General features: G+C 69.1%; 60 protein-coding genes, 3 pseudogenes and 2 CRISPR repeat arrays (1 of these 65 cut by a window edge). Of the genes and pseudogenes, 25 read left to right on the top strand and 38 right to left on the bottom strand.

The annotated features are described in order from the left end of the window. Positions 1-161: the end of a hypothetical protein gene (locus AC07B0_RS39095; protein ID WP_478900453.1), read on the top strand. The gene continues 295 nt to the left of window position 1, outside the view; the window shows 161 of its 456 coding nt (coding positions 296-456); its start codon lies beyond the left edge, outside the window; it ends in the stop codon at positions 159-161. Positions 162-185: 24 nt separating this feature from the next. On the opposite strand, the pseudogene AC07B0_RS39090 reads toward AC07B0_RS39095, so the two are convergent. Beyond that, positions 186-647 (bottom strand): annotated as a pseudogene (locus AC07B0_RS39090) (ATP-binding protein); the annotation flags it as partial. Between AC07B0_RS39090 and AC07B0_RS39085 the strand changes: the two are divergent. After that, positions 628-1,074: pseudogene (locus AC07B0_RS39085) on the top strand (ATP-binding protein); the annotation flags it as partial. The pseudogenes AC07B0_RS39090 and AC07B0_RS39085 sit on opposite strands and share 20 nt — an antisense overlap. Before the next feature lie 18 nt (positions 1,075-1,092). Here AC07B0_RS39085 and AC07B0_RS39080 read toward each other — a convergent pair. Next, a complete protein-coding gene (locus AC07B0_RS39080) occupies positions 1,093-1,446 on the bottom strand; it encodes a hypothetical protein (RefSeq protein ID WP_362882742.1) in 354 nt (117 codons plus the stop codon). Between the two features lie 418 nt (positions 1,447-1,864). On the opposite strand from AC07B0_RS39080, the gene AC07B0_RS39075 reads away from it, so the two are divergent. Further along, a complete protein-coding gene (locus AC07B0_RS39075; protein ID WP_478900452.1) occupies positions 1,865-2,314 on the top strand; it encodes a DUF4265 domain-containing protein in 450 nt (149 codons plus the stop codon). A 150-nt stretch (positions 2,315-2,464) separates the two neighbouring features. Here AC07B0_RS39075 and AC07B0_RS39070 read toward each other — a convergent pair. Next, positions 2,465-2,653 (bottom strand): annotated as a pseudogene (locus AC07B0_RS39070) (transposase); the annotation flags it as partial. A gap of 36 nt (positions 2,654-2,689) precedes the next feature. On the opposite strand from AC07B0_RS39070, the gene AC07B0_RS39065 reads away from it, so the two are divergent. Next, positions 2,690-3,319, top strand: coding sequence for a class I SAM-dependent methyltransferase (locus tag AC07B0_RS39065; RefSeq protein ID WP_478900451.1), 630 nt, complete (start codon positions 2,690-2,692; stop codon positions 3,317-3,319). 48 nt (positions 3,320-3,367) lie between these two features. Here the strand turns inward: AC07B0_RS39065 and AC07B0_RS39060 are convergent, their stop codons facing one another. Beyond that, positions 3,368-3,772, bottom strand: coding sequence for a hypothetical protein (locus AC07B0_RS39060; RefSeq protein ID WP_478900450.1), 405 nt, complete (start codon positions 3,770-3,772; stop codon positions 3,368-3,370). A 454-nt stretch (positions 3,773-4,226) separates the two neighbouring features. On the opposite strand from AC07B0_RS39060, the gene AC07B0_RS39055 reads away from it, so the two are divergent. Together AC07B0_RS39055 and AC07B0_RS39050 are read left to right on the top strand one after the other, a co-directional pair. Then, complete coding sequence (locus AC07B0_RS39055) at positions 4,227-4,622, top strand: hypothetical protein (protein WP_478900449.1); 396 nt, start codon at positions 4,227-4,229, stop codon at positions 4,620-4,622. 1 nt (position 4,623) lies between these two features. Further along, positions 4,624-5,088 carry a hypothetical protein gene (locus AC07B0_RS39050; RefSeq protein ID WP_478900448.1) on the top strand — a complete coding sequence of 155 codons (465 nt, stop codon included), beginning with the start codon at positions 4,624-4,626 and terminating at the stop codon, positions 5,086-5,088. Positions 5,089-5,143: 55 nt separating this feature from the next. Here AC07B0_RS39050 and AC07B0_RS39045 read toward each other — a convergent pair whose 3' ends face one another. From AC07B0_RS39045 to AC07B0_RS39020, 6 genes are all read right to left on the bottom strand, one after another. After that, positions 5,144-5,767, bottom strand: coding sequence for a DUF6000 family protein (locus AC07B0_RS39045; RefSeq protein ID WP_356883718.1), 624 nt, complete (start codon positions 5,765-5,767; stop codon positions 5,144-5,146). Between the two features lie 73 nt (positions 5,768-5,840). After that, a complete protein-coding gene (locus AC07B0_RS39040; protein ID WP_478900447.1) occupies positions 5,841-6,068 on the bottom strand; it encodes a hypothetical protein in 228 nt (75 codons plus the stop codon). Between the two features lie 115 nt (positions 6,069-6,183). After that, positions 6,184-6,639, bottom strand: coding sequence for an RRQRL motif-containing zinc-binding protein (locus AC07B0_RS39035; RefSeq protein WP_478900446.1), 456 nt, complete (start codon positions 6,637-6,639; stop codon positions 6,184-6,186). A gap of 137 nt (positions 6,640-6,776) precedes the next feature. Then, complete coding sequence (locus AC07B0_RS39030; protein WP_478900445.1) at positions 6,777-7,337, bottom strand: hypothetical protein; 561 nt, start codon at positions 7,335-7,337, stop codon at positions 6,777-6,779. A gap of 156 nt (positions 7,338-7,493) precedes the next feature. Further along, positions 7,494-7,760: a hypothetical protein gene (locus AC07B0_RS39025; RefSeq protein WP_478900444.1), complete on the bottom strand. Its 267-nt coding sequence runs from the start codon at positions 7,758-7,760 to the stop codon at positions 7,494-7,496. Between the two features lie 33 nt (positions 7,761-7,793). After that, positions 7,794-8,597, bottom strand: a complete 804-nt coding sequence (locus AC07B0_RS39020) for a hypothetical protein (protein WP_478900443.1) — start codon at positions 8,595-8,597, stop codon at positions 7,794-7,796. 114 nt (positions 8,598-8,711) lie between these two features. Here AC07B0_RS39020 and AC07B0_RS39015 point away from each other — a divergent pair, with 114 nt between their 5' ends. After that, positions 8,712-8,906, top strand: coding sequence for a hypothetical protein (locus AC07B0_RS39015; RefSeq protein ID WP_478900442.1), 195 nt, complete (start codon positions 8,712-8,714; stop codon positions 8,904-8,906). Positions 8,907-8,991: 85 nt separating this feature from the next. Here AC07B0_RS39015 and AC07B0_RS39010 read toward each other — a convergent pair whose 3' ends face one another. From AC07B0_RS39010 to AC07B0_RS38920, 19 genes are all read right to left on the bottom strand, one after another. After that, the gene (locus AC07B0_RS39010) at positions 8,992-9,498 is read right to left on the bottom strand and encodes a hypothetical protein (RefSeq protein WP_478900440.1); all 507 of its coding nucleotides are present in this window, start codon (positions 9,496-9,498) and stop codon (positions 8,992-8,994) included. Between the two features lie 80 nt (positions 9,499-9,578). After that, positions 9,579-9,785, bottom strand: a complete 207-nt coding sequence (locus AC07B0_RS39005; protein ID WP_478900439.1) for a hypothetical protein — start codon at positions 9,783-9,785, stop codon at positions 9,579-9,581. Positions 9,786-9,816: 31 nt separating this feature from the next. Further along, a complete protein-coding gene (locus AC07B0_RS39000) occupies positions 9,817-10,008 on the bottom strand; it encodes a hypothetical protein (protein ID WP_392847077.1) in 192 nt (63 codons plus the stop codon). 83 nt (positions 10,009-10,091) lie between these two features. Then, entirely contained in the window at positions 10,092-11,543 is a 1,452-nt protein-coding gene (locus AC07B0_RS38995) for an ATP-binding protein (protein ID WP_478900437.1), read from the bottom strand. After that, positions 11,540-12,382, bottom strand: a complete 843-nt coding sequence (locus tag AC07B0_RS38990; RefSeq protein ID WP_478900436.1) for a hypothetical protein — start codon at positions 12,380-12,382, stop codon at positions 11,540-11,542. The genes AC07B0_RS38995 and AC07B0_RS38990 overlap by 4 nt, the downstream gene beginning before the upstream one ends. A 90-nt stretch (positions 12,383-12,472) precedes the next feature. Further along, positions 12,473-12,673 (bottom strand): hypothetical protein, encoded by a 201-nt coding sequence (locus tag AC07B0_RS38985; protein WP_478900435.1) that lies wholly within the window; start codon positions 12,671-12,673, stop codon positions 12,473-12,475. A gap of 27 nt (positions 12,674-12,700) precedes the next feature. After that, positions 12,701-13,135, bottom strand: coding sequence for a hypothetical protein (locus AC07B0_RS38980; RefSeq protein WP_478900433.1), 435 nt, complete (start codon positions 13,133-13,135; stop codon positions 12,701-12,703). 11 nt (positions 13,136-13,146) lie between these two features. Next, positions 13,147-14,814: a hypothetical protein gene (locus AC07B0_RS38975; protein ID WP_478900432.1), complete on the bottom strand. Its 1,668-nt coding sequence runs from the start codon at positions 14,812-14,814 to the stop codon at positions 13,147-13,149. A gap of 840 nt (positions 14,815-15,654) precedes the next feature. Further along, positions 15,655-15,855 (bottom strand): hypothetical protein, encoded by a 201-nt coding sequence (locus tag AC07B0_RS38970; RefSeq protein WP_478900430.1) that lies wholly within the window; start codon positions 15,853-15,855, stop codon positions 15,655-15,657. A gap of 3 nt (positions 15,856-15,858) precedes the next feature. Beyond that, the gene (locus AC07B0_RS38965; RefSeq protein WP_478900428.1) at positions 15,859-16,374 is read right to left on the bottom strand and encodes a hypothetical protein; all 516 of its coding nucleotides are present in this window, start codon (positions 16,372-16,374) and stop codon (positions 15,859-15,861) included. A gap of 276 nt (positions 16,375-16,650) precedes the next feature. Continuing rightward, a complete protein-coding gene (locus tag AC07B0_RS38960; protein ID WP_478900427.1) occupies positions 16,651-18,990 on the bottom strand; it encodes a DUF2637 domain-containing protein in 2,340 nt (779 codons plus the stop codon). A gap of 143 nt (positions 18,991-19,133) precedes the next feature. Next, a complete protein-coding gene (locus AC07B0_RS38955) occupies positions 19,134-19,505 on the bottom strand; it encodes a hypothetical protein (protein ID WP_478900426.1) in 372 nt (123 codons plus the stop codon). Between the two features lie 122 nt (positions 19,506-19,627). Continuing rightward, positions 19,628-19,879 (bottom strand): DUF5999 family protein, encoded by a 252-nt coding sequence (locus tag AC07B0_RS38950; RefSeq protein ID WP_478900424.1) that lies wholly within the window; start codon positions 19,877-19,879, stop codon positions 19,628-19,630. Positions 19,880-20,041: 162 nt separating this feature from the next. Beyond that, complete coding sequence (locus tag AC07B0_RS38945) at positions 20,042-20,197, bottom strand: hypothetical protein (protein WP_478900422.1); 156 nt, start codon at positions 20,195-20,197, stop codon at positions 20,042-20,044. 52 nt (positions 20,198-20,249) lie between these two features. Beyond that, complete coding sequence (locus AC07B0_RS38940) at positions 20,250-20,435, bottom strand: hypothetical protein (RefSeq protein WP_478900421.1); 186 nt, start codon at positions 20,433-20,435, stop codon at positions 20,250-20,252. Positions 20,436-20,573: 138 nt separating this feature from the next. Beyond that, positions 20,574-20,909, bottom strand: a complete 336-nt coding sequence (locus tag AC07B0_RS38935) for a hypothetical protein (protein ID WP_478900419.1) — start codon at positions 20,907-20,909, stop codon at positions 20,574-20,576. Beyond that, entirely contained in the window at positions 20,906-21,448 is a 543-nt protein-coding gene (locus tag AC07B0_RS38930) for a WhiB family transcriptional regulator (RefSeq protein WP_478900418.1), read from the bottom strand. The genes AC07B0_RS38935 and AC07B0_RS38930 overlap by 4 nt, the downstream gene beginning before the upstream one ends. 145 nt (positions 21,449-21,593) lie before the next feature. Then, on the bottom strand, positions 21,594-21,818 hold the full coding sequence (locus AC07B0_RS38925) for a hypothetical protein (protein ID WP_478900417.1): 225 nt from the start codon (positions 21,816-21,818) through the stop codon (positions 21,594-21,596). Between the two features lie 102 nt (positions 21,819-21,920). Beyond that, the gene (locus AC07B0_RS38920; protein ID WP_478900416.1) at positions 21,921-22,781 is read right to left on the bottom strand and encodes a hypothetical protein; all 861 of its coding nucleotides are present in this window, start codon (positions 22,779-22,781) and stop codon (positions 21,921-21,923) included. A gap of 372 nt (positions 22,782-23,153) precedes the next feature. Here AC07B0_RS38920 and AC07B0_RS38915 point away from each other — a divergent pair, with 372 nt between their 5' ends. From AC07B0_RS38915 to cas2, 12 genes are all read left to right on the top strand, one after another. Beyond that, positions 23,154-24,068: a sigma-70 family RNA polymerase sigma factor gene (locus tag AC07B0_RS38915; protein ID WP_478900414.1), complete on the top strand. Its 915-nt coding sequence runs from the start codon at positions 23,154-23,156 to the stop codon at positions 24,066-24,068. Between the two features lies 1 nt (position 24,069). Beyond that, complete coding sequence (locus tag AC07B0_RS38910) at positions 24,070-25,413, top strand: UTRA domain-containing protein (protein WP_478900413.1); 1,344 nt, start codon at positions 24,070-24,072, stop codon at positions 25,411-25,413. Further along, the gene (locus tag AC07B0_RS38905; protein WP_478900411.1) at positions 25,407-26,003 is read left to right on the top strand and encodes a P-loop nucleotide/nucleoside kinase family protein; all 597 of its coding nucleotides are present in this window, start codon (positions 25,407-25,409) and stop codon (positions 26,001-26,003) included. Before AC07B0_RS38910 ends, AC07B0_RS38905 begins: the two co-directional genes overlap by 7 nt. Before the next feature lie 1,429 nt (positions 26,004-27,432). Next, positions 27,433-29,841, top strand: coding sequence for a hypothetical protein (locus AC07B0_RS38900; RefSeq protein WP_478900410.1), 2,409 nt, complete (start codon positions 27,433-27,435; stop codon positions 29,839-29,841). Between the two features lie 4 nt (positions 29,842-29,845). After that, positions 29,846-31,198: a CRISPR direct-repeat array (repeat unit 30 nt; unit sequence GTTGTGACCCCTCGAAGGGTCTATGAGGAC). A 651-nt stretch (positions 31,199-31,849) separates the two neighbouring features. Further along, positions 31,850-32,341: a CRISPR-associated endoribonuclease Cas6 gene (locus tag AC07B0_RS38895; protein ID WP_478900408.1), complete on the top strand. Its 492-nt coding sequence runs from the start codon at positions 31,850-31,852 to the stop codon at positions 32,339-32,341. A 38-nt stretch (positions 32,342-32,379) separates the two neighbouring features. Beyond that, entirely contained in the window at positions 32,380-33,786 is a 1,407-nt protein-coding gene (locus AC07B0_RS38890; RefSeq protein ID WP_478900406.1) for a hypothetical protein, read from the top strand. Further along, complete coding sequence (cas7i, locus tag AC07B0_RS38885; protein ID WP_478900405.1) at positions 33,783-34,808, top strand: type I-B CRISPR-associated protein Cas7/Cst2/DevR; 1,026 nt, start codon at positions 33,783-33,785, stop codon at positions 34,806-34,808. Before AC07B0_RS38890 ends, cas7i begins: the two co-directional genes overlap by 4 nt. Then, the gene (cas5, locus tag AC07B0_RS38880) at positions 34,805-35,467 is read left to right on the top strand and encodes a CRISPR-associated protein Cas5 (protein ID WP_478900403.1); all 663 of its coding nucleotides are present in this window, start codon (positions 34,805-34,807) and stop codon (positions 35,465-35,467) included. The genes cas7i and cas5 overlap by 4 nt, the downstream gene beginning before the upstream one ends. 47 nt (positions 35,468-35,514) lie before the next feature. Beyond that, positions 35,515-37,947, top strand: a complete 2,433-nt coding sequence (gene cas3 / locus AC07B0_RS38875; protein WP_478900402.1) for a CRISPR-associated helicase Cas3' — start codon at positions 35,515-35,517, stop codon at positions 37,945-37,947. Next, on the top strand, positions 37,944-38,441 hold the full coding sequence (locus tag AC07B0_RS38870; protein WP_478900400.1) for a CRISPR-associated protein Cas4: 498 nt from the start codon (positions 37,944-37,946) through the stop codon (positions 38,439-38,441). Before cas3 ends, AC07B0_RS38870 begins: the two co-directional genes overlap by 4 nt. A gap of 1 nt (position 38,442) precedes the next feature. Then, positions 38,443-39,423 (top strand): type I-B CRISPR-associated endonuclease Cas1b, encoded by a 981-nt coding sequence (gene cas1b, locus AC07B0_RS38865; protein ID WP_478900398.1) that lies wholly within the window; start codon positions 38,443-38,445, stop codon positions 39,421-39,423. Between the two features lie 7 nt (positions 39,424-39,430). After that, positions 39,431-39,694: a CRISPR-associated endonuclease Cas2 gene (gene cas2, locus AC07B0_RS38860; protein ID WP_478900397.1), complete on the top strand. Its 264-nt coding sequence runs from the start codon at positions 39,431-39,433 to the stop codon at positions 39,692-39,694. Between the two features lie 141 nt (positions 39,695-39,835). Next, a CRISPR array of direct repeats spans positions 39,836-40,925; the repeat unit is 30 nt; unit sequence GTCCTCATCGACCCTCCGAGGGGTCACAAC. A gap of 150 nt (positions 40,926-41,075) precedes the next feature. Here the strand turns inward: cas2 and AC07B0_RS38855 are convergent. The 4 genes from AC07B0_RS38855 to AC07B0_RS38840 form a co-directional block, all read right to left on the bottom strand. Then, positions 41,076-41,789: an HNH endonuclease family protein gene (locus AC07B0_RS38855; protein ID WP_478900396.1), complete on the bottom strand. Its 714-nt coding sequence runs from the start codon at positions 41,787-41,789 to the stop codon at positions 41,076-41,078. Between the two features lie 171 nt (positions 41,790-41,960). Continuing rightward, complete coding sequence (locus AC07B0_RS38850; RefSeq protein WP_478900395.1) at positions 41,961-42,365, bottom strand: hypothetical protein; 405 nt, start codon at positions 42,363-42,365, stop codon at positions 41,961-41,963. Beyond that, a complete protein-coding gene (locus AC07B0_RS38845) occupies positions 42,362-43,456 on the bottom strand; it encodes a helix-turn-helix domain-containing protein (RefSeq protein WP_478900393.1) in 1,095 nt (364 codons plus the stop codon). The genes AC07B0_RS38850 and AC07B0_RS38845 overlap by 4 nt, the downstream gene beginning before the upstream one ends. Positions 43,457-43,620: 164 nt before the next feature. Further along, the gene (locus AC07B0_RS38840; RefSeq protein ID WP_478900392.1) at positions 43,621-43,893 is read right to left on the bottom strand and encodes a hypothetical protein; all 273 of its coding nucleotides are present in this window, start codon (positions 43,891-43,893) and stop codon (positions 43,621-43,623) included. 948 nt (positions 43,894-44,841) lie between these two features. Here AC07B0_RS38840 and AC07B0_RS38835 point away from each other — a divergent pair. Then, positions 44,842-46,422 (top strand): hypothetical protein, encoded by a 1,581-nt coding sequence (locus AC07B0_RS38835; protein ID WP_478900391.1) that lies wholly within the window; start codon positions 44,842-44,844, stop codon positions 46,420-46,422. A 165-nt stretch (positions 46,423-46,587) separates the two neighbouring features. Here AC07B0_RS38835 and AC07B0_RS38830 read toward each other — a convergent pair whose 3' ends face one another. Next, complete coding sequence (locus AC07B0_RS38830) at positions 46,588-46,953, bottom strand: hypothetical protein (RefSeq protein WP_478900389.1); 366 nt, start codon at positions 46,951-46,953, stop codon at positions 46,588-46,590. Between the two features lie 104 nt (positions 46,954-47,057). On the opposite strand from AC07B0_RS38830, the gene AC07B0_RS38825 reads away from it, so the two are divergent. Continuing rightward, positions 47,058-47,639: a Uma2 family endonuclease gene (locus AC07B0_RS38825; protein ID WP_478900388.1), complete on the top strand. Its 582-nt coding sequence runs from the start codon at positions 47,058-47,060 to the stop codon at positions 47,637-47,639. A gap of 71 nt (positions 47,640-47,710) precedes the next feature. Here the strand turns inward: AC07B0_RS38825 and AC07B0_RS38820 are convergent, their stop codons facing one another. Then, positions 47,711-48,709, bottom strand: coding sequence for a hypothetical protein (locus AC07B0_RS38820; RefSeq protein WP_478900387.1), 999 nt, complete (start codon positions 48,707-48,709; stop codon positions 47,711-47,713). Positions 48,710-49,175: 466 nt separating this feature from the next. Between AC07B0_RS38820 and AC07B0_RS38815 the strand changes: the two genes are divergently transcribed. Genes AC07B0_RS38815 through AC07B0_RS38805 form a run of 3 tightly spaced genes read left to right on the top strand, consistent with a single transcriptional unit; the run spans position 49,176 to position 52,309 of the window. Beyond that, positions 49,176-49,715, top strand: coding sequence for a hypothetical protein (locus AC07B0_RS38815; RefSeq protein WP_478900385.1), 540 nt, complete (start codon positions 49,176-49,178; stop codon positions 49,713-49,715). Next, a complete protein-coding gene (locus AC07B0_RS38810) occupies positions 49,712-50,650 on the top strand; it encodes a hypothetical protein (protein ID WP_478900384.1) in 939 nt (312 codons plus the stop codon). The genes AC07B0_RS38815 and AC07B0_RS38810 overlap by 4 nt, the downstream gene beginning before the upstream one ends. A gap of 18 nt (positions 50,651-50,668) precedes the next feature. Continuing rightward, complete coding sequence (locus AC07B0_RS38805) at positions 50,669-52,309, top strand: zinc finger domain-containing protein (RefSeq protein WP_478900382.1); 1,641 nt, start codon at positions 50,669-50,671, stop codon at positions 52,307-52,309. A gap of 204 nt (positions 52,310-52,513) precedes the next feature. On the opposite strand, the gene AC07B0_RS38800 is transcribed toward AC07B0_RS38805, so the two are convergent. Next, positions 52,514-52,753 (bottom strand): JmjC domain-containing protein, encoded by a 240-nt coding sequence (locus tag AC07B0_RS38800; RefSeq protein WP_478900380.1) that lies wholly within the window; start codon positions 52,751-52,753, stop codon positions 52,514-52,516. Between AC07B0_RS38800 and AC07B0_RS38795 the strand changes: the two genes are divergently transcribed. After that, positions 52,731-52,934: a hypothetical protein gene (locus AC07B0_RS38795; RefSeq protein WP_478900378.1), complete on the top strand. Its 204-nt coding sequence runs from the start codon at positions 52,731-52,733 to the stop codon at positions 52,932-52,934. The two genes, AC07B0_RS38800 and AC07B0_RS38795, sit on opposite strands and share 23 nt — an antisense overlap. Positions 52,935-53,023: 89 nt before the next feature. Here AC07B0_RS38795 and AC07B0_RS38790 read toward each other — a convergent pair whose 3' ends face one another. Both AC07B0_RS38790 and AC07B0_RS38785 read right to left on the bottom strand, forming a co-directional pair. Continuing rightward, the gene (locus tag AC07B0_RS38790) at positions 53,024-53,944 is read right to left on the bottom strand and encodes a hypothetical protein (protein WP_478900377.1); all 921 of its coding nucleotides are present in this window, start codon (positions 53,942-53,944) and stop codon (positions 53,024-53,026) included. A gap of 298 nt (positions 53,945-54,242) precedes the next feature. After that, complete coding sequence (locus tag AC07B0_RS38785) at positions 54,243-54,485, bottom strand: hypothetical protein (protein WP_478900376.1); 243 nt, start codon at positions 54,483-54,485, stop codon at positions 54,243-54,245. Positions 54,486-54,541 lie beyond the last annotated feature (56 nt).

Raw genomic sequence — 54,541 nt, 5'->3', positions numbered from 1 at the left:
CGCAGTTCACCCGGTTCGACGGGCTGATGCAGGTCGACCTGTGTGCTGAGCGTTTCGGCAGCCTTCGACCGGGGAGTGGGCAGGAGGTCTTCGAGGGCTCGGAGTTGGTCTTCGAGGCGGTCGAGGGCACGTGGAGTGTCCTGGAGCCATGGAGCGTGTGACACCGCGCCCGCGACCAAGCGCTACTAGGTGATCGTGGGCTTGGCAGGCTTGTCGGTCGGGTTCTTGGGGCGCTTGTTCGGGCGGTAGCTGGGGCCGTTCATGATCACCTGGTGGCTGGTGTTGATCAGCCGGTCCAGCAGCGACTCGGCGACGACCGGGTTCGGGAAGACGGGATACCAGTCGCTGGGTGCCCGGTTGCTGGTGATGATCAGGGATCTGCCCTGCCGTTCGCTGACCAGTTCGTAGAGGTCATCGGCCTGGGATGCTCCGAGCTGGCGCATGGCGAAGTCGTCGAGGATGAGCACGTCGGGCCGTACAAGTTCACGAATGCGCTTGTCCCAGGTGCGGTCCGCGTGGCCGCCGGCGAGGTCCGCGAGGATGCGGCTGGTTTTGGCGAAGCGGACGTGGGCGCCCTGGCGGACGGCGAGGTGGCCAAGGGCCTGGGCGACATGTGTTTTTCCGACCCCCACAGGAGTGGGCAAGACACACATCGCCGTCGGTCTCGCGGTCGCGGCATGCAGGGCCGGATACTCGATCTACTTCACCAGCCTCGACGACATGGTCCGCAACCTCAAGACCGCCGAGGCTGCCGGGCGCCTGACCAGCAAGCTCGGCAGCTACCTCTGACCTGCTGTCCGCGTCGTCGACGAAGTGGGCTACCAACCCCTCGAGCGCGCCGAGGCCAACCTGGTCTTCCAGGTGATCTCAAAGCGCTACGAAAAGGGCTCGATCATCCTGACCTCGAACAAGACCTTCAGTAAATGGGGACAGGTGTTCGGCGACGAAGTCCTCGCCACCGCCATCCTCGACCGACTCCTCCACCACTGCGACGTGATCTCCATCAACGGACCCAGGTACCGACTCAAGAACCGGATCGCAGCCATCGAACGCGACCGGGACGACGCAGCCTGACCAAGCTCCCGGGAGTCTTCACAGGTCAGTCCAGACATGCCCCTCGGAGTAGTCGTGCCAGCCCCGGAAGAACCAGTTGGCAAGATCCCCGATTCGCTCGATGCAGTCCTCGAAGTAGGCATCGGGCGCCGGCTTTGGAAAGTTCGGATGTGACGTCCACGACGGAACCCAGGTCGCGACCTCATAGAACCCCTCAGCGACCCATCGATCGAGTTTCTCGTCAGACTGGGACCGCTCGCATGCGGCCCGCATCGCCCGCTCCAGGCAGGTGAAGGCAGTCCGGTCCCAGTCCAGATCTCCACGCAGCCGCAGCAGGAAGCTCCCTTCCTCTGCGTCGAACTCCCGCCTCAGAACCTTGGTGATCTCATCCATGGCCGAGATCATGACAGGCCCACGAAAGACCCCCGACACTGCCTTCGGTCAGCCAATCCCAACCATCACGCCGACCGTCAAGCGGTGCACGTCTGTCTGTACTTGGCGGAGCACTCAGAGGAGTACGCCGACACCGCCTGACGCGTGGGCCGGGCGACGGGCCCCGGGCGGGCAGCGGCCTGGCCTGGAAGCGGATGGTTTGCGCGGGAACAACAGCCGATCGTTGACCGTTCAACGTGTGTGGGTGTGGGAAGGGGCGGTGTCCCCGGGCCCAACCAATAGTCTGCGGGGAAGATCGTTCGACCATCTAAGGGCAGCCGGACATGTGTTCGATGCGTGAAGGCGAGTGCGCGATCATCTGGACCGTGACTTCTATGACTCCGTCCGAGCCCCTCGCCGCTGAGAACAACCGGATCAGGTGTGGTTCCGGTTTGTGCCGCGTGAAGGCTGGCTGCCCCATGACACCGAGGGGCTGTGGGCAACGCGGCTGAGCGCCGATACCGCCCGGGTGGAGAACGTCCCCTTCCTGCAGAACGGGGTCGCCGAGGGCGAGATCGTGCGCTTTGTGACGGATGCAGACGGTCTCCACTGGTCGAAGGAACGGGTGGAGGCGTCGGGCAACTGCACCATCCGCGTCCTGCCCGTTCCGTCCGGTCCACTGGGACGAAGCGCTCACGCTGTGCACGAGCGGCTGTCGCCCTTCGGCCTGGGCGGTGAGGTTTTCAGCGAAGAGTTCCCGTTGGTCGCCCTCACCGTGCCAGCCGAGGCAGACCTTGGTGGGATCAAGGCGTTGCTCATCCGCGGCCAGGAGGATGGGTGGTGGCACTGCGAAGTCGGTTGTGTCACCGATGCATGGCGCAACGCGTAGTCCGGTCGGCGAGAACGGCCCCGCTGGGGGCGGGGCCGGTGGGCGCTTTCGGGGGCGTGTCGGCCCGCGTAGTCCGGTCAACGCCTCTGTGCCTGCCTCCTGTTCTCTCGCCTATTTCGAACTGTTGCTTCCGACTGCAATCGATCATGGTGCGGTCTGCCACGGCCCGTACCGCTGAGGCAGGTCGCGCCAAGGAGCCCCAGTCCGCAGCCGCCACAACACACCATTGACCACCTACTGTCGGCGATCACGCCATGGACGGCCCCGCGCGTCCGCCTGCGGCAACAAGGGCTCTATCCGCTCCCACGCCGCGTCCGTCACCTCACCTTGACCTGCCACAAGACCGATTATTGGACCGGCTATAGGGTCCTCCCTGTGGCGAATCATCAGGACGAGACCAGAGCGGCCTACGACGGAGTCGTTGAGCTGTACGCATCGCTGTTCGCAGACCGGCTGGAGACGCAGCCGTTCGCCCGGGCCATGATCGGCACTTTCGCCGAACTGGTGCGCGCGACGGGCAACCTGCGGGCAGCGGACGTTGGATGCGGGCCCGGACACCTGACGGCCATGCTTCACGAACTGGGCCTGGACGCTTTCGGACTCGACCTTTCCCACGGCATGGTCGACCACGCCCGGCGGGCCCATCCTGCGCTGCGCTTCCAGGAGGCGCGGATGGAGTCCTTGCCGATCGAGGACGGTGTGCTCGGCGGCGTACTGGCCCACTACTCAATGATTCACACCCCACCGGGGGAACTGCCTGAGCTGCTCGCCGAGCAGGTCCGTGTCCTGGCGCCGGGTGGCGTGCTCCTGGTCTCCTTCTTCGGGACCGACGGACCAGAGCCGGTCAAGTTCGACCACAAGGTGGCACCTGCCTACAGCTGGCCGGCGGACCACCTCGCCGAACTGCTGGCCGATGCCGGACTCGTTCCTTTCGCTCGGCTGCTCCACGACCCGGCCTCCGAACGGGGCTTTCTCGACGCCTACCTGCTGGCCCGCCGCCCATAGGTCCATCCGTCCGGCTGGCGGGCTGGCTCCATCCGCTCGTCGCGCGCGTCAGGTGGTGCTGGTGGGCAGGCTCCGGACGGGGCTGCGGCGGGTGGTGTTGTCGGTGCGCCGGTCCAGCTCTGTGCGGAGTTCGTGGATGACCTGGGCATAGACGGCGACGTGCTCGCGGAGCTGGTCGTTGTCCTCCCGCAATGCGTGGGCGGTGGCTTCGGCGTCGACGGCGCGTGCGTGGAGGTGCTGGAAGGCTGGCGGGATGCCGTTCGCCTCGGTCTTTCGGCGGGCGAATTCTTCTTTCAGGTCAACATGCTTGTGCGTCAGGACCCAGCGCTTGACGCCTGCCTCGGCGGCGAGTTGTAGCGTGGTGAGCGCCCCGGCGGACCGGGTCGGCCGGCCGTCGAGCAGCCGCTGGATCGCCGCCGTGATGGCGTCGTGTTCGGTATCGCGGTCAGTCATCGTGGGGTTCTCCGCTGTTGGCGTGGGCGGTGACGATGCGCTCCAGGCGGTCGAGCTCGTGCTGTTCGCGGACGTGTCGGAAGGCGGGAGCCAGCGGATCGTCGACGAGCGGCCGTAGCTGCTCGATCTGGACGTGAACCTGTTCGATGTCGCGATCGGTCCGCGCGATGTTGACGCAGTTCGGGCGGCAGTCGTCGAGGTCGGGGGTGCGGCGGGTGCTGTCCTCCTCGCTGCGGAGGCGGCAGGCTGCCCGCTTCGGGCGAGGACGCAGGTCATGCCCTTGCCGGGGAAGATCTGCAAGTCGGGGTTGGCGAGCATGGCGTTGGCATGGCGCTTGGTTCGCAGGACTCGGCCGGCGAAGCGGGTGGGGGCCTGGACGCGGTGTCGATAGGTCTCGGCTGCTGGGCCACTGACCAGCTCGCCTTCACGCAGCCTTTGGTGGGCGTCGGCGAGGGTGTCCAGCCGGGCCAGCCAGTCCTCGCCGGGCCCGGCGAAGGTAGTCACGGACCGACAGATCGAGCTGCTTCTGAAGAAGAGGGCGTCGGTCCTGCACCTGTCCTCGGCGAACTACTGCTGGTTTGAGGACCCGGCGAAGGCACTGTGTCTCAAGCTCGCCAGCACCAGGTCCGCCGTAGCTCCGCTGACCGGGCTGTGTGACAGCTCCCGCTGCCCGCAGGCCACCCACCACCTCGTTCACCGCTCCGTCTGGCAGACCTCGGCCGACAACGGCGCCGTCCTGCTGGCCAGCACTCGCATCCCGCCCGCGGAGAAGGACCGGCTGCGGGCCGAGCATGAGCGGTCGATGCACGTTCTCGAAGAGATCGACAAGGCAGCCGGGAAGGCCGGATGACATGGCACTGAGCCCTCAGCAGCGTGACCAGATCGAACGGCGCATCCGCGCAGCCATCGACCGGCTGCTGGCCGGGCAGATCCCAGTCGGCGGCGCCTGCGACGTCAAGACGCTCGCCCGCGAGGCGGGCATCTCCCGCGCATCCCTATACCGGACCTGGGGCCACCTCAAGGACGAGTTCGAGAAGCGAAGGGCAGCCGCCTGGGCTGCTGGCCAGCAGCCCGACCCGCGCGAGGCCCGCATCGCACCGCTGCGTGACCTCAACCAGAGGCTCACCGGCAAACTCGCCCGCACCCACACGCAACTCACCCAGCTCAAGGAGCGCCACCAGCTACTCCTGTCGGTCCTGGCCGCCAAGGACGACGAAGTCCAGAGGCTTCGTCGTCAGCTCAGCACGTCCGCTGGGGTCCCGGATCAAAGGCAGGGGGACGACGCCAAGGGCGTCGTCCCCCTGCCCCGCCACTGATGTCACACCAGCGTGATCAGCAGGCGGAGAACAGCAGCGCAGTCTGATGAAGAGCTCAGTGCCTGGTTTCCAATGCGGCAAAGAATTCAGTGCACTCGCTGGCGAAGGAACAGAGCTGGTCCACGACCTGCCGGTACTCCTGAGGATCCTGCACCACGTTCGACGTGGCAGCGGTCCACTGCTGCCACAGGCCACCGGCGGCAAGGTATCGGGATGCTCTCTCGGTCCCAAGTACGGCATCAAGGTGAAGCAGTGTGCTGAGAGCAAAGGTCCGGTCATAGACGAGGTCGGGTTGAGGCAAGTAGCGATCAAGGTATCTGCAGACCAGATCGGCGTCCGCGCTGGTGCGGAAGGTGGCAAGAGTGATGCAGTAGGCCCCGCCGTAGGGGCCTGCGCTGGCCAGCAGGAGTTCGCCGATGCGGCTGCGGAACTCGGTCCTGCCGGCTACAGCGACCAGCCAGGAGGCAGTCCTACGCTCTCGCCAACCACCTTCGAAGAGGATGCTGAGCTCAGCGGGAGTGATCTCCCTGGCAGCCTGGACCAGCTCCCTCACGAACAGGTCGCGCTCAGGCCCACTCAACCGCAGCAAGCTTCCACCCAGCCGCAGGTACCGCCGGCCGGGCGTGACGAATCGCCGGACCAGCTCCATGAGCTCGGGGTCGGTGTTGGCATAGCGCATGGCTGCATCTTTGCCCGGCGAAGACCCAGCTGCCAGCGGTTTACCCAGAACCGAGTAACGTCGATGGAGGTCATCAGCGGCCACCCACAAGAGCGAATCGTGAGGCCAGACCGTGACGCCGCATAATCGCGACACCAGTGGTCTGCAGCGGGAAAGCGCCGCCCCCGGTCGCGAGCTGCGGGACCGAGACACTCGACATGGTGGACACGATCTTTGCCGCGTTAACCCAGAAGTCGCCGATGGCACTTCCGGCGCGGGCCAGTTCGAGCAGGGCGGCGAAGACGGCGGGACGGTACGTCATGCTGGATCTCTCCTGATCTCGAAGGGTGAGGGAGCGGACGGTCGGCTTTGCCGGTGCTGCGGCCGTCCGGTTGTGCGGGCCCCGTCCCGGCCTGCGTGGTCGGGACGGGGCTGGCTCACGCGGCCAGCCGGTGCGTGACCGGGCCCGTCATGCAGCTGCTCGGGTCCGCGGGGGTGCCGTCGAAGCACTCCAGGCAGCAGCCGAGCTTCTTGGAGAGGCAGATGTAGAACCGGCGGCCGCACTGGCCGCAGGTCTGCCGGGCCGCCATCGCCCGGTCCGGGGCTCGCTCCTGGGCGAGCGTCGGGACGCGCTTGGGCTTGGCTAGGTCGACGCGGAGCAGGTAGCCGCAGGTGGGGTGGGTGCAGGACCACTGCGGCCGGGTGGCGCACAGGCGGCAGCGCAGGATCGCGGCCGCGCCCTCGTTGTCACCGGGGCTGAGGCCCATGTCCCGTAACTGGCGCCGGGTGACCAGGCCCTCAGGGACGGCCCCGCGGTCGTACTCGGGCATCAGTGCGTCGCTGCGCGGCACCCGGTTCATCTCGCGGCGGCGCTTCTTTTGCGGGCGGGGCATCACCTGCGCCAGGCGGTGGGCAGCCGGTCGGGGCGGTGCGGGTAGCGGGGGCCGGGACGCTGCGGGCGGGGCCGTCCGATCCGGGCGGGGGATGAGCACGGGCTGTTCCTCCAGTCGTCGGTGGGGCGGTGCTCGGATCAGGCGGCGATGGCGGCGATCTGCGCGGCCTGGGTGCCGGTGAGGGTGAAGTCGGGTGCGGCGAGGAGGGCTTCGGCGACGGCTGTGATGCGGTGCCACTCGCGGTCGACGCGCTGCTGGGCGGTGGCCATGACGTGGTCCCAGGCGAGGCCGCCGTCGGGGGCGGGGCTGGTCTCGGTGACCTGGACGCCCTCGGCGGTGAGGATGCTGAGCGCCATCTGCTTGTCGTGGTCGGCCGCGCAGAGGCGGGCTGTATCTGGGGTGAGGCGGCCGTCCTCGGCGAGCTGGTGGAGGTCGGCGGCCTGGCCAGCGGCTCCGCAGACCACGGCCACGTCCAGGTAGGTGCCGAAGGACCTCGCCCAAGTAGTGGCGCCGGTCCAACCGGTGACGCCGTCGCGGGTGATGGGGTGGATCCGGACACGCTCGCAGGTGAAGCCGACCAGCTGGCCGAGCACGACGTGGCCGGCCTCGTGGAAAGCGAGCCCTCGCTGAATCAGCGGGAGCGGGGTGAACTGATAGCGGGCATGCCGGTAGGGCATGTGCTCGTCGAGCTCGTACATCGCATCCTTCTCCTGCCGGTCAACGGTGGTCAGCGCCGCGCCCCGCCGACGTCGTGCTGGTGTCGGCGGGGCATGGCGGTGGTGGGTGCGGCCGGGCGGCCTGTCCGGTCCTCGCCGACCCGCAGGACGGGGGCGAGGGCCAGGCAGGGCGTCGGGTCAGCGGGCGGTGCGGGTGCGCAGCAGGCGGGTGGCCCACGACCGCAGCCGGTCGAGGCGGCTGGGGTGGGTGTGCCGCCAGGCGGTGGGGAACACCGCGTCCGCGGTCGCGAAGCTGCGGGTCGCGCCGCAGGTGCAGGTGCAGGTGCAGGTGCAGGCGTACGGCTCGGGGCGGGTGTCGTCGTGGGTGGCGGTGACCTCGGCCGGGGCGCCGTCGAGGCGCCCGTGGAAGGTGCCAGCCCAGAGTTCGTTCTCGTCCAGCTTCACGGCGTGCCTTTCGGGTTCGGTGGCGGTCGCGGGTCAGCGCTTCTGGAGGGGGTGCACGTTGTCCGGGGTGTCGTCGGCCCCCGGAGCGGCCGGGGCCGGGAGGTGGATGTGCGGCTCGATCTGGTGGCCGCCGTTGTGGATGTGAGTGAAGAACGCCGGGCGCAGGGTCAGCCCGCGCAGGGCGAAGGCGGAGGTGGCGGTCCAGGCGAGGACGGCGAGGCCGGTGGCGATGGTGCGGCCGTCGGCGGGTGCTGCGCTGTGGACCATGGCGATGCTGGCCGCGCCCCAGGCGGTCCAGGTGATGCGGGCGCCGCTGCTGCGTACGAACCCTCCGATCAGGCCGAAGAGGCCGACCAGCTGCCAGACGGTGTAGACGGTGGAGGCGCTGATCGTCAGCGCGGGGGAGTGCGCGGCGATGTACGTGCGGATCGGCTGGTCGATGACGGCGAAGACGCCGGTGGAGGTGTCGGTGCCGACCTGGACGCGGGGCGCGGCCGTCAGCAGGCTGTGCAGCATGGCGGCCAGGGCGTCGGTCGCGCTGTCCATCAGCAGGATGACGAAGGAGATTCCGGCGAGGCCCAGCAGTGCCTTCAGCCAGTTGGCCGTGCCGTGCCAGCCGAGGGCCGGGGCCTGGCGCAGGTCCTCCCAGCGGTCGTGCAGGACGCCGCCGTCGTCCCAGGCGTCGGCCCACCAGACGCGCAGGGCCTGCGTGCGCTTTGGCTTGTCCTCGAGTTCTTCGAGCAGCAGGGGCGCGGCCGCGGGGAGCCCGTGGCCGGCGGCCGGGGACTGCTGACGCGGGCCGGGGATGTTCGGGGTGCGGTCGTTGTGGTCGGCCATGGTCGGCTTCTCCTTCAAGAGCGGTGACGGCGTGTACGGATGGGCATGGCTCTGTTGCCGGGGCCTGGTGGTGGGCCAGGCTGGGCGCAGGCCAGGGAGCAGCGAGGGGGCGCGATGGCATTCGAGTTCGATTCGGTGATCGCCGACGGGGTGATCTATCCGGCGTCCACGGACGACGACGGCGTGCTGTGGATCGACGACGAGGACGACTACGAGGTCGTCGTCGACCACGCGATCGTCGATGGGGTGATCTACGAGGCGGAGGTCGATGAGTACGGCCGCTTGCTGATCTACCTGGACGACGACTGAGCGCGCGGGCTGCTCCGGGGGGCCTGTCCCGTACTCGACTCCCGGCCCGGCCGGGGCGGGGTTCGAGTACGACGCAGGGTGCCGGTCAGTGGTGGATGTCGTTGCGGGTGCGGGCGAAGAACATGCCGCGCGTGGTGCTGTTGCTGGTGATGTCGGTTCGCATGGTGACTGGGCCCTCGTAGACGTTGACGGTCTTGGTGACGGCGGAGCGGGCGCGGTTGATCGCGCCTCCGATCGCGGTGGCGGCCATGGCCAGGCCCGCGAACGGCAGGGTGACCATCAGGACTCCGGCGAGGCTGACGGAGGCCAGGCCCTGGAGCACGAGCCAGGCGCCGCAGCCGATGCCGGTGACCCCGGCGCCGACGCCGATGCTCGCGACCGCGATCCCGGCCGCCCAGGCCGGGACGATCCGCTGGTCGGGCTGCTGGACGGGCGGGGTGTCGCCGTAGGCGGGCACGGGGGAGTGGTCGCGGTACGACGTCGGGAAGGTGCCGGGCGGCTCGGTGCGGAAGCTCGCGTCCATGATGCGCTGGGCTTCGGCGGCGGCCTCGGAGTCGGACATCGGGCGGCCGGCGGTGGGGTGGAAGTCCATCGTGCTTCTCCGTTCGGGTACGGCCGCGCCCTCCCGGCCGGGGCTGCGGGGAGGGCGCGAGGGTGGGGGAGCGGGGCGGGCTACTGCCGGTAGGCGGCGGCCTCGAACGCGGCGAGCGTCGGGTACTGCAGCCGCAGGGTGGCCCGCGGGCCGGTCTCCGGCTCGGGCTGCTCCTGGACGCCGTTCTTGCGTCCGGCAAGCAGCAGCTGGTTCAGCAGGCGGCGGGCCTCGGGGTCGTTGGCGAGGACGGTGGCGGCTTCGCCAACGACGAACAGGGGGCGGTTCATGGCGGGGCTCCGATCGGTTCGTTGGGCGGGGTTATCCGAGGGTGCCGAGCCATCCGGCGATGCCGCCGATCGTGCTGTTGATGGCGGGCGCGATGCCGGTGGAGGCGAGGGAGAAGCCGAACAGGACGGCGGCGAGCGCGGGCCACAGCCGCAGGTAGCCGGTGCGGACCAGGACCACGACGAGGATTCCGGCGAAGACGACCAGGGAGACGGTCAGCGCCACAGCGGGTGAGCTCCTTCGGGAAGGCCGACGGCCGGGCGCGGGCGTAGTGCCCGGCCCGCCGGGCGGTGGGGCGAGGGTGCGGGTCAGTTCCTGATCGCGGTCAGGGTGTTGCGGACGCTGCCGAGCTTGACCTCGCGGCCGCCGTCGGCGTTGACGAGCTCCAGGATCTGGAGGGCGTCCAGCGGGTCGTCGTGCGCGTCCAGGACGGACTGGATGCGGTCGCGCAGCGTGCGGGCCTTCGGCTTGGCCGCGGCGGCCGGGACCGGCGAGGGGGCCGCCTTGGCCCCGCCGCCGCTGCTCTTCTTCTTGCCGCCCCCGCCGCCTTCGCCGTCCTCGTCCTCCTCGGGCTCGGGGAAGACGGCCCGGTACGCCTCCATGCCGTCCAGGCGCTGGCAGTAGGCGTCCCCGATCAGGCCCCAGGCGTCTTCCTCGATCTCCGGCGGGGCACCGGGGCGGCCGTAAAGGTCGAGGACCTCCGGGTCCAGGCCCTCGGTGGGTGTGGCCGACCCGATGTTCCAGAACCGCATCTTGCTGGTGGGGTAGCGGCCGTTGACGTTGTACGCGGTGCCCTGGGTGCCGGGCAGGTCGCTGTCGTCGTGCTCCTCGTCGAACTGGCTCACCAGGTCGACCTCGCCCGCGTACTTCGGGATCGGCGCGAGAACCTGCCCGGCAGGCAGCAGGCCGTCAGTCACCAGCTGCTTCATCATCGAGCTGGTCCAGCGCAGCAGGACCACTTCGCCTTCCTTCAACATCGCGCGGAGAGTGTCGCTGCCGCCCATCTCCTCAAGGTGGCCGGCCTGCGCGAACAGGCCGATGCCGACGCCGAGGCTGCGGCCGGTGCGGCCGATGTCCTTGATGTAGAAGGTGGCCTCGTCCCGGTACGGGGCGCCCTTCTCCAGCAACCTGTTGGCCTCGTCGATGATCTGGTAGATCATCGGGTCGGGCCGGTCGCGCAGGAACTTGGAGCGGCCCAGGCGGGCGTAGCGCTCCTGGCGGTCCATCATGGTCAGCCACGTCGTGCGCAGCTGCGCCATCGTGCCTTCCTGCGTGGTGACCCTCCAGGCCACGTTGCCGTCCAGGCCGGGCCCGGCCTGCCCGAACGCTTCCGGTGCGGACTGGCCGCCCTTGAGGTCGGCGTACAGGACGGCGATCCCGGAGCGCTTCATCGCGGCGAGTATGATCTGCCCGGCGGTGGACTTGCCCGCGCCGGTGGTGCCGAACAGCAGCAGGCGCTGCGCGGAACCGGACGCCGGGTCGTACAGGCGTAGCAGGGAGGGCCGGCCGTTGTGGTAGCGGCCGATCCAGATGCGGCCGCGGGCGTCCATGACCAGCATCTCGGGGCCCGCGAGGATGACGCGGGCGAGCGGGTCGTGCGGGTAGATGGTGACCAGGGCCTTGGTGCCCATGACGCTGGTCTCCACCGCGAGCCGGTTGACGTCCGCGATGTTCAGCGCCGCGGCGAGGCGCTGCGGGTGGTAGGTGATGATGTCGCCGGGCTCGGCCGCTTCCACAGTCAGCTCGTAGATCCTGCTCATGCGGGGAGCTCCTTGGTCTCCTCGTCGGGGATGTCGACGGTGCGGATCGCGGTGATGACCGTGGAGGGCATTCCCTTGGGGGCGATGAGCTTCTCCCACGCCGTGTAGAGGTCCATGGCCTCCTCGGGGGCCTGGCCGACGGTCAGCCGCCGCACCCCTGAGCCCTGGCGGGGCACGGGGGTAATGACGATCTCGTCCTCGGGCCAGTTGATGGCTGCGGACAGCTCCAGCAGGTCGATCTTCGGGACCGGCTTGCCGGGCAGCGTGGAGCGGATGACGGCGGTCATCGACTGCTCACCGGTGCGTTCGATCTGCTCCAGCACCGTGTTCGGGGCGGCGCCGCCCTCGATGGCGACGTGCTGCGCCCAGAACACGGCCTGCGGGTGCTGCGGCCCGGCCTGGACGTCGTCCTGGACCAGGAGCTCGCGGGTCTGCTCGATCGCCTCGGGGGTGAGGGACTTCTCGCGGCCGACCAGGATGCGGGCCACCCGGGCCGGGCGCACGTACAGGACGGCAGCACTCCATCCGGCGTCGGCGAGGAGCTCCCAGTACCAGTCGATACCGGGGATGATCCGCTGCGCGGTGAGCAGGACGGCCATAAAGACGGAGGGGGCCATGTAGAGGCCCATGGCGGTGTTGCCCGCGGCGTCGCGTCGCAGGGTGAGGGACCAGGCGGCGCCCCAGCCGGCGCAGCCGAGGGCGGCCAGGACAAAGGGGGCGTAGAGGTCGTGGGTGAAGGCGCCGGTGGCGAGCGCGCCGGTACCGGCCACGGTGGCGACGCGGCCGACGGCGTTGCGGGCCAGGGCGAAGCGGCCGCGCAGGGGTCCGAGGCGGATCATCGGTGAGCTCTCCTTGTCAGGGCATAGGGAAGGGCGGCGAACCCGTCGTGGGGTTCGCCGCCCTTCGTGCTCTGCGAGTGAGGTTGTTGGTCAGCTGTCGTTGCCGCGGAGGTAGTCGAGGTCGACGCGCTCGTCGATGCCCCGGCCGGTGCCGGAGGTGTGCTGGTCAGCGCAGTCGCCGGACCAGGACTGGTGCGGGTAGCAGGTGGTGCGGTCGGTGGCGGTCAGGCCGCCGCCGGCCTCCGCCTGGTCCTCGCGGCTGAGGGCGTTGAACAGCTTCCGGTCACGCATTGGCTTCTCCTCTTCAGGGTGGGCGGGTCAGCGGTTGCTGTAGAAGGTGCGGTCGGCCATCTCGATGCCGTCGGGCATGTTGCTGGCGGCGTCCGCGACGGCGCCGTAGTCAGCGATATGCCCGTCGGCGGTCTCGTGGAAGAGCGCGCTCATCTCCTCGCACTCCACGGCCATGGCTTCGGCTTCGTCCTTGCAAGACCGCATCACGGTCGCCGCTTCGCGGTGCTCGTTGACGGTGGACTGGTCGACAGCCTTGGACGCGGCGAGGTCGGCAAGCTTGTCGACCGACTTCGCGCAGTCCTCCACGTACTTGAAGGTGGAGCGGACCTGGTTGGACAAGCCCGCCATGGTGGCACTAGCTGCGGTCAGCTGCGCGACGACAATGCCGAAGCGCACGGCGCCGACGATGGCGGAGCCGGTCGCCCGGAGAGCGCCGCCGATGACGGGTACAAGGTCGGACACGATGGGTTCTCCTATTCGACGTGGTAGTCGCGCTCGGCGGGGGCGGCGTGGCCGTGGTCGCGGGTGACGTCGGCGAGCGGCTTGTGGCGGCGCTCGGCGTTCTCACCGGCGGTGCGGATGGACTCGGAGGCAGCGGGCAGCTTCTCCGCCAGGGCCTCGGCCTTCGCCTTCACGCTGACGGCCTTCTCCGCGAGGATCAGGACCCAGCCCTCCAGGACGCCGGGCACCTTGAGTTCAACGATCTTCGTGTGAAGGGCCTCCAGCCGCGTCATCATCGTCTCGCAGCCGTCCGCGGCGGCGCGGGCCTCATCGACGCCCGCCATGATCTCCTCGGCCATGTCGGCGTCGGATTCGATGACGTCGTAGATCGTCAGGTCACTGTCCGCGTACTGGGTGCTCGGTGCCTTCGTCGGGACGGGCACGGTCACTACAGATCCTCCCTTTCGTGCTGCGGGAATCGCTCCGGCCGGGACCCCGGCCCTGCGTCGCGCCTCGCGCTGGCGTGCCTCCCAAACCTGGCCGCCGGCCTGTTCGACGGTGATGGTCGTGCCCTCGGCGTAGCCCCAGCCCGAGGGCGGGCCGAACCCCCCGGCCGGTGCCGATGCCGGGTCCGGTCCAGCCGTCGTGGCCGAGCTGGTGGAGCTGGACGGATCCGGGTCCGACCGCCCGGAACGACGCGCTCCCGCCCGCTCCCACCAGCCGCGGAGCGAACGGCGCTGGTCGCCCTTCTTCTTGGAGGCCGGGCCGGTCGGCGTCGGCCTGGTCGTGCCCGTGCTGCCGGTGGGACCGGCGGCCGGGCCCGGTCCGGGCTTCCGCGGCTTCTTGGTGAGGCGGACCTTCTTGCGCAGATTCACCGGCGGCCTCGGCGTCGTACCCGCGGGCGCGCCCGGCCCCGGCGTCCGGGGCTTCTTGGTGAGCTTGACCTTCTTGCGGAGGTTCACCTTCGGGCCCTTGCCGGCCGCCGCGGTGGTGGCGGGCTTGGGCTTCTTCGTCAGGTCAACCTTCGGCGTCGCCGTGCCGCTCGGTGCGGCCGTGCTGGGCTTGGGCTTCTTCGTCAGGTCGACCTTCGGCGTACCTGGCGTCGCCGTCCCGGCCGGGGCCGGCGTCTTCTTCCCCTTCTTCTTGCCCTTGGGGAACGTGGTCAGGACCGGCGTGAGCTGCTTGCGGCGCTTGTTCAGCCGCCGCTCCGATTCCGCCGCGATGGCCGCCGGGAGAGTGACCCTCGCCGCGCCCTTGCGCTTCGGGGAGCCGCCGGCACCCGACTTCCGCCTGCCCTTCTTGCCCTTGCCCTTGCGGCTCGTGGACGGAGTGGACGAGGACGGCCGCTTGCGGCCCGGCTTCGGACCCGTTCCGGCCGGGCCGGGCTTGGTGCCGGATGAGCCGGGCTTCGTACCCGTTCCCTTCCCCGAGCCCGGCTTCGTGCCGCTGCCGGTGCCGGGCTTCGTGCCCGTGCCTGTTCCCTTGCCCGTGCCGGGCTTGGTCCCGGCCGGGCTCGATCCGGTCCCGCGGCCCGGCTTCGAGCCGGAGGACGGTGTGGTGCCGCCGCCCCCGCCGGACTTGCCGGAAGTGCCGGTGCCGCTCTTCGGCTTGGGGCCGTTGCGGATCCGGTCGGCGGCCCGGTCGCGGACGGCTCCGGAGAGGCTTCCCGAGTGGTTCCTGGTGCCGGTTGTCGGGCTCATTCCGCCCCCAACTCCAGGCATTCCAGGACCCTTTGCCCTGGAGGACTCCAGGGCGCCTCTGCGGCCTCCACCGCCGCCTCCACGCCCGCCGATGCCCAGCGAGGGCGTACGGCCACCAGAGGCCCCGCCAGGACCCTTGGTGGGCGCCTTGGATCCGGAGGCGCCCGGCGACTTGGAACCGCTGGGGGACCGGAACGTGCTGGGCGGGGAGTTCTTTCCGGAGTTGGTCCGGCCTCCTCCGCCGCCCGCCGTGCGGGTGCTGCGGCCGAATTCCGGGCCGGGCTGCAAGCGGCCTTTCTGGCGTGCCGTTTCCAGTCCGATGGCGGCTTTATCGGCTGCCGCCTGCCGCTTATCTGCAATGGCTCGATGATGTTCGTGGCGGGCTTTCAGATAAGCGGCGGCATTCCATGCACCGCGCATTGCGGCGACGGTAATACCGGCCATCATCACCACGGACATGGCGGCGATTCCCTGCCCTTGCGGGCTGTCCGGAATTCCGGGGTCGGCGTGTGCGGCCGTGGTGTCGGCGCCACCGCCGACGTCGGAATTCCCCGCGACCAGCAGGGAGGGCGGGGGCGCCAGGGTGGGCAGGGCGGTCAGGGCGGGGGTGACGGCCCCGGGGGCCGGCGGGGCGCTGCCCACCGGCCCCGGGATCGTCAGCCCGCCGGGGAAGTCGAAGACGGTCCCCCCGGCGTCGTCGTCGGCCATCGGCCGTCTCCTTCGGTCAGTCACTCCGGGTCACGGATCCGGGGGCCTCACGCGCGCTTATAGGCGCGCATGACGGAGCCCCCGGATTCACGGAGTGAGGCGGTGATGATGAGCGGTGATGAGCGCGGAGCGTTACGACGAGGCGGGCCGGCCCTGCTGCTCCGTGGTCCAGCCCCGGAGCAGCACGACCAGGTCGGCCCACGCCTTGTCGTCGGTGCCCGCCAGGAGTCGGGCCAGGTCCCACAGCGCGGTGGCCCGCGCCTTGTTCGTGGTGGTCTCCGCCAGGCGCTTGTTCCAGCGCTTCGTCTGACCCTTGGAAAGGTGGCCGGACACTTATCAGGCCCTCTTTTCCAGGAAGTCCAGGAAAGTGCTCTGACCGCCGTCCGTGCCGGTCTCCTGCACCACTCCCTTCCCATCGCCACCCGGCTCAGCCAGGGCGCTGGTGAGGCCGTTGAGGCACCCGGCGGCGTTGACCGCGCGGGCGGTCGCCAGGCCCTTCTTGTGGACCTTCTCCAGCTCCTTCTTCTCCGCCTTCTTCTCACGCCTGGCGGGCAGTTCGACATAGCGCCGCTGATATTCGGCGTCGAGCCTTCCGGCGTGGTTCACCGCGTCCCGCAGGTCCTTTTCGAGCTGCGCCAGCGGACGGGAAGCGAGAAAGGCCCGGACTCGGGCCTCGAAGGGCTTGTCCCCGTCGAACTGGATGTTCTCCAGGTCGGCCCGGTACTCGCCGAGCAGGGCCCTGACCTCGTCGGCCATCTGCCGCAGCCGCTCGCGCTGCTGGGCGGCGTAGACGGCGGTGCCGCCGGGCTTCATCAGATGGTCCGAGGTCCACCGGTTGCTGTTCTCGGGCATGGCAGAAGACCTCCAGGTCTCGGGGTGGGGAGAGGGGGAAGGGGTCGTGGGTCCGTGTCCCCGAGGCGTGCGTGCGGGGCCGGGTGGTGCTCGGTTCGGGCGGGCGGTCCGCGCCCCCGCTCCGGGAGGGTGCGGACCGCGGGCCTGCCGGCCGTGGCCGTCACCGGTCCGCGCTCACGCTCGGGGGAGCGTGAGCGCGGACCGGGGGCGACCATGAGCGGCAGGAAAGCTGAGCGCCGATGGGCGCTCAGGTCCAGCGCAGAGCGTGCTGGGCGCTCAGGCGTTGACGGGGACGCTCGCCCCGGCGCTCACGCTCGCGCTCGCCGGGGCGCTCGGGGTGCCCTCCTCGACCTGAGCGCGCAGGCGCTGGGCGGTCGGGCGGGAGACCGGCTCGTCGGACAGACCCGCAGCGGTGAGCGCGTCGCGGATCTCCGTCCACTCCGGACGGCGCCCGAGCTCGGTGTAGAGGAGACGGATGCGGTCGTGGCGGCGCTCGGTAAGCGCGTCCCGCTCGCTGTGGGTTCGGCCGCCCTCCGCTCGGTGAGCGTCCTCGTCCTCCACCGGACGCTCGCCCTCCTGAGCGCCCCGGGTGAGCGCCGGGCGCTCGCGCTCGCCCTCACCGCCGCCGGAGGTGAGCGCGCTCACCTTGGGGTGAGCGCCGCCCGATTCCGGGTGAGCGTCGGCGCTCACATCCGCGCGCTCGACGGTGTGAGCGTCCTCGGGGGTGAGCGCGTCTGCGAGCGCGGCGGGCGCGATGTCGAGCTTGAGCGCCATCCGCTTGTCCAGCGGCGCCTTCCACCGCCACAGCCAGCCGTACTCCTCCTTCAGCTGCGCCCGCAGATAGGTCCGCTCCTGGAGCCGGGTGAGCGCCTCCGCGTAGGAGGTGATCTCCCACAGGATCATCCGGCGGCGAAGCCGGGCGGTGGGGATCGGGGCGAGGATCCAGCGCGAGCGCCGCACCGTCTCCATCCGCTTCTTGCCCGTGACCGCGCCGATCTTCGTGGCGTACACGTGCGAGGCGATCTCGGAGAACACCACCCACAGCAGGGTGAGGGCGGCGTGCCCGATGCGGCCCGCCGCGGAATCCGAGGCGTTCCAGTTCAGGTACACGGTCACCGCCGTGAGCACCCGGGGCACCCAGCGGATCCAGCGGAGCTCCATCCCCATACGGATCAGAACCAGGTTGGCGCCGGTGAACGCGGGGATGGCAACGTCGACGCCGACCGGCAGCAGCCAGGGCCACTCCCAGCCCCACCCGGCGGCCTTGGTCTCCAGGGCGGTGTAGGAGGAGAGCAGGCCGAGGGTGGAGACGACCGCGGCCGCCAGGACGATCCCGGCGACCAAGAGCAACTCCTGCCCGGACAGCGGCGGGACCCCGCCGACGGGCCGGGCCTCGTCGCAGATCCTGCGCCGGGTGGCGCGGGACTCAGCCCGGATCTCCCGGCGGCGGGCCCGCTGCACGGTGCGCTGCGTGGCCGCCTCGAGGACCCGCTCGGCCTCGGCCAGGACCTGCGCGGCGGCGGCCTGGTCCGTCGTGGCCTTGGCCGTCGCCTCCCGGGCCGTCTTCGCGTCCGTCTCGGCCTGCTCCCGCAGCCTGCGGACGTCCTTGTCGGTGGCAGCCCGCAGATCCTCAGCGGACCTGCGGGCGTCGGCAAGTGCGCGCTCGGCGTCGGCGCGAAGGCCAGCGGCCATCTTCTCCGCCCCGGCCCGCACCTGCGCGGCCTGCTCGTCCGCGCTCGTACGCGTCCGCTCCGCATCGGTGCGGGCCCGCTCCAGGAGCTCCTCGGCGTCCTGGGCCGCCCGCGTGCGGGTGTCAGCGGCGGTGCACTCGGCCTCGGCCAGGAGCTCGGTGCGCTTGTCCGTCGCGTCGGCGAGGACTTGCGCTGCCTCCCGGCCGGCCTCCGTACGGGCCTGCTCGGCGTCGGCGGCCGCCGTGTTCACGGCTTCCTGCGCCCGGCGCTGCGCGTCGGCCAGGACCTCCTCGGCCTTCCCGGACGCGGTGGTGGTGAGGGCCTCGGCGGCGCCGCGGGCGGCGGCGAGCAGCTGCTCGGCCGCCGCCTCGGCGTCGGTTCGGACCTGCTGGGCGTCGCCGGCCGCGGTGGTCGCGGCGTCCTTGCGGAGCTGGTCGGCGGCCGTGACGGCGTCGGCCAGGAGCTCGTCGGCCTTGCCGGTCGCCTCGGTAGTGAGGGCCTCGGCCTTCTCGCGGGCAGCGACAAGCAGCTGGTCCGCCGTGGTCTCGGCGTCCTTGCGGGCCCGCTCTGCGGCAGTGGCAGCCTCGGCCAGGAGGCGGGACTGCTCAGCGGTCGCCTCCGCGGTGAGGGTGGCCGCCTCCGTTCGGGCGCCGTCCAGCAGTTCGGCGGCGCGGGCCTCGCCTTCGGCGAGGATCCGGGCGGCGTCGGCGGCGGCCTGGTCGCGGAGGTCGGCGGCGCGATCGGCGGCGTCGGCCAGGACCGGGTCAGCCTCCTCGTGTACCAGCACCAGCGGCATGGTGTCCTCCGTGGCGGCCTGGGCGGGGATCGAAGCCTCGGTGGCGGTGGTCTTGGCGGCGCGTCCGGCGCCGCGGGGCTTGGCAGGCGGGGCGGGCTTGCGCCTGCGCCGGGCGGTGGTGTTGGCCACGGGGGTGTCCTCTCTTACTCCGGCGCCTCGTGCAGGAGGCCACCGCGGGTCGGCGTCGGTCGGTAGGGTCAGGACCAGGCCCTCCGGGGCCCCGGCAGCGTCAATGCCGGGGACTCGGAGGGCCGTCTGCGTGCAGCAGGCCGTCAGGGGCGGGCGGGCAGCGCGCTGCTGTCCTTGCCGAGGTGCTGGCGCAGCCAGGCAACGGCGGCCGGGGTCATCGCCCCGGTGTCCGTCTCGCTGAGCGGCGCGGTGTCGATGTCGTGCATCGCGTCGGTGGCCGGGAGCAGCCGCATGTAGTCGGGGTCGATCCCGGCGCGGGCTCGGTTGGCGCTCAGCTCGACCAGGTCGTAGAGGACCTTGCCGGTGTCGGCGTGGATCCAGGACCGCTCCACCCGGCCGACGAAGGTGTTGCCGGGCTTGCCGAGCCAGAACTTCTCGACGTCGCGGAACACGACGAAGTCGCCCTTGGTGTAGGTGACCTTCGGCTGTACGGCCTGCGTCTGGGGCTGGGTCATGTGCTCTCCTCACTCGCGTACACCGGCTCCGAAGGCCGGTGGATCCGGACTGCCCGGCTCCCAGTCACCGCCCGTCCCGGCCGCCGGGGTTCGGCGGTCGGGACGGGCGGATCAGGCAGCCGTCAGACCGCGGCGCGGGGGCGGTGCGGGGCGATGATCTGACCGTCCGGGAGCAGCTCGCCGGTGTCCTCGAACACCAGGACGGAGTTGCAGAGGAGCGACCAGCCCTGTTCGGGGTGGGAGGCGATGGTGCGCGCGGCCTCACGGTCGGGGCTGTCGGCGGTCGGGCAGGTCGGGGTGTGCGTGCAGAGCGAGGCCGGCAGCCGGCTGTTCCCGGCGGCCGTAACGGTGCTGAGCTGGATGCTGGTACGCATGGGCTCTCCTGTGGGGGTGCGGGCCCGAGACTCTCCCGGGCTGGAGGCGTGCGAAAGGCCGGCCGCCCGTCGTGCGGGCGGCCGACCGGTGTTGGTGCTGTGGGGCGGGCGGAAAGTTGGTGGGCGCTCCCGTCCTGCGGGAGCGCTCGCCGTTGCTCTGTCTCAGTGGCCGGGGCCGGCGGTCCACTGGTCCGGGACGGTCCAGCCCGCGCGGAGCGGGATCGTGCCGCGCTCCCGCTCCGTCGAGGCCGGCTCGGTCTTGGCGGCGGGCTTCGGCGAGGCGATCCGGGGCAGCACGATGCGGGGACGGCTCTTCATGGCGAACTCCGATCAGGGAAGCGGCAAGGCGGTGGAGCGGGACACCGGGTGATCAGCTCCTGCCGCGCCGGGCGAAGGGCGGGTGGATGTCGGTGACGTGGTGGCCTGCGTCCCAGGCGGCCGCCGCAGTGAGCACGGCGGCCGCCAGGAGCGCCTGGGTGAGGGGGTGGGTCAGGCCGCGCGCGGCGATCGCCCGTACCGCGTGGTGCTGGGCGGTACGGGCGGCCGGTATGTGCACGCGGGTTCTACTCGTTCTCGGGCTGCGGCTGCGGCGGCGTCCCGCAGGTGCAGGTCTCGTGCCGGACCGACTGGTACGGCTTGCCGTCTGCGCCAACCGAGTTAACGGTGACCAGGGTCGGCGGGTGGCCACAGCCGCTCACCGGAGCGTGCCCCTCGCGCTCGTCGGCACGGCGGGAACGGCGGCGGCCGGGCAGTGGCAGGTCCAGTAGCCGCACAGGCTGCAGGCGTCATCCGCCGCTCGGACCGGCAGGTTGAAGGTGAGCAGCGGGGGCCGGATGTAGCCCATCTCGGCGAGGGTGCGCCGGGCGCGGCGCCCGTCGGGGATCCGGGCGTCGTCCCGCTCGGCCATCCTGAGCAAGAGGGTGCCGACCTGGTGGAGTGAGTCGGTCTCGTCCCGCTCGAAGCCGCGCTCGTCGTCCCTGCGCTCGATGTCATCGATCTTTCCGCCGCGGGGGGTCAGGGTGGTGGTCATGCCGCGACCTCCCAGCCGCTACGGGCGCGACGGGCGGTGCGCACCACAGCCAACTTGGCGGCGAGCTCGGCGATCCGCTCGTTCTGCTGCCGCAGGAGTGCGGCCTGGTGCGGCATGCCACCGCTCCGGGTCGGCATCCTGCGGGCCTCGCGGTTCAGCTTCACGGCGAGGTCCGTGAGCTTGTTCCACTCCTGGTCGCTGGCCTCGTCGTCGGTGATGGCGGCGGCCAGGCGCTGGGCCTGGAGTTCGCGGAGGGCGACCAGCTCGCAGCCGGAACGGCCACCGCGGACCAGGTCGTCGACGCGGTCGTTGCCGTCGCCGTCGCGCAGGGCCAGCTCCTCGCAGGCCGTGCGGACGGGGCAGCCGTGGCAGAAGCGGATCGCCTCGGCGCGCTGTGCCTGCCAGGTGGCCGGCGGCTCACCGTCGGCACGGAAGAAGAGGTCGGTGTCGGCCTGGGCGCACTTGGCGCCGGCGTCGATCGCGGCCTGGAGTACCGGGCGCCGCATCCGGCGGGCCTGAGTGGATGTCATCCTGTGCATGTGCGTCTTCCCTTTCCGGAGGGGGACTGCAAAGACGAACCCCCGGGGGCCAAAGCCCGGGGGTTCGTCGTGCTCTGACTGCTTTGCGAGCAGCCACCGCCACCCGCACCTCGCGGGTGGCGGCGACTGTGGGCGATCCTCGGATTCAGCGGCGTTCGATCTCCGCCTGTACCTGCCGAGCCTCGGCCACGGGCCACGACCGAATCAGCCGATCCAGGCCGGACTTGTCACCGCGGGCGGCCAGGGCCAGCACCTGGTCCGCCCGCTGGTGCACCACCGAGCCCTCACCACTGATCTGCTTGTACGCCTGCGCGGCCGCCTGGCGCGCCAGACCGTTGAAGACGTCCTCGACCTGCTTTTCCCAGCTCATCTGCGATCTCCTTCGGTTGTGGCTGTCGTACGAGCAGCCACGGCCCCGGCAGCCCCTACTGCGGGGCGGCCGGGGCCGTGGTCGTTCGTCTCGGGGTGCGGGTCAGGCCGCGAGTGCGGACCTGCGGCAGCGGACGGTGTACGCGGCGGCGTTCTCGCCCGGGGTCGGGGCGGGCAGCGCGGCCGTGACCGCAGCCACCAGGGCGGTGTGCTTGGGCTGGTCTGCCGAGGTCAGGGGGCGGCGCCAGATCGTAGCCAGGTGGGTGTAGGCGGCGCGGGTGATGTGCTCCTCCAAGGCGTCGCCCGCGCACCGGTGCTGGTCGGCGTCGGCCAGCGCGTGAAGGACGCCCGTGGCCAGGGCGCGAACTGAGCGCCGGTCCCCGGCGGTCTGGGGGATCGTGGCCAACGGGGCGCCGGCGGGTCCGTCGACGGCCCGGCCGCGGGTGGTGGGGATCGCGTCGGCGGGAACCGTGCGGGCGGCGTCGGCCTGGCGGGCGGCGGGCACCACACGCTCCCACTGGGCGCGCCGGTCGGCGGGGCGCTCCTGGGGCTGGCTGGCCTTGAGGGTCTGGACGGTGGCGCGGCGGTGGCGGGTGACGTCGACGGCGAGCCGCTCCTCGCGGGCCCAGTCGCTGTACTGAAGGCGCCAGGCGTAGTCGGTGATGTCCACGTCGACTAAGCGGTTGCTGGAGCTGCAGCGGATCGCGGCGGCGACGCCAGCCTTGCCGGTGTGGTGCGGGACCGTCTTGAGCAGGTAGGTGCCGCGGTGGGGGGTCACGGCCACCCAGGTGCCGCAGCCAGGGCACACGAGCGAGATGCGGCGGGTCTGCGTGGTTTTCACAGGCCGCATGTCGATGTGACCGGGCGACAGGGTGGAGAGGGCGATCGCGTCGAGGGGGCTGACGCGGGAGGTACGGGTGCGGCCCTTACGCTTAGCGGCCTTGGGCATGGCGAGCTCAGGCATGGCGACTCCTCGGCAGGAAGAGAGAGGGGGGGTGTTCGCGGGGCGGATGCTCTCTCCACCCACCAGGTCCACGGACCAACAGCCCGGATCCCGGCGGATAGACAGCGCATCAGCGCTGAGGTCGTACAGCAGTCCTGCCGGCCGGGGGGTTTGGTTGCGCTACCGCCTCCGACCACCTGCCCGCTCCAAAGAGGCGAGCTGCAGGACGATGATCTGGGCGCTTGACAAGCAGATATAGCGAACGCAACCGAGTGATTTAGCGCCCTAAACTTCTCGACCACCGAAACCATAGGTCTCGTCACGGCGCGCGTCAACCATCTTGAACCCGTGCGGTTTAATGGGGTAAACATGACCCTACGAAGGGAGGCACGTATGGAAGCGCACGATGTGGCTCTAGCCGGGCTGAGAGACCAGCTTGATACGGCTTTCGACGTCGCCTTGTCCCAGCTGAAGGAGCTCCCTGACCCTCTGGAGCGCGCGAAGCTCGCGCATGGTCTCGCCAGCCGGGTGCAGGACTACGGCAACGAGTTTCAGGCGGTCCGCAACGAGGCAATGAACGAGACACTGCGTGTGGGCCGGTTGAACAGCACACAGCTTGCGTCCGAACTCGGCATCAGCAAGGGACGCGTAAGCCAGCTCGCCAAGGGAGCTCCACCGGAGAGGCTCTTCCTGGGCTCAGGCAAGGTCATCGTGGCGCTGGCCGAGAAGCTGGAAGACAGCAACGACAAGGACGGTAAGAAGAAGGCCATCCAGGGCCCGGTGATCGCTACTGAGGACGTCCAGACCTACGAGCGTCTGCGGGAGCTGGCCGAAGAGGTCGGCTTGGAAGTCAGCTTCGAGCGGATCCCGCTCGGCGGCAATGTCCGGCTCAACCGCAACAACCTCGTGGTCATCTGCGGCCCTCGGCTGTCTCCCCTCATCGAACAGATCCTCGAAGGTGATCCCCACCTGCGGTTCGGCAAAGATGATGACGGCTGGTACCTCACTGACCGCAACACCGGCCAGGTCTACCGCTCACCGATGGACCGGGGCGAGAACAGCGACATCGCCTACTTCGGTCGGCTCCCGCGCCCCGACGGCAAGGGAACCTTCCTTTATGTTGCTGGCATCCACGCGCGCGGCTCCGGTGGCGTCGTCCACTGGCTCAACCAAGAACTGGCCACAGTGCACCGCGAACTCAAGGCGCGACGGTTCTCGACCCTCATCTCCAGCCGCTTTGACCCGGAGACCCTGGAGACCGTCGCGAGCGAGCAAATCACGCCGTTCTACCGCCCAGAAGGGGCCTGAAGTGCAGGTATCCATGGCTTCGACCCAAGGTGTGGGCGCCGCGAACGAGGACACTGTCCACGTCAGCCCTACCGGGGTCGTCGTGCTGGACGGCCTGTCCGCACCCAAGGACCTGCCCATGGGGTGCATCCATGGCACCCCATGGTTCGTGCGGCAGCTCGGCGTGTGCTTGATCAACCTGATCGGTGACGACGCGGTGTCGCTGCGCGACGCGCTGCGAAGCGCTATCTCCGAGGTCAATGACCTCCATCGTGACACCTGCGCATTGGACCAGGAGGCCGTCCCGGCATCGACCGTCGTGATGATCCGTGAGCGGGGGGAAGTCCTCGACTACCTCGTGCTCTCCGACAACGTGCTGGTGCTTGACCTCAGTAACGAGGGCATCCGGACCGTCACCGACAAGCGAGTCGAAGAGGTGGCGGGCGAGGAGATGGAGGCCGCGCTCCAAGGGCCCACGGGCACTCCCGAGCACGCCGCGCGTGTCTCCGCGCTCGTCACCGTCCAACGGCGCCTTCGGAACCGGCCCGGCGGTTACTGGGTCGCGGCAACCGACCCGGCTGCGGCCGACGAGGCGATTGCCGGGAGCGTCGACCTTTCCCAGGTCCGTCAGGCCGCTCTGCTCACGGACGGCGCGAGTCGACTCGTTGACAGCTTCGGCGCTCTAAGCTGGGAGCAACTCCTCGATCTGCTGCGCGTCGAGGGGCCGGCGGCCCTAATCGCGCGCACTCGGGAAGTCGAGCTTGCTGACCCGGCGGGCGAGCGCTGGCCGCGGTTCAAGCGATCCGATGACGCAACCGTGGCGTACGCGCGCATCGGTCGGCCCGTTTCTCTCTCCTCTGGAGGCCAGCGCCTGGAACGCGGGCGCCGTACTGGTTCTTCATGGGGTGCGGGAGAACGCTCCGACGGACACACCGCCGCCGTCGTCCCTGCCCCGCAGAACGTTGCTGTGGCACTGGGGGTGGAAGCTGGCGACGACGTCATCCGGCGAACCCGCGTCTACCGTGACCGGCACGGCGTTGTCGCACACTCGACCTCGTGGATCCAGCTCGAGTTCGCCCAGGCCGTGCCCGCACTCCTCCGCAACGAACGCCTGATCGGCGGCACGTCCCTTGACCTCATCGCCCAGGAAACGGGTCGGCAGGCTGTGAAGCGAACCGACGAGACCACGGCCCGCATCGCCACCGCAGAGGACGCCCAACTCCTGGAACTCCAGCCCAGTACGAACGAAGCGATCCTCGTCCTCTCCGCTAGGTTCGTCGACCGCGAAGGTCGGCCTCTGGAATACGGCGTGGATCTGGGCGCTCCCGGCCGTACACGCGTCGAAACGGCGGACCTGACGTGCTGACCTCAACTTGCACCTCGGCCATGGGCGGGGACGTGCCGCACAAATCACGTGTCGTTCTGATGGCGGGGATGCCGGGCGCCGGCAAGACGACATTGGCAAGAGCCCTCGTAGCCGCAGGGTTCACACGGCTGTGTCCTGATGAGGAGATGTTCCGTCGCTATGGCCGGTACGGCGTCGACTTCCCGAGGGGGCAATTCCGAGTTCGGGAAGCTCCCGTTCTTGAAGATGTCGCTGGTGAACTCCGAGGACTGGTGGAGGCCGGCGACGACGTCGTGGTCGACCACGGCTTCTGGACACCAGAAGAGCGGGCCGAATGGCAAGCTCTCGTCGTAGGGGCTAGTGGCGTCCCCACCCTGGTGTACCTGCCGGTGCCGCATGAAGTGCGATGGTCACGAATCCGGGAGCGGAACCAGCTCGCTGATGTCGACGCCAATTCCATCGAGTTCAGCGAGCAAGACCTGCTGCGCTTCGCCACGCGCTTCCATCCTCCGACTGAGGATGAGCCGCATGTTGTATATGACGAGCGACCCAAAGCCCTGCTTGCCCAGCTCCGCGACCGCCTGCCTTCCGCGGAGGAAGGCCGACAGTGACCAGCCTTCAAAACGATCGGGCTTATCTGATCAACTCTCTCGGATCGCGTCTCCCGTTCGACGGACACCGCAATTCGAGCACGCCGCGCTTCCTCCATACATCCATGTCGTCACAGGAGGTTAGGGTGATCACAGATGTGACCGATAGCAGCAAAGAGTCCCCCATGACCGGGCACGGCCTTGGAGGACTCCTGGACGGGATTCCCGTCCGCACGATGCACCTGATGGGAGGTTATCGCGGGATGCAGCGTACCCGCGCGCGGGAACTCCACCGTGCAACACGCCGTTTACAGCCGTGATCGCTTTCACCGTTCAGGCGTGCGGGCACGCCGACTCCGCCTCTGTTGTTGAGGGGGTCGGCGTGACGTAACCGTCATGGCCGCGCTGCTTCGGCGGACTAACCATCCGCTCGGCCGCGCCAGCCGCGTCCTGACCGGACTCACCGTCCAGGGCAAGGCTCAGTCCCGGTCACTACCCGGTCCTGAGCTTCGGCTCATCGAGCCAGATCTACCCAACCGCACCAAAGGCCACTAACCACGGCCACCACAGCCGCGCAGCACCCGCTGTGCGTGTCCTGCAGGACCCCCACCACAGGGGCTCGGCAGTCCCACCGAGACGAGAGGAGCAATCTCCCCCTGCCGTTCGGTGTCTGCCCCGCTTCGCGAAGAAGGGGGCTGCACCCTCATCCACTCGCCGGCCGTCCCGTGTGAACGGGGTGGTCCGACTCGCATATGGAAGTAGGTGTCTTCGCCATAGTGCCCGATCTGGTGTCCCTTGAAAAGTCGAGCGCCGTCCGTTTCGGTACGATCCAGCCGTTTCGCGCGTTTCACGTGACGGACCAAACGTCCGCGATCCGCCCCTTCGCGCCTTTTAGTCAGGAAGAGGGTCTTCCTGTACGAAGTCACAACCCGGCCGCGTCTGTCCGGTCGGTGTCCACCCGCGTCCGCGACAACTTCGTCGGTGGCGTCTTCGAAGGGGCCGTCCCGTGTGACGGGATGCGATCCGAGGTTTCTGTCCGCCGTGCGGGAGCGCTGGGAGCAATCGGGGTTCGACGGTCTCTGTCCACAGGGCGGCCGGTCCAGGCTGCCGAGGTGATCCCTTCTCGCGCCGCTGTGCCCCGCCCTCGCTTTGCCCCCAAGGGGGGTGTCCGGTTTGGCTGGTACACCACGGCCATGACCGCCTGCACCGCCCTGTCCGCCCCGGCGCCTCTCGACGTCCGCGCTTCCTCGGTGACGCTCGTCGGGGGTGCTCGATGAGCGCCGCGGCGGCGTCGGCCGTCGTGCTGTCGCGCTCCCGCAAGGTGTCCGCTGGCGGGTCATCACGCCGTCGGCTTCGGTCGGTCCCGGCGCAAGCCGGTCCGGTGCCGGAGCGGGTGGCGGGTCATCCGCTGTCGCTCGGTCCTGACGCTCGCGCCCGTCTTGGTGGCGCGGTGCGCTCGCTGCTGGACCTGGCCGGCCTGGACGGCGCGCCGGACGCGGTGCGCCTGGCGGTACTGGTACTGGCGTCGCGGACGCCGTCGGAGACCGGGAAGGTGGAGATCCGCACCTCCGAGTTGGGACGGTGGCTCGGACTGTCCGCGTCGCACACGGCCTCCAGCGTGGTGCCGGAGTTGCGCCGCTCGGGCGTGGTGTCGGTGGAGACCGCAGAGGGCGAGTACCTCCAGGACGCCGGCCTGAAGTGCCGGGTGCTGCCGCTGTGGGCAGCACAGGACGTGGCCGGGCACCCGCTGAACCTGGCGAAGAAGGAGTACGCCACCTTGTGGCGGCTGCTGCAGGCCGTGATGGGACCGGGCTGGACGCACCGGGACGGCTCGGTGACCCCGGCCGGGCTGATCGGTACACGTACCGGTCGTGCCGCGGCGACGGACCGCCTCGCGCTGCTGCTCCTGGTCCTGGAGGCGCAGGAGACCGGGCGGGTTCGGCAGGTCGGCGGGACGGTGGACACGAAGCGCGGCCGGGCTGCTGCGACGCTGGCTCGGCTGCTGGGCTGCACGGCGTCGGCGGGGGAGCGGGTGCTGGAGCGCCTGGAGGACCGTGAGCTGGTGCTCCGTGTCCGTCTGCGCACGGGCTCGGGCCTGGCGAACCGGTCGCGGCTGATGGTGCCGGCGGTCGCTGCCGCGCACGGCCGTACCGCCGCCGACGACGTCCAGGAGGGCCGCTCGAAGGCTCCGAAGCCCGAGTTTTCAGACCCCGACGTTGCGGCAAGGCCTGGTGAGCCGTCGAAGCTGGGGACGGAATCGCAGGTCAGCAGCGTGCCGATGACGGATGAGGCTGATGTGGCAGACCCCGACGTTGCGGCAACCCTTCACACTGACCACCCTCACCTGGGTACTTCCGGCGGTTCTCTGCAGCTCTCTGGTGGCTTTTCCGGCGAAGGCCGTGGGGCGGAATGCCGTCGGCCGGAGCGCGCGCACGTACGCGAGGACGAGCCCGCCGATGGCGAGACCGCCGCTGCCGCGACCGGGTCGCCGGTGGCCGGGGGCGGCCCGCTGCGCGGGGAAAAGCCGAGGGTGTCCCCGGTCGATGAGCGGGTTGGGCAGCGCGCTGCCGGGGCTGGGGTTGGTGGCCAGCCGAAGGTCGTGGGGTGGGAAAAGGCGCAGCAGCAGAGGCGGGTGGGCCTTCCGGCTGATCTTCGTCTGCGGGTGGCTCTGGGGCCGGTTTTATGGCTGTGGGAGCGTCTGTCCGGCTGGCAGCAGGACCAGGTGGAGGCAGCCACGAAGGCGGAGCTGGCGCAGATGGCGGGGCTGGGAGTGGCGCCGGAGGGTGCGCCGCGGCTGCTGGCCGACCGGCTCACCGACCGGCTGGAGGAGACTGGCGGCGAGGCTCTGGTCACGGGCCCGTACGGGTGGCTGATCCGCCGGGGTCTGGTGCAGCGGCCGGCCTGCTCGCACCGGCGCTGCGACGACGGGATCCGGCTGGACTCCGGCGAGGACTGCGAGAACTGCGCCAACGTGCTTCACCTGCGCCGCTCCCGCCGGGCCCGGATCGCCGCCGAGGTCGAGGCGCAGCTGCCCGGCTTAGACGAGCGTGAGCGCCGCAGGGTCCTCGAGGAGCGTCTGTGTGAGGCCGCCGCGTTGGAGGCGGAGGACCTGATGTGGCGCCGTCGGCGGGCTCGGGAGGAGCAGGACCGGCGAGCGGCTGCCCGTGCGGAGGCGGCGGCCCTGGTCGAGGCAGAGCGCCAGGCCGCGGCGGCCGCGCTGCGGGTCCTGCCGTGCGAGGACTGCGGCCAGGAGCAGGCGTCCGGGCTGTGCGAGGTGTGCGGCTACCGGCGCCGGACGGAGGCCCTGACGGTGGAGGCCGGGATGGTCGCGGCCGCCTGGTCCGCCGACCTGGACGATTCGCAGGCCGTCGCCGCCGTCGTCTTCCACGTCCGGGAAACGCTCCAGGTGGCGGCCCGGAAGGCGGTGGACGATTTCCTGGGTTCGGCGGAGCCGGGTGAGCTGAATGGGGACCCGCTGGGCACCGCGTCCGTGCTGGCGTTCGGCGCGCTCCAGGCCGTGCAGGACGCGACCTCGGAGTACCGGCGCCGCGCCCTGGAGATGCTGGGCCGGACCGAGGAGGCCGAGGCTGAGGCCCAGCGCGCGTTCCGGACCGAACAGGGCCGCCACTGGTTCAAGCACAACCCGACCGGCGCGGACGCCGTCGCGGCGGCGACGAAGGCCGCCGACACGGCGAGGGAGCGCACCGCGCAGTACCTGCTGGCGACGCGGCTGGAGCAGCTGCGCGTCCGCGCCGCCGCCCGGACCGAGACGGCCGCGCCCGCGCCGTGGGTGGACCGGCTGCCCGACCTCGCCGCGCGCCCGCTGGACGGCGGCGCCACCGGGGCGGTGATCGCATGACCACGTTGTGACCCCTCGAAGGGTCTATGAGGACACGTCGAACTCCACCGGGATTATCCGCGCGAACTCGTTGTGACCCCTCGAAGGGTCTATGAGGACATGACGGCCGGGCGCCCGGTTGTGCGGTTGACCTCGTGTTGTGACCCCTCGAAGGATCTATGAGGACGCGGCGCTTCTGGGTGGACTCGACCCGCCGCATGTGTTGTGACCCCTCGAAGGGTCTATGAGGACCTGCCCTACGACCAGCGCCCCACCCGCGTCGTCGCGTTGTGACCCCTCGAAGGGTCTATGAGTACTCAAGATCCCCCGACCGGCGAAGGTTCTCGTCGCGTTGTTGTGACCCCTCGAAGGGTCTATGAGGACCGTACGCCAGACACGCGGCCACCGCCGTGCCCCACGAGTTGTGACCCCTCGAAGGGTCTATGAGGACGCCTGATGGTCTGTGCAGTCGGGTCGGCAAGCGCATGTTGTGACCCCTCGAAGGGTCTATGAGGACTCGAGCCTGCGAGTCAAGGAAGTGCGCGCCCTCCTGTTGTGACCCCTCGAAGGGTCGATGAGGACTCGAGCCTGCGAGTCAAGGAAGTGCGCGCCCTCCTGTTGTGACCCCTCGAAGGGTCGATGAGGACCGCGCCGAAGGTGCTTTTGCTCGGCCGGGTGGTCATGTTGTGACCCCTCGAAGGGTCTATGAGGACCAGATGCAGCTGCTGCTGTGGGGCGGCGGACCGGCTGTTGTGACCCCTCGAAGGGTCTATGAGGACGACCTGGCCGCCCTCGCGAGGGCCTTCGAGATCACGTTGTGACCCCTCGAAGGGTCTATGAGGACCGGTGCGCGGAGGACATGCCGCTGGATGCCCCGTCACGTTGTGACCCCTCGAAGGGTCTATGAGGACGTTCGAGACCCTGCCCGAGGCGCTCGGGATGATCGCGTTGTGACCCCTCGAAGGGTCTATGAGGACGCGCCTCGCACCTGGCCAACCCGACCGAGAACTACTCGTTGTGACCCCTCGAAGGGTCTATGAGGACCCTCGCCCCCCGCCCCCTGCCAGCCCTCAGCGGATCCGTTGTGACCCCTCGAAGGGTCTATGAGGACGGGCGAGGACCGCCTCTCGGCCTGGTCCAGGGACGGGTTGTGACCCCTCGAAGGGTCTATGAGGACCCGCGGCCCCGACGCCCAACTGGTGGTCGCTCAGCAAGTTGTGACCCCTCGAAGGGTCTATGAGGACCCGTGTTCCGGCACATCGACCGGGACCTGGACGACGAGTTGTGACCCCTCGAAGGGTCTATGAGGACGCGTCGGCCGGCTGAGGTCACCGGGCGACCACGACCGGTTGTGACCCCTCGAAGGGTCTATGAGGACCCCAGGGTAAAGCTGCAGATTACAGCGTTGTTCGTCCAGATGAGGGCCTGCATTCTGCAGTGAACCTCCGGTCGTGTCACCGAGTCCGGCGTGGCGCTGAAAGGTATCAGCGGCCCCCGTGATCCAACGGTTCGCTCCCACGGTGGGGGAACAATACGCTTCTTTCGGGTCCAGGCGCTGGATCATGTCGGTTCCCGTCCTCCTTCGCGTTGAGCGCGCAATCATGACCGTAGCGGTGGCCGTTGGTTCCTCATTGTGGTGACTAGGGCCGGGGTAGTTCCGCTTGTCTGGGAGCGGTCGGGGGGTGAGTGCCACGCGGGGTTGTCAGTGGCGGTGTCTAGGCTTCGGCCGCGTGTAGGGAGCGGCGTCAGCGGCTCCTGCGTTGACGGATGTCTATGGGTGGGGAGCGTGTGGATGAGGTTGTGCTTGGCGGTGACGACGGCTGCCTCTGAGCTGCCGTGGGAGGTGGTTCTTGCTCCGGGGCGTGGGCTTGTGTATGACGTGTTGGCTCGTCTGGCCCCCGAGTTGGGGAGGCGATTACATGGTGAGGGTCATGGTGTTCATGGAATGGTGCCGTTCGGGCATGGGGCGCCGGTGTTCGCTGCGGCTCGGCGCAGGCCTGGCCGGTATGCGGCGGGCGGGAGCGGGACGGTGGAGTTCGGCAGTCCTCTGCCGGAGGTCGTGGAGGTTCTCGCTGTCGGCTTTGGCCGGCGGGAGCTGATCGACTGGGGCGGGGTCGCACTGCGTCTGACGGGAATTACCGCGTTGAGTCCGCCGGACTATTCCTCGGGGCGGGCTGTGTTGCGGACGGTGACGCCGGTGGTGATGAAGGGTTCGGGGCGTGGTGAGGACGGGGTGCGGGCTACCCGGCAGGACTGGTTGCTGCCGGTGGATCCTGAGTGGGCCGGCTATTTTCAGGGGAATTTGCGCCGCAAGGCGGAGAGCTTGGGGATCGATCCGGGTGTGAGTTTGGAGTCCGTGACCTGGATTGGTCCGAAGCGGGGGTTTCGGGTGGGTCAGGGGGTGAAGCCCGGTGCTGCGGTGGAGGTGGAGGTGTCCGGGGCTCCGGAGACTTTGCAGGCCTTGTGGAGCTGGGGACTGGGTCAGGCCAATTCGGCTGGTTTCGGCTGGATCGCGGCATGAGCGCCTTAGGGTCCAGCCTGGAGGCGCAGTCTCGGTTGGTGCTCACCGCGCATCCGCTGCAGCGGGTCGGGGCGTACGCGATCGCTGCGCTGGCCGGCGATGACCACCCGGAGAATCTTGCATCGGCAGGGTTCGCCGAGGCGGTCGAGCAGGTCACCCAGCATGCGGTCGCTGCTGCGCTGGTCCGGGACAGCAAGGGGGCGAGTGGGTTTTGGTTGAAGGTCAGCTATTCCTTCTTTCCGAACTCGCCGATGAACCATCCGGGCAACGGCAAGAAGTCCGATGACGCGGTGCGGGATGCAATCCGTGGGTGGCGGCGTTTGCCTGTTCCCGAGTCCTGGCCGGAGGCCGGGTGTGTCTTGTGTGGCCGGCAGGCGGTCGGGTTTTTCGGGAAGGTCGATGTTGCGCTGGCGGAGAGTGAGGCCTACCGCAACAACGTGCCTCGCGGCCATGAGGGGATGGCTTTGTGTCATCCGTGCCGTGCCAGCTTCCATGCCCTGCCTTACGGCTGTCAGCTCACCGGAGGATCGTCGATCGCCGTGCACAGCTGGGACGAGCGGTTCCTGAGGCGTGCGGTAACCCGTCAGGTGGAGCGCAACTTGCCTTTGGCGGAGACGGGTGATCCTGCGCGGCGGCAGACGGAGGTGCGTGAGGTTGTCGCCCTGACCGCGTTGCGGCGCTACAGCGAGCGGGTCACCGGTGGGGCGGAGCTGCTGGTGTTCAACAACAACAACCGGGGTCAGTCGCTGGAGCGGCACGGCTTGGAGCAGTCGTTGGCCGAGTGGTTGCGGAGCACGTCGCGGGATCCCGGGTTGCGGCGCGGGTTCACCGCTTTGTTGCAGGCACATGCGACCAAGGTGGATCCGGGTGTGGTGGCCTTGGCCCGCAATGCGTTCCGGGAGCCGGAACGGATTCTTGGTAGCGGGGCGCGTCATGTGGGTCGGCTGGTGGCCGGTGGGGCCCCTGATCGTGAGCGGGTGGCCGACCTGGTTGCCGTGCTCTATTCCTTCGTCACCGAGGTAATGCTGATGAATGAGAAGGATCTGTCCGAGATCCGGGCGACTGCCGTCCGGATCGGGCAGTTGCTCGGTCAGGAGAGCTCTGGGGGCAAGCTCCGGCAGTTCCGCTCCTTGCTCAAGGATTCGCCGAAGTTGCGGCGCTGGCTCACCGATCAGGGGGTTCGGCGGGCCATCAGGCCTCCCGAGGGTGGTGGGGGGCCGCTGGTGACCGAGCGGGCCTTCGCTTTGCTTTTCGATCCTGGTTCGGACAATCCGGCCTGGTTCCATCGGGACCTGCTCCTGGTCGGAGTCCTGGAGGAACTGTCGCGGCTCGGCTGGCAGGCGGACGACGCGGCGAGTGTCACCGATGACGAGAGCGACGGTGGGGATCTTGATGCCGTCGACAGCACGTTCATCACTGATGACGAAGGGGAGGAAGTACGTTGAGTTTCCTGGTGGGGAAGATCGTGTTGGATGTGGTGGCGGGTGCCCCGAACAACGGGGAGGGCGAGGACAACACCGGACGTGTGAAGAAGTTGCGGGTGGGGCGGGAGGAGTTCCCGTACGTGTCCGCGCAGGCTTTCCGTCGGTGGCTGCGTGACTCGTTACCTTTGCAGGAGTCCCGTTCGGCGGTCACTCGCTCCGGAAGCGGTGCCAAGCAGCAGGCGCACACCGCGGGTCGCCCCGACCTGCACCTGGACGACGATCTGTTCGGGTACATGGTCGCGGTGAAGAAGGAGAGCTACCAGCGCGACACCGTGCTGGCCACCGGGACCCTGGTCTCGGTGGTGCCGCAGCGGCCCACGCTGGACTTCGGCACGATGAGCCGTGACTTCCCGGCCGGTGAGCACCCCGTTCTTCATTCCCACGAGCTGTACAGCGCCACTCTGGCCGGTGACCTGTTGCTTGACTTGCCCCGTGTCGGGGTTTTCGAGACCGACGGCAACGGGCTGCGGGTGGCTGTCAGCCCCGCGGCCGCCGACGAGGCCCGCAAGAATGGAGCCGAGGCCGTGACCTTGCGCGGGACCGCGGCGATCCGGCTGCCGCTGGCCGAGCGTCACCGAAGGGTCGCGACGCTGCTGCGTACGCTGGCGGCGGTGCGTGGTGGGGCCAAGCAGGCGCTGCACTACGGGGACCGGACGCCTTCGCTGATTGTGCTGGCTCCGCTCAAGGGTGGCGTCAATCCCTTCACCCGTGTCCTGGCCGCCCGTGATGGCAAGCCGGTGTTCCAGGCGGAGGTTTTGCGTGAGGAGCTGGATGGTTGGGCCGATGAGCTGGATGGTCCTGTGCTGCTTGGTTGGGCGCCGGGCTTTCTCGGTGATCAGCGTGAGCGGGTTCGTCGTGAGCTGAAGGATTTGATCGACGAGGGCCGTGTGGTTCTGGATCATCCCCGTGTGCTGCTGAACGGGTTGGCTGATCGTATCGAGCAGGGTGCCCACGACGCGTGGTTCGAGGACCCCGCGGCGTGAGTGGCACGGTGATCACTGCGTTGCGGCTCACGGTCACGGCGCCTGTGGTGTCGTTTCGTAATCCGCTGTATGCCGGGGTGCAGGTCACGTTGCCCTGTCCGCCGCCGGCCACCGTCGGTGGTCTGCTGGCCGCTGCGGCCGGGGGGTGGTCGCGGGTCGATCCGGGGCTGCGTTTCGCCATGGCCTTCCATGCCGGTGGGAAGGCGGTCGACTTCGAGACGTACCACCCCCTGGACGGGGCGGGGAAGGAGACCTTCCCGGCGCCGCGCAATCGGGAGTTCCTCACCGACGCCGAGCTCACCGTGTGGCTGCTGGAGGATCCTGAGGGATGGCGGGGTCGGCTGCGGAGGCCGGTGTGGCCGCTGCGGTTGGGTCGCAGCCAGGACTTGGTCGGCATCCGTACCGAGGTGGTGTCGCTCCGTCGTGAGCCCGGTGTTCAGCGTGGTGCAGTTGTGCCGGATGAGGCGGGGCGAGCGGGCACGCTGTTGAGGCTTCCCACGGCGATCCGCGTCGGCCGGGACCGCACCCGGTGGGATACCTACCGTTTCGACGGCTCTGGTCGCGCCGACCACCCGGTCGGCGGCAGTTGGTCGACCGACACCGGGCAGGCCGTGATCCTCCTGCCACCGACCCATCCCGACACCGTCCCGGATTCCTGACAACCCAGGCACCTGGCCGCACTCCAGATTTGGATCCCCTCGCGACCATGACGGACATCCTGTCCTCGCTGCGGGCCAAAAGCGCCCAACGTACCCGTCCCGCCGAACTCCTCACAGCCCACCTGGCCGACACACGCGCTGCCGCTGCCCGGCTGCGGCAGCGCGTCGGCCGACTGCGTGTCGTCGAGGAGTTCTTCGACGACACCTTCTGGATCGTTGTGGAGCTTGCCGGTCTCACCCATGACGCCGGGAAGATTCCCGAAGGATTCCAGCGGATGCTGTCGGGACACGTTCGGGCGTGGGGAGAGCGTCACGAGGTGGCCTCGCTGGGCTTCCTGCCCCGGCTCATCGATGACCCCGAAGTGTTGTCGTGGGTGGCGACCGCCGTCGCCACCCACCATCGTCCGCTCACCGGCCAACACGGACGCGACCTCGAGACCCTCTACGGCGGTGTCACCGCCACCGGACTGGGACGCCGCTTCGGCCCATTCGACCCACTCGCCGCCCCCGCCCTGGAGGCGTGGCTTCGCGAGACCGCCACCCTGGCCGGTCTCCCGGCCACCGCCCGCCCAGTCGACGACACGCTCGATGCCGTCGGGCTGGTCAGCGGTGCCCACCGGATGCTGGAGGAGGTCCTGGACCGCTGGGCGGATCGTGTCGGTCGGGAGGAGGGCCTGGCCGCCGTTCTCCTGCAGGGTGCCGTCACCCTCTCCGACCACCTGTCCTCCGCCCATCAAAACCTGTCCACGGTCCAGCCGCTGGACGTTGCGTTCCGTCCCCGGCTGGAGAAGGACTTCGTCGACCGCGGCAGAACTTTGCGCGCTCACCAAGTGCAGGCCGCGGAGGTCACCGGGCACCTGTTGCTGCGCGGGCCGACCGGCAGTGGCAAGACCGAGGCTGCCCTGTTGTGGGCCGCCTCCCAGGTCGAAGGAATGAAGGCGGCAGGGTGTGGCGTCCCGCGGGTGTTCTTCACGCTCCCGTACCTGGCGTCCATCAACTCCATGGCCACACGGCTGGGCGATACCCTCGGCGACCGCCAGGCTGTGGGCGTCGCCCACTCCCGCGCTGCCTCATACCACCTCGCCCAGGCCATCGCCCCACAGGACGGCGACGAGGAAGATGAACACGGCGAGCCGTGCCGCGTCGACGCCGCCGCCAAAGCACTGTCCCGGGCCGCGGCCACCAAGCTGTTCCACGAGAGCGTCCGAGTCGCCACCCCCTACCAGCTCCTGCGAGCAGCCCTGGCGGGACCGGCCCACTCCGGGATCCTTATCGACGCCGCGAACTCCGTCTTCATCCTCGACGAACTCCACGCCTACGACGCCCGCCGCCTCGGCTACATCCTCGCCAGCGCCCGCCTGTGGGAACGCCTCGGCGGACGGATCGCCGTTTTGTCTGCAACCCTGCCCGCAGCCCTGGCCGGCCTGTTCGAGGACACCTTCGCCGCGCCCACCACGCGGGTGGACACCCCGGACCTGGGCCTGCCGGCCCGACACCTCCTGCATGCGCGCGACCATCACCTCACCGATCCCGCCACCCTCGCGGAGATCCGGCTGCGGCTGGCGGGAGGGGAGTCCGTCCTGGTCATCGCCAACAACGTCGCCCACGCCACCGCCCTTTACGAAGACCTCGCCCCCGACGTCCGCAAACACCACGGCCAGGACGCCGCGCTCCTGCTGCACTCACGGTTCCGCAGGATGGACCGCTCCCTCATAGAGAAGAAGATCGCTGATCGATTCGGTACCGTCGCACCCGAAGCGCAAAGCAGCCGTCAGGTGGGCCTGCTCGTCGCCACACAGGTCGTCGAGGTCAGCCTCGACGTCGACTTCGACGTCCTGTTCACCGGTGCGGCACCCCTCGAGGCCTTGCTGCAGCGTTTCGGGCGAATCAACCGCATCGGCGCCCGCCCGCCCGCCGACGTCATCGTCCACCATCCCGTCTGGACGACCCGCCGCGGACAGCCCGGGAAGTACGCCGACGGCATCTACCCGCGCGAGCCAGTTCAATCCGCGTGGAACATCCTCACCCGCCATCAAGGCCGTGCCGTCGACGAGCTGGACGCCACCGCCTGGCTCGACGAGGTCTACGCCACCGACTGGGGCATGCAGTGGCGCCAAGAGGTCCTGGAACGCCGGGAAAGCTTCGACCGCGCCTTCCTCCAGTTCCGCTACCCCTTCGAAGACCGCAGCGCCCTGGCCGAAACCTTCGACGAACTCTTCGACGCAACCGAAGCGATCCTCGCCCAAGACCAAGACGCCTATGCCGCCGCCCTGGTCGCAACCGGCGACCGCCGCTCCGGGGCCGGCCGGCTCCTCGCGGACGAATACCTCATCCCCATGCCCCACTGGGCCGGCGCCCTCAGCCGCTACGAGAAGCGGCTCAAAATCCGCATCATCGACGGCGACTACCACCCTGACCACGGCCTCACCGCCGTTCGCGGACTGCCCCAATACACCTACCGGGCCGGGGAGGTCCTGTGATCGACGAGCAGGACATCGGAGGCGTCCACGTCAAGTACCTCTACCACTGCCGCCGCCAGCTATGGCTATACCTGCGCGGAATCCGGCCCGAACACCTGAGCGGCACCGTCCAGCTCGGTGAAGCCGTCCACGACACTTCCTACACCCGCAATACCCCCGTCGACCTCGGCGCGGCCCGACTCGACTTCATCGACGGCGCGCACTGGGTCCATGAGGTCAAGTCCTCTTCCCGCCCAAGCCCCGCCGACCAGGCCCAAGGCCGCCACTACTGCCACAGGCTGTCCCGCGTGGGCATCGACACCCAAGGCGCTGTCCTGCACTATCCCAAAACCCGGCGTATCCAGCGCTTCCCCTACACCCCCGAAGCCGCGACCCAAGCCGAAGCAGACATCGCCGACGTCTTGGCCGTCGCCGCTGCGGAGCACTCCCCGGACCGGCTCGTCCGCTCCGCCTGCCGAGGCTGCAGCTTCACCGACTACTGCTGGACGGAGTGAGATGCCCGCCGCTGCTCGTACATACTGGCTGACCAGCCCTTGCCGGATCCGCAGAAAAGACCAGTCGCTCATCGTCGAGCGCGAAACCGATGGCAACGTCCACATACCCGTTACCGACGTCCGCGACGTCATCGCCTGCGCCGAAGTTGACATCAACACCGCAGTCATCTCGCTGCTCAACCAGCACCGCATCAACATCCACATCCTCAGCTACTACGGGGACTACGCCGGCTCCCTGCTCACCTCGGAGACCAGCACCTCCGGAGAGACAGTCCTGGCCCAGGCAGAAAAGGCCCAGGATCCCAAGGCCAGCCTTGAGATCTCTCGCAGCATCGTCGACTCCACCGCATTCAACGTACGCCGCGTCGTCGACCGCAAACTCCTTTCCCGCCCCTACACAGTCCTCCAGAACTCCATCAGCGCAGCCGAGAGCCAGGCCCAGCTCATGGGCGCAGAGGGAACCTTCCGCCGCTCCGCCTGGGAAGTAATCGACACTAAACTCCCCGACTGGCTGCAACTGGGCGGCCGCAGCCGACGCCCACCCAAGAATGCAGGAAACGCGTTCATCGGCTACGTCAACGGCATCACGTACGCAAGAGTCCTCACCGCCGTACGCCTCACCCCCCTGCACAGCGGAATCGCGTTTCTTCACAGCAGCATGGAACGCCAGCGTCACTCCCTGGTCCTCGACCTGGCCGAAATGTTCAAACCACTCTTCGCCGAGCGGCTCCTACTACGCATGGCAGGCCGCAACCAGCTGAAGGAGCACCACTTCGACCGCGAGAGCAACCAAGCGATGCTCAGCGAAGCTGGTCGCAAACTCGTCGTCCAGACCGTGCGCGACGAGTTCGCCGTCACCGTCGCGCACCGCAGCCTCGGCCGAAACGTCGCCTACGACGAGCTGCTCTACCTGGACGCACTGGCCCTGACCCGTCACTGCCTGGAAGGAACCCCCTACAAGCCCTTCCGAATTTGGTGGTGACCGCCACATGTACGTAGTCGTCGTCTACGACACACTCGCCGAACGCAACTCCAAGATCCTGCGAACCTGCCGCCAATACCTCCACCACGTCCAGCGCAGCGTCTTCGAAGGCCACCTCAGCGACGCCCAGCTCCGCCGTTTCAGGAATGCAGTCGAAACAGTCCTCGACCTGAACTACGACAATGTTCTCGTCTATACCTTCCCACACGGTACCGTGCCACAACGCCTCGAATGGGGAGTAGCCGAACCCGCACCAAGCGACATCCTGTGACGGAGAAACCATGCGGGATGCTCGAGGCAATAGCGCAAACTTCAGCGCCACACCAGGCTCAGCAACAGACCGGAGGTCTGCTGCAGAAACGGCCCCTTGGACCTCCGGAACAAGCCGGGTGGGCTGCAGTTTTACCCTGGGGTCCTCATCGACCCTCCGAGGGGTCACAACGAGCCCCTGGGCTCCGATGGCTGACGCTTGCGTCGGGTCCTCATCGACCCTCCGAGGGGTCACAACGTGAACATCACGCGGCCTTGCCGCTGGCGACCAGCGGTCCTCATCGACCCTCCGAGGGGTCACAACGCAGAAGTCGGTTCGGCGCGGTGGTCGCTGACGCGGGGTCCTCATCGACCCTCCGAGGGGTCACAACTAGCCGTACGGGGCGCGGCCCCACCCTTCCCAGTCGAGTCCTCATCGACCCTCCGAGGGGTCACAACGTGACGTGTCGAGGGCTACCCGCGGTGGGCGGGCGCGTCCTCATCGACCCTCCGAGGGGTCACAACGAGATGAGCTTGGCTTCGAGCTGTGAGCGGACCCGGGTCCTCATCGACCCTCCGAGGGGTCACAACCCGAAGAACGTCTGGGCGACGATCCCGGCGGCGACGGCGTCCTCATCGACCCTCCGAGGGGTCACAACTGGCCGGGTCCAGCTCCGCCGGTGCGGTGCGCTGCTCCGGTCCTCATCGACCCTCCAAGGGGTCACAACTCTACGCCGGAAGCCTCGTCCCCGTGATCGAGGACGTCCTCATCGACCCTCCGAGGGGTCACAACACACCGACGAGGCGGTCATCACCATCAGCGGAGTCGTCCTCATCGACCCTCCGAGGGGTCACAACTAGAGGCGCAGCCTCTCACCGGGGTTGAGGATGGGGTCCTCATCGACCCTCCGAGGGGTCACAACTTGACGAGCCAGGCGGTGAAGTGGGTGACGGTCATGGGTCCTCATCGACCCTCCGAGGGGTCACAACGCCGCGGCGTCCAGCTCCCAGGCGTAGGCGCGCGCGTCCTCGTCGACCCTCCGAGGGGTCACAACATGGTGGCGGTTGACATCAAGTTCTCCTTGACGGGGAGTCCTCATCGACCATCCGAGGGGTCACAACACGGCGGGGGAACGCGCCTGAGCCCAACACGATCCGTCCTCATCGACCCTCCGAGGGGTCACAACGTCCAGCGGGATCCGATACGGAGGGCCTGCGCCGCCGTCCCCATCGACCCTCCGAGGGGTCACAACCCGTCGTCGATGCGGAAGGCGTCGCCGGCGGCGCGGCGTGTCCTCATCGACCCTTTGGGTCTCCTTTCACGTGGCGGTTGCGCTGGCTCGCCCGACTGCGATCCTCGGCGAAGTGGGGGCCAGCGGTCGGGCATGGGTCCAGGAAGCCAGTCAGAGCGCTGTCTCGTATACGACGGTGGTGTTCGGGCAGTCTTCGGCGATGCCGAGCAGAGCCTGGCGTTCGGCGTCGTCGGCCGCGAGGGTCCACCGGAGTTTGGTGGCGGTCCACTGCGCCGCGTACTCGCAGTGGTAGCCGCCCGCCGGGGGAAGCCATTGTGCCGGGTCCTTGTCGGCCTTGGATCGGTTCGACTTGGCGGTGACCGCGATCAGGGTGGCCGGCGAGGCCTGGTCGTTCGCGTATGCCTCACGCCGAGCCGCGTCCCACGCGAAGCCGCCCGAGTCGTGAACTTCTGCCAAAGGTACGAAATGGTCCACATCGAGGCCGGCCGCGTCCGTCACTGTCACGTCGTCGTACGGCGACACCCACACGCCGCCGGACAGTTTGCACCCGGCCGCCACGGCCGGAGCCTGGCGCGCCTCGGACAGGATCACCTCACGGCGGGTGTCGCAGCCGTCAGTGGCGTTGAGCCCCTTGTTCCAGTGCTTGTACAGGTCCCGCTCGTAGCCTTCGCGCTGCTCGTCCGCGGCCGGGATCTGGTCGATCGCATCGAACAACGCCATCGGCGCGAGCGCGGCGGGAGCCCCGGCGGCCGGGTGGGCTGGGGAGAGCGAAGCCGCGGCGACCGGGGAGGCGCTGGTGGCGAGAAGGGGTAGGGAGGCGAGGGCGAGCGCGGGCAGAGCACGGTGCACGAGGTTCTTGATCACGCCGGAGTTCTAGCAGGGCCAGCCGTCTCGCCGAAGGGTTTCGTGGGTGCGGCTCACTCGGGTGGGCGCGGCTTTCACCGCAGAAACGATCACGAATGCTCGGGCCGTTGGCTGGCTCTGCGGGGGCCAACGAGCTGTGTCAGAAGGTGGCGGTGGCCGGGGAGGTGGATGTCACGTGCCCGGCGGATATCGGTCCGGGTGGTGGGCTGCGGAGCGTTCCAGGGAGCGGACCTTGCCGGGTGACAGGCCGGTGAGGGCGGCACTGTCCTGAGTGCTGTAGCCCAGGGCTGCCAGGGTGCGGATGTCGTCGCGGTCGGCGGCGCATGCCGCGGGCGGACTGGCCGGCGCGGCGTGGCGTTGGACCTGGGCTCGCAAGTGTTGCCAGGCCTGTTGGGTGGGGGCGGGGTCGGTGATGATGTCCGGCCAGGCGGCCAGGATGGAGGCGAACGTTTCACGGACGGCGCGTTCCGCGTCGTGGGGGTCGAGGTGGGCGCGGGCGTAGGCGGTGTAGTGAGCGTGCTGGAGGATTTGGAAGGCTTCGAAGGCCAGGTGATGCGTGCTGGGGCGTGGGTTCATGGCGCGGGCTCCGGTTCGGCTCCGGCGGCGGGGGTTTGTTCGACCGGTGTCGGCCGTGGCTGGGTGGCCTGCCAGAGGGGTCGGAGTTCGGCGGGGCGGCCGCGCAGGGCGAGGATGATCCGGGCGGTGGTCTCCCAGTCGGGGACGTGGCCGCCGTTGAGGATGCGGGCGACCTCGCCGACGCTCAAACGTCGGCCGAGGCTGGAGCCGCAGATCTGCCGGATGGTCCACAGGTCCGGGCTGTCGGCGGCCAGGTGAAGGCTTTTGAGGGAGAGCCGGAGCTGACGGGCTGCGGTGCACGGATCGGAGGGCGGTGGGGCGGGGGCGTGGCTGGGGGGTCGTTGGGCTGCTTCCCACAGGACGCGCAGAACGGTCGGGTCCGTGTCGACGGCCGCGGCGAACTGCAGGACGACCGACCAGGACGGTCTGCGGCTCCCGCCCACCAGGCGGGACAGGTGGGAGGCGGAGATCCCCATGTCCATGGCTGTCTCCTTGATGGTGCGCATCGTCTTTCGCTGGAGGAAGGACAGGGCGGAGGCGAGTTGCTGGCGTGGGTTCTGGGGTGGTTGCAGGGGGTGGTCGTTGGCGGCGTCGCCGTCGGGCGGGGTGGCGGGGGCACGGAGGCTGGGAAGGGTTGAAGCGGGGCGGGCGGCACGGGCGGTACGGACGCGGGCCAGGCGCCGGGCGACCCGGTCCGGTGTCCACTGTTTGCGGAGATGGTCGGCGCTCAGACCGGAGCCGTCAGCCATGTCCTTCCAGGAGTCGCCGCGGGCGCGGCCTCGAGCGACGGCGGCGGCTTTTGTGTCCTCGACGAGGCTCTCGATGGTGAGGAGTCGGCGGAGGATGTCCGGGGTGCGCGGTTCGGCTAGCTGCTGGGAGATCAGGCGTGTGACCTCGAGCTGGAGGTCGTGGGTGGCGGCCTCGAGGTCTTGGTCCTGTTCGGAGTGGTCGGGCGGCCCTGAGTTCCGGGAGGCGTAGCGGCACTTCTCCGAGCAGTGGGTTCGAGGCCGGCCGGGGCCGACGGGAACGGAGTACGCGTTGCCGCACTGGGCGCATTTGCGGAACTGCCTGCGCTGGGCGGGGCTGGGCATCGAGTGCCCCTTTCGGGGGAAAGCGTCAGGGAATTAGGTGGGCCGCTGCGGTCCGTGCGGCCGCTGGAGAGGTAAAACCCCTGCGCAGCAGCGTGATCGGGCATGGTGAGCCGGCATAGGCCACCGGCCCGGGTGAGTGGGCCGGTGGCATGGGGTGGCGAATTTCAGAACTGGCGAACCCGCTTGTAGGCGAGCTGGCTGCCCGCCGTGATCACCGAAATAGCCATGGCCAAAGCCGCGAGGACCGCAGGGTCGTTGACCCCTGTGATGAGGACGATCGGCAGTACAGGCAGCACGATGTACAGTCCGCCGCCCGCCGTGACCGCCAAGTCATCGGCCGTGCAAGTTTCCCCTGATGCAAAAGGGGTCATGATACCGTCGGCACCTGATTCCGGCGCCCGTAAAGGACGTTGGCGGCGATTACGGTTGTACGGCACGTAGTGCTCCCTCAGGGCATAGGTGTAGCGCGATCGGAGTCGCACAGTTGAACAAGGCCCTGGCTGTGGTTTGGACGCCCCCGCCAGGGCCTTGTCGTTTCCGGCATATACCGGTGAGCGGGACGATAACCCCCGAGCGCTGCGCAGCGCCACGCGCACAAAGGGTTATGGCCGCATGCGCCCAGTCGGGCACACAAACCCCTGTTCACCCCATCCACCGCATCGAATCAAGCGCACAAGCACTCTGCGATCACACTCGAACAACAACGATCCGATCATGCATCAGAACGACAATCGGTGTGGCATGTGTAATGGATCGTGGCGTGATCCGGAATCACCATGTCACCCGCCGTGGCACCCGATTCGGCCTCGAAAGCACCCACGAGTGACCGACGCTACGGCCAGCCACCCCACCGCCAGGGCGCGTGAACCGGAGCACACGCTCCCCGCCAACCTTCGAGCACGACGTCCTCGACCCGGACGAGCACAGGCGGGCCGCGCTCAGCAGGACCTAGGAACTCGCGGCGCGGCTGCGAGAGGCAGCAGGTCGCCAGCGGACTGCCCCTCCCCGGCCCCGGCGCCGACCGGACCACCAATACCCACCGCAGGATCCTCATCGAAGCCGGAGCCCGCACTCATACGCTCGCCGACACCACGTACGAGCTCTACGACGTGCTCGGCCTCCAACGGGCACGCGTCCACGACATCAGCCTGCATACTCAGGACCTCCACCCCGAGACCTGGGCCAACGAGCAGCTCACCCTCGATCCGGACGACGGCCGAGCCCGAGCCCTCCATGCGGTCGTCGACCACGCCCATTACGGGCCAGGTGCGCTCCGACTGTCACTTCTTCCCGAGTCATTTGCTTGCCGTGCACGCACCCTGTCGGAGTGTCAGTACCGCCCTTTACCGTGACAGCAGGGTTCGCCGTCAGGGGGAGGGCACGCCGTGGCCAACATCGTCTGGCATACCAAGCTCAGGATGCTTCTTGATCTCAAGCAGGAAAACCTTGGGCAGGACACGATCGGTGACCTGTGGGGCCATCTGTACCGGACGGACCGGATCCTGGCCCAGCGCAACGTACCTGTCTCCGAGAGGGAGCTGCAGTGCGGGGGCATCTGCAGGGAAGCCGGCGTAGTCGCCTGGATGTACTTGCGGCAGCAGGCCAACGGCCGTCGCGAAGCCGTTCACGAGCGTAAGGAAGACGAGGAGCGCCACAAGGCGCCGATGAGCGATGAGCACAAGGCGTATCAGGAACGGATCCTGCGCGCGGCCGCAGAGGGTGGCTTTCATGGCGACTGCGAGGTCCGCACGCCGGTGGGTCGCAGTTGGATCCAGACCGACACCCTGATCGAGGGGGAGGGCGGAAGGCGCATCGGGTGGGAAGTCCAGCTGTCCTCGGCCGGCGCGGATGGGCCTGCCAGTGTGAAAGCCCGAGCAGCGAAGGCGGCGAAGCAGGGCATCATCCCGGCCTGGCACACCGACCGGGCTGATTACGCGCGCCGTAGCGACACGCAGTGGACCCGGAGCAACGACCTGCCCGCCCACGTCATCGCCAAGATCGGCGACCTTCGTGTTATCTCCGGCTACCGAGCCATGGAATTCTGGGTCTGCGACCTGCGGGCCGTCTATCCGTGCCCGGACGGGGTCCGCCGATGCGGCAAGCCGCACGCCACTCCCAAGCCGCGGGACGTCCTGTTCGACGATCTCGTGCGCCAGACGGCGGCCGGAGCGATCGTCCCTGTTGAGTACCGCAGGGGCACCAAGATCGACAAGTTCTGGGTGACGGACGAGGACCGCGACCGGCTTACCGAACTCCAGGAAGGCGTCCTTACGATACCTCCGCCCCAGAAAGACGATGCCCCCTCGAAGTCGAGCCCGAACCGGCCCACGTGCCGGCCCACAGCGACCCTGGCCGACCCGGTCCCTGGCGGAGCGCCCGTAGCGATCGCGCCGATCCCGCCCCAGCCGTTCCCCCAGACGACGCCTCCCGTGAAGCCCGCCGGACGAGAGACCCAGCCCCTCCTCGGCCACCGCGAGGTGAAGGTCACGCCCGTGATGTCCTCGGACGCTGCCGGAGTCGGCACCGGCGAGCCGGAGCCCGAACAGGTGACGGCTCAGAACGTCGACTTCCCCACAGAAATCGAACAGGTTTACGATATCGGAGTGACTGACGCCGAGCCCTCGTTCCCTGACGATCTCCTCCAGCTCCAGGACCGCCTCCACCGCGCCCATGCGGAACACCGCGCCTACCTGGCCGACCTGCCTTGGAGTGTGGAGCCCATGGCCGGCTGGAAGCGGGGCGAGCGGTTCTCCCACCGCGGTGACGTGCCTGACAGCCCCGGCTGGAGCGACGAGCAGAAGGAAACGGTCGAACGAATGCGGGCGGAGCTCCGGGAGCTGTCAACCGCAGTTGTCGATCACCCCCACTGGGCGACTGTTCCGCGCGAAAACCTGGTGAACGCCCGCATGCAGCTCAAGAAGCAGACCCGCCCGGCGGAACCCGAGGACATGACCGAGGCGGCGTAGCCCGTCGTACCGGACTGCAGGGGGCACCCGGATTTTCCCGGGCCGCGGCGACTGGTCGGCTGGCGTTCAAGGGGCGGGCTCCCAATGCCGTCCTCTGAGGCGATGCGGAAGGATCCGGCGCTCCGCGCCGCCGTCTTTGCGCCGGCCTCCGGAGCGCTGCCCGACTCACGGCCTGTTCTGCAGCAGCTCGGGCACGCGGCTGGTCTGGCCCAGCCAGGTAGCGACGTCCTTGTCGATGTACTCGACCAGGCGCAGAACCTCCGCGTGAGCCTCGGGAAGGGTGAGGCGGCGGGTTCGGCCGCGGCGATCGGTCTGGCCAGGGAGAGGGACGCCCGCGATCAGCGGTTCGTGGTGGGCGGCGCGGTTGCGCAGGGAACGTACATGGCTCGCGGTGGTGAAGACGGTGGCCCGCTTGCCGCCGCTGTGCGGAAACGCCTTGTGAAGTGCCTTGCGCCAGAGTGTGGAGTCGTAGTCGACGTTCTTCCGGTAAGGGCCGTCGCCACGGGTGCCGCCCTTGTCGAGCAGGTTCACCCAGCAGCCGAAGGTCGGCCTCGGATCTACGACCCACAGCACTGTGCACGAGAGCCCTTCCCCTGGTCCACACTGGTGGTAGGCGATGAGGAGGTGAAGGGGACATGAGCATTGCCAGCCTTGCCCAGCACCACGGGCCCTGGACCGTCGACGCGGTCCTGGCTCTGGCCGAAGACCGTTCGCACCGCTACGAACTTGTTGGTGAGTCGCTCGTGATGTCCCCCGCTCCCGGCCTGCGTCACCAGCGGGCCAGCTACCGACTCCACGTCGCGCTCGACGCGGCGGCCCAGGCCGCCGGCGCCGCGGTGGAGGTGCTGGAGGCGATCAACGTGATCCTGCCGTCCGGGCTGGTCGTGCCGGACATCGTCGTCGCCGACGCCGGCGCGACCGCCGAGGACGGCGTCAGCATCGACGCCGAAGCGGTACAGCTGATCGTCGAGCTGGTCTCGCCCGGCAACAAGACCATGGACCGCAAGTTCAAGCCCATGCTCTACGCCGAGGCGGGCATCGAGCACTACTGGCGACTCGAGTTCGACCCGGCCCCGCGCCTGATCGTCAGCGAGCTCGCCGCCGGTCGGTACGTCGAGAAGACGATCGCACTCCCTGGCGCCACAAGCCGTGTTGAGGCGCCGTTCCCCTTCGAGATCGACCCGGCCGGACTCACTCAGCCCAAGCGGCGAGGCTAAAGGCAGGCCCCGCTGCCGTTTCCATTGGAAACGGCAGCACCGGAGCAGCCTTCATCGGCAGCACTCGGCCCTCAGCTGCCGTTGTCCTCGCTGGCCTGGTCGGCGGCCCGAGCGGGTGCCTGGTGGAGATCGAATGGGCCTCCGCGGACTGAAAGCACGGTCGGCCGGTCCGTCGTTTTGAGGACCTGGCTGCGATACCCCGGGCCCGTCCCGTACTTCCGGGCCTCTACACCGTGCGGATTCTTGTCCCATTCATCCAAGTGCTGAGCCACGGCGTTCAGGAGGTCCTGCTCCGCCGGGGATGCCTCACGGGTTGTGCTGCTCGCCTGCAGGACGGCGACGATGGTGAGGGCCGTGGGGAATGCGATCCACGTGGTTGCCTTCCCCTCCTCGGTGCTGGTCTGAAGGCGGGTGAGGGTGGAATGGAGGGGATCCCTGCTCCACGGGACCGAGGTGGTGACGGTCGGATCCTCGGTGATCCATGCGTGGAGAACGGCGCACTCGAAGGCGTTGAGGTCGACTGCGCTGCTCGCGAAGAGATGGTGAAAGATTCGGAGGAGGACATCACGGCGCCGTGGGTTCTGGCGCCGTTCGTAGAGGCAGTGGTGGCACAGCCAGCCCATCGCCACGTAGGTACGGGCGTCCTTGGGGTCGCGTACCCGGCCGATGAGGTTGCCGGCTTTGACCTGGTCGGCGCACAGGCCACAGGTGGTGTCCGCGCTGGCCTGCTTGACTGTTCGGGGCACCGGTAGCTGACCGATGCCCTCAGGGCGTTGAATCCGCGGCCGGGAAGCAGGGGGTGCGTACGAGGCCGGCGTGTTGAGCCAGGTCCGCAATACTCGGAGGGCCTCCCGCAGGTCCTGGTCGTCAGCGGCCTGGAGGACCTTGATACCCGTCGTCTTGAGCAGTTGAGCGGTGACCTTCTCCGCAGGCACCCCGACGACGGCAGCCACTGCGGTGATACCGGACTCCATCACTTCTCGCAGTAGCGCCTCCCTCATTGAGTCGATCTCATCGAGGGAGGGGAACTCGGTGGTGGCCATGTCGAGGGTGACCGCTTCGAACGTCATGCCGTGTGCTCCCCGCCTAGGTTCTGTGACCAGCCACGATGGCGCCTGGCCACAGGCTTTCATGGTCCTACCTCACTGGTTCGGCGCAGTGCCGTCGCGCGGATGAGGGGAAGCAGGCGACCGCGGTTGACGGCCAGCTCATCGTGCAGGCGCTGCTGGGTGACCTGGGGCTGCCTGCTTGTTCGGACCGCACATCGTCGCCACGGCCTCCGGAGGCCACTGCGCGCTCTCTCTTCTCGTCGCGTCCGCAGGAACTACGCGTGGTCGGGCCGACGCGTAGCTCGTGAACAGCGCTGGCCCAGTGCCTGAGGGTGTTCGTGGACAGTGTGCGGCCGGATCCGGCCACTGTTCAGGAAGATCCAGCGGGGCGTGCCGGTGGCCAGTAATTTCGGTCCGATTTGAGACTTCCGATCACGGTCGCGGTCGGTGGTGTGGACGGGCTGGGAAGCGCGGGGGTGGGGGAGCTGTGGGCAGTACGGAACGCGAGCTGAACCAAAAGCATCAGGACTTGCGTCGGGTGCTCAGAGAGCGGCACGCGCGGGTGGTCCGGCTGGACCAGGACGACCTCGAGTTCGATGCGGAGTACGAGCAGCTGGTGGCGGAGGCCGCGCGGCTCATCGACTTCGAGAACCAGTTGCCGGCCCGGCTTGCCGAGCCGAAGCGCAAGCGCAGCGAGCAGTTCGTGCGGTGGTCGTGGCGCGCGGAGGCGGCAGCGTCTGCCGTCTTGATCGCGGCTGTGTTCCTCCTGGGGAACACGGCGTGGTGGCTGGTGGTCCTCGTTCCGCATCTGCTGGCCACCCTGGGCGGCTGCACCCGCAAGGTCACCGCCGCCCGGCATGCCACCCAGGCCAAGGTCGCGGCCGCCCTGCACGCGCTGTGCATGCTGGTTGCGCTCGTGAGTCTGGGCGTTCTCTCGGCGTGGTTCATCATCGCCATCCTGGCCGGCTGGTTCGTGATCGGTGTGGCATCGGACGGCACCGAGGCAGCCAAGGGACGGACCCTGTGACCGGCGACTACGACCACCAGATCCGGGACCTGGATCACCGGGTCGACTCCCTGGAAAGTGACCTGAGCAGCCTCAACGGGAAGTTCGGCGATACCGATGACCTCGGCTACGAGCTCCGCGACATCCGCAGCGATGTCAGCAGCGCGGAGAGCAAGCTCGAGGAACTCGAGACCGAGCTGAACGACCACGTCGGGGACACCGATCGGGCGGTGAAGCGGCTGGTCGGGCAAGTACGGCTCCTGGAGGGGCAGCTGCTGGCCGCAGGCGGGGCCCAGCGCGCTGATCTGGACTCGTTCACCGCCGAGCAGCGGAAGCTGGCCCGGGCGGTCAGCCTCGGCTGGGAGGCCCGCGACGCTCTGCTCGGCGACTACGAGCAGTCGGCATATCGCCAGCGGGTGCAGAGGTTCGGGGCTTCGATCGTTCAGCATCAGGAGCATCGCGCAGAGGTGATCGCTGCGGTGGGAAAGCTGGTCGGTACGGGTGCCGCCCGTGAGCGTGCGGCGGCGGTGACGGAGCTCGGGCAGGCCCTGGGGCAGGAGCGGCGGTTGAGCCAGGACCTGGACCGGCAGGCAGATCCGGCGGCAGAGGCGAAGCGGGCCCTGGCGGCCGATGCGAAGGTCCGCGCGGAGAAGCAGGGCGTGATCGCGGCGGGGGAGAAGGCCGAGCAGAAGCTGCTGCTGGCGCTGCGCAGCCGGCTGACTGACGCGGTCAGCGCGCGGGCTCTGCCGCCGGTGTGGTTCGCGACGGTCCTCGGATCGGTTCCTCCGGCGTCCAGGACCCAGAAGTGGGTGGAGACGGCCACTGGGCTGCTGCTCTACCGGCTGGTCTACGGGATCACGGACTCCGTGGTGGCTCTCGGGGACAAGCCGGCCAGTCGTACGGGGCGCCGTGCGGAGTGGTACAAGCAACTGGCCCAGGACCTGCGGTACTGGTAGCGAAGGGTCGGGATGTCCGTGCGGAGTGACAGGCGACAGATCCAGACCGCGGTGCTGGGCGGCGCGGAGTCGGAAGATCCGTTGATGCTGCCGCTGGAGGCGATCGAGCTGGACGCCTTCCGCCGGCGGCACGGGGACGACACCTTCTGGTGCGGGCTGTTGCTCGGCGGCTGCGGGGGCCGGCTGACGACGAAGCTGTACACCGACCGGGTCTGCCACTTCGCGCACCATCCGGGCGCGGACGGCCTGGTTCACGAATGCGGTCGCCATGCGAGGGGTGTGGCCAGCGCCGACCACCTGTACGTGAAGTCCGCGGCCTCGTCCTGGCTACAGGGCCAGGGCGAGCAGGCCCGCTTCGACTTCGCGCGGCCGGACGGGGCGCCGATCGGCTCCGTGGTGGACATCCAGTGGAAGCTCGGCGGCTTGCGTGTGCACCTGGACCAGGCGGTCGCTCCGGTCTGGGACCAAGGCAGTGAGCCGGTGTTGAGCATGTCGGTGCCGGTGGACCGCGACACCTTGATCCGCCGCTGGTATGTGCACCGCATCTGCCTGGACAGCGCAGGCACCGCCCGCCGGGTCCGGATCGGCACCGAGGCATTCGCCCGGCCCACCGAGTGGTTCGCCCTGGACGAATGCGAGATCACCGACCGGGGCCTGTCCACCCCGGCGGTCGAGCGGATCGTCCACGACCGGAGCGCGCCCCCTTCCACTCGGTGGACTCCGGGTAAGAAGCAGGAGGAGCCGGCGCAGGACGTGCAGGCGCATGAGCTGATGCGCAGACTGCTCTACGCCCGCCGGACCGTGTCCACCGACCTGGCGGAAGAGGTGTGCCGCGAGATTACCGAGTTGGCCGGGGTGAGCCCGCAGCTTCAGCGTCGGCTGGACGCCGCCCGGCGCAGCGCCCTGGCCTGGGTGGAGAAGGAGACGGAGGCCCGTCGGGAGCTGTTCGCCCGTCTGAGTCAGGCCGTGGCCGCTCAGAAGAGCGGGAGCGTCAAGGCCGTCCTGGCGGAGATCAAGGCGGGCACCCGGGACGGCAGGAGCAGGGAGGAGGAACATACGGTCCGCGAAGCCTCCGCCTACCTGGCCGCCGCCGAGGCAGCCAAGCTCGCACTCCTGGACACCCTCCTCGAGGAGATCAACAGCCTCCCTGCGAACGAGGACCCGTGGCACCTGAAGTCCAAGGTCCAGGCGCTGTTCCAGACAGCCACCGGGACTGGCAAGCTCGGGGAGCACCGGCAGGCTCAGCTCACTTTGTGGAGTACGCGCCTGCGGTACCTGCCCTTCCCGCCCCGGCCGGTCACACCGCTCAGCCCACAAGAACGCATGCCGCCACACCAGCAGGTCAACCGTGCGTACTGGAAAACCAGGCCGTGCCCCCAGTGCGGGGCGGACCGCGGCCAGCATTGCGCGATCGATAGTGGGCCGCGTGCTGGACGCATACGGCAAGCACCGCACGCCCGTCGGCTCAATCCCCACATCGATGAACTCAAAGAGCAGAAACAGCACACTGCAGCCCGGACCGTGTGGCAAGCGTACGACGTGCCCTGCCCCGACTGCGGCCAGGAAGCCGGCGCCTGGTGCCTCACGCCTGGCGAACCCCACTCCGCGCGCTCCAATCAGGCCAGGAAACTCACCGAACAGCAAGAGCCCCGTCCATGAGTACATGATCCTGACGCGACCACCCAGCGGATGCGCCTGCGGTGGGAAACCCGCCTGGCCGAACGTGTCTCGGTGATCGCGGGGCCCGTTTTCAGTGGAAACGGCCGCGCCCGCCTTTGCCGTGCGGCTGGTCAAGGGTGGGGGATGAGCTCGGGCATGGAGGAGGCCGCGGTCCTCGGCCACATCACCGCGTCAGGAATCCGGCTATGGCCAGCGTGGCCGTTCTCCGCCTGGTGAGCCGCGCGGACGCCGTCCAGGAGAGCGGTCAGCGCTGGAGGCTCGAACGTGGCCCGGCGGCGCGGCCACCGTGTGCCACCAGCCGCGCGGGACGTAGAGCATGTCCCCGGCCTGCAGGATCACGTCGGCGAGCGGCGGCCCCACGGGCTTCTCGGGGGCTTCGACGTCCAGTTCACCGTCGGTGATGACCCGCGCCCTGATCGCCATGGACACCGCCGCGTGCCTACGGCTCGACGGGGACCCGGGCGCGGCCGCCGCGATGGCAGCCGCCGTCTACGACCGGCTGCCGTCCGCCTACCGGACCGGCCTGGTGCCTTCCCGCGCCCAACTGCTCCACCAGCACCTGGACGGTGCCTCGCGCCGACTGCTCGGTGACGCCCTCGCCTGAGGCCCATGTAGTGAAAGGCGCGGCCGCCGTTTCCATTGGAAACGGCGGCCGGTGAGTGGCTTTGAGCGCCGGGCGTAGATCTGGCGGGATCAGGCGAAGGCCAGCCGGTTCAGGTCGGTGACGGTTTGGCTGCGGCGGTCGCTGTGGGTGCGGTTCCACTTGAGGTTGGAGTAGTACACGGACTGGCCCGTGGTGGGTTCGAGGAAGTCGATGGTGCAGCCCATGCCGGAGTGGGTGTGGTCGCACAGGCAGGTGCAGCTCTTGTGGTGGACTTTCCAGCCCAAGCCGGTGGGGCCGTCGCCGAGGAGCCGGATGAAGTCGGGGCACGGCGGTCCGTCGGTGGTCTCCAGCCGGAAGGATCCGCCGACCGCGTGCCAGGCATCGGTGCCGTTGAACGGGCCGTTGCCGGCTGTCGCCCGGATGCGGCGCAGCAGGGGTGAGAAGAGCGACGGCGGTTCGAAGGGGGAGTTCACGGCTGCGGTGTACGCGGTTCGCTCCGTGGGGGTCCAGTCCGGCTCTTGCTGGAGCAGGCCGTAGTCGGTGGTGAGCCGGTCGGCGATCCGTTCCCACCAGCGCGGGTTGAAGCCGGTGAGCAAGATGGTGGCTGGCGCGCCGGGGCGGTAGAGGCTGATGCTGCCGCTTTCGCGGCGGTAGCGGAGGCCGGCGACCCCCAAGACGCGGTCCAGGGGGTGGTCGCTTTCCTCGCAGGACAGGCGGGGGAGGAGGAACTCGGCCCAGTGGTGGACGACGTACGGCTCGTCGAGCAGACGAAGAGTGAGCTGGTCTTCCTCTGGGCGCACCTGGACGATTCCTAGGGGGTGCTCGGAGAGGCTGCCGATCTTGCAGCAGGCGAGGAAGACCGAGGCCTCCAGCTGTGCCTGCTCCGGGTGACGGGCCGCGGGGATGGTGAGCGGCTGGTCGGCACTGGGGAGAAGAGCGTGGAGGGCTTGGTGGGACTCTCCGGTGCAGCGGCGGCGGTTTTCGGTGAGGGCCAGGGTGGCCTGAGGCATCGTGGTCGCTGTTCCGCGCCACACCGGCCCCCGGCGGTGAGCGCTTAGGTGAGGTGGGTCAGCAGGTGTCGTAGGGGTGGTGATGCTTCTGGCCGGTCCTCGGCGAAAGGGTGCGGGGGCGTCTTCCATCGCGCGGCCGGGCGTTCACGAGCCCGCGCAGATGAAATCCGTGGTGCGCCAACGGATCAAGGCACCACGGCGAGGGTTGCCCCCATCGGGTGAGTGAGCATGTTCCTGCCGCGGGATCGGGGTTGGCCCTGACCAACAGCCCCGCCGCCCCCACGGTTCGGATTCGGCGTCAAGCGCGCGAGAGGGCCTTGACCAGGTCGTCGCGCGTCATGTGCGAGCGGCCCGGGAGCTGGGCGGCGGCCGCCTTCTTGTAGAGGTCGGCCTTCGACAAGCCCTCCAGGTCGTGCTTGGGGTTAGACCGGATCCGCTTCTTGGCCGCCGGCTTCTTCGCGGTGGCGGTCTTTCCGGAGGCGGTGGCCTTCCCGCCGGTGGGCTTAGGCACTGTCTTCAAAGGGTTCTGATGGGGGATCATGTGCCGCATGGTGCGTCGTCATGAACTGTCGGATCTGGAGTGGGAAGCGTTGTCCG

The organism is Streptomyces sp. NPDC044704 (genome assembly GCF_056433525.1).
Note: the sequence above shows the minus strand (reverse complement) of the source record. Positions and strands in the feature narration are given on the sequence as shown.

What these genes read in the sequence shown, in the direction of transcription:
- AC07B0_RS39080 (WP_362882742.1), bottom strand. Translation starts at nt 1,446, where the DNA reads ATGGATGAGATCACCAAGGTTCTGAGGCGGGAGTTCGACGCAGAGGAA.
- AC07B0_RS39060 (WP_478900450.1), bottom strand. Translation starts at nt 3,772, where the DNA reads ATGACTGACCGCGATACCGAACACGACGCCATCACGGCGGCGATCCAG.
- AC07B0_RS39050 (WP_478900448.1), top strand. Translation starts at nt 4,624, where the DNA reads ATGGCACTGAGCCCTCAGCAGCGTGACCAGATCGAACGGCGCATCCGC.
- AC07B0_RS39045 (WP_356883718.1), bottom strand. Translation starts at nt 5,767, where the DNA reads ATGCGCTATGCCAACACCGACCCCGAGCTCATGGAGCTGGTCCGGCGA.
- AC07B0_RS39040 (WP_478900447.1), bottom strand. Translation starts at nt 6,068, where the DNA reads ATGACGTACCGTCCCGCCGTCTTCGCCGCCCTGCTCGAACTGGCCCGC.
- AC07B0_RS39035 (WP_478900446.1), bottom strand. Translation starts at nt 6,639, where the DNA reads ATGCCCCGCCCGCAAAAGAAGCGCCGCCGCGAGATGAACCGGGTGCCG.
- AC07B0_RS39030 (WP_478900445.1), bottom strand. Translation starts at nt 7,337, where the DNA reads ATGTACGAGCTCGACGAGCACATGCCCTACCGGCATGCCCGCTATCAG.
- AC07B0_RS39020 (WP_478900443.1), bottom strand. Translation starts at nt 8,597, where the DNA reads ATGGCCGACCACAACGACCGCACCCCGAACATCCCCGGCCCGCGTCAG.
- AC07B0_RS39015 (WP_478900442.1), top strand. Translation starts at nt 8,712, where the DNA reads ATGGCATTCGAGTTCGATTCGGTGATCGCCGACGGGGTGATCTATCCG.
- AC07B0_RS39010 (WP_478900440.1), bottom strand. Translation starts at nt 9,498, where the DNA reads ATGGACTTCCACCCCACCGCCGGCCGCCCGATGTCCGACTCCGAGGCC.
- AC07B0_RS39005 (WP_478900439.1), bottom strand. Translation starts at nt 9,785, where the DNA reads ATGAACCGCCCCCTGTTCGTCGTTGGCGAAGCCGCCACCGTCCTCGCC.
- AC07B0_RS38995 (WP_478900437.1), bottom strand. Translation starts at nt 11,543, where the DNA reads ATGAGCAGGATCTACGAGCTGACTGTGGAAGCGGCCGAGCCCGGCGAC.
- AC07B0_RS38990 (WP_478900436.1), bottom strand. Translation starts at nt 12,382, where the DNA reads ATGATCCGCCTCGGACCCCTGCGCGGCCGCTTCGCCCTGGCCCGCAAC.
- AC07B0_RS38985 (WP_478900435.1), bottom strand. Translation starts at nt 12,673, where the DNA reads ATGCGTGACCGGAAGCTGTTCAACGCCCTCAGCCGCGAGGACCAGGCG.
- AC07B0_RS38975 (WP_478900432.1), bottom strand. Translation starts at nt 14,814, where the DNA reads ATGAGCCCGACAACCGGCACCAGGAACCACTCGGGAAGCCTCTCCGGA.
- AC07B0_RS38965 (WP_478900428.1), bottom strand. Translation starts at nt 16,374, where the DNA reads ATGCCCGAGAACAGCAACCGGTGGACCTCGGACCATCTGATGAAGCCC.
- AC07B0_RS38955 (WP_478900426.1), bottom strand. Translation starts at nt 19,505, where the DNA reads ATGACCCAGCCCCAGACGCAGGCCGTACAGCCGAAGGTCACCTACACC.
- AC07B0_RS38950 (WP_478900424.1), bottom strand. Translation starts at nt 19,879, where the DNA reads ATGCGTACCAGCATCCAGCTCAGCACCGTTACGGCCGCCGGGAACAGC.
- AC07B0_RS38945 (WP_478900422.1), bottom strand. Translation starts at nt 20,197, where the DNA reads ATGAAGAGCCGTCCCCGCATCGTGCTGCCCCGGATCGCCTCGCCGAAG.
- AC07B0_RS38935 (WP_478900419.1), bottom strand. Translation starts at nt 20,909, where the DNA reads ATGACCACCACCCTGACCCCCCGCGGCGGAAAGATCGATGACATCGAG.
- AC07B0_RS38930 (WP_478900418.1), bottom strand. Translation starts at nt 21,448, where the DNA reads ATGCACAGGATGACATCCACTCAGGCCCGCCGGATGCGGCGCCCGGTA.
- AC07B0_RS38925 (WP_478900417.1), bottom strand. Translation starts at nt 21,818, where the DNA reads ATGAGCTGGGAAAAGCAGGTCGAGGACGTCTTCAACGGTCTGGCGCGC.
- AC07B0_RS38920 (WP_478900416.1), bottom strand. Translation starts at nt 22,781, where the DNA reads ATGCCTGAGCTCGCCATGCCCAAGGCCGCTAAGCGTAAGGGCCGCACC.
- AC07B0_RS38915 (WP_478900414.1), top strand. Translation starts at nt 23,154, where the DNA reads ATGGAAGCGCACGATGTGGCTCTAGCCGGGCTGAGAGACCAGCTTGAT.
- cas3 (WP_478900402.1), top strand. Translation starts at nt 35,515, where the DNA reads ATGACGGACATCCTGTCCTCGCTGCGGGCCAAAAGCGCCCAACGTACC.
- cas1b (WP_478900398.1), top strand. Translation starts at nt 38,443, where the DNA reads ATGCCCGCCGCTGCTCGTACATACTGGCTGACCAGCCCTTGCCGGATC.
- cas2 (WP_478900397.1), top strand. Translation starts at nt 39,431, where the DNA reads ATGTACGTAGTCGTCGTCTACGACACACTCGCCGAACGCAACTCCAAG.
- AC07B0_RS38850 (WP_478900395.1), bottom strand. Translation starts at nt 42,365, where the DNA reads ATGAACCCACGCCCCAGCACGCATCACCTGGCCTTCGAAGCCTTCCAA.
- AC07B0_RS38845 (WP_478900393.1), bottom strand. Translation starts at nt 43,456, where the DNA reads ATGCCCAGCCCCGCCCAGCGCAGGCAGTTCCGCAAATGCGCCCAGTGC.
- AC07B0_RS38825 (WP_478900388.1), top strand. Translation starts at nt 47,058, where the DNA reads ATGAGCATTGCCAGCCTTGCCCAGCACCACGGGCCCTGGACCGTCGAC.
- AC07B0_RS38820 (WP_478900387.1), bottom strand. Translation starts at nt 48,709, where the DNA reads ATGACGTTCGAAGCGGTCACCCTCGACATGGCCACCACCGAGTTCCCC.
- AC07B0_RS38795 (WP_478900378.1), top strand. Translation starts at nt 52,731, where the DNA reads ATGACCCGCGCCCTGATCGCCATGGACACCGCCGCGTGCCTACGGCTC.
- AC07B0_RS38800 (WP_478900380.1), bottom strand. Translation starts at nt 52,753, where the DNA reads ATGGCGATCAGGGCGCGGGTCATCACCGACGGTGAACTGGACGTCGAA.
- AC07B0_RS38790 (WP_478900377.1), bottom strand. Translation starts at nt 53,944, where the DNA reads ATGCCTCAGGCCACCCTGGCCCTCACCGAAAACCGCCGCCGCTGCACC.
- AC07B0_RS38785 (WP_478900376.1), bottom strand. Translation starts at nt 54,485, where the DNA reads ATGATCCCCCATCAGAACCCTTTGAAGACAGTGCCTAAGCCCACCGGC.